This window comes from Pseudomonas sp. MWU16-30323 (assembly GCF_020515595.1).
Classification (GTDB): domain Bacteria; phylum Pseudomonadota; class Gammaproteobacteria; order Pseudomonadales; family Pseudomonadaceae; genus Aquipseudomonas; species Aquipseudomonas yamanorum.
Window position 1 is genome coordinate 1 of record NZ_JAIWYM010000013.1, and the last position, 56211, is coordinate 56211.

Here is a 56211-nt window from a genome sequence, read left to right on the forward strand (position 1 = left end):
CAAGCTCCTCGCCACAGCAAGCGCCCTCACCACATTGCCCCGAAAGTTTACGCGCTGACCCGCGCCTCGCTGGCCAGCCGGGCAATCGCCATGTCCAGTTCATCCAGGGCCGGCATGGCCTTGGCGTCGTCCTGTTTGAGCAGGGTCTCGGCCCGTTGGCAGGCCGCGCGCAGTTGTGGCACGCCGCAATAGCGGGTGGCGCCGTGCAAGCGGTGCACCCGCTCGATCAGGGCGTTGCGGTCGTTGGCGTCCCGGGCGACGCGAATCGCTTCACGGTCGGCCTCAAGGGAAGCCAGTAACATCGCCAGCATGTCCGCCGCCAGATCGGCCTTGCCGGCCGCCAGGCGCAAACCTTCTTCATGGTCCAGCACCGGCAATTGCGCGGCGTGGCCGAAACTTTCGGTGCCGCGTTCCGGGCCTTGGTTGCGCAGGGCCAGCCCGGTCCATTTCAACACCACCTGGGCCAGTTGCCGTTCACTGATGGGCTTGGTCAGGTAGTCATCCATGCCGCTTTGCAGCAGGGCGCGTTTTTCGTTGGCCATCGCATGGGCCGTCAGCGCGACGATGGGCAGCGGCGTGCCATGGCGTTCGCTTTCCCACGTGCGGATCGCCTCGGTGCTCTGGCGACCGTCCATGCCGGGCATCTGCACGTCCATCAGCACCAGGTCGAAGGCTTCCTGCTTTACCGCTTCGATCGCCGAGTAACCGCTTTCCACCGCCTGGACCTTGGCGCCCATATCTTCCAGCAGGGTTTGCACCAGCAGCAGGTTGGCCGGGTTGTCGTCGACACACAGCACCCTCGGCGCGCGGCTGGACAGTGGCTCGCCGGGTTCGCTGCGCAGCGGGCGCGGGCTGATCAGGTCGGCCAGGGCACGGCGCAGTTTGCGGGTGCAGGCGGGTTTGGCCTGCAACTGGCTGTTGGGGTTGGGCACCGACTGGTTGAACAGCAGCTGTTCGGTGGTCGGGCACAGCACCAGTACCTTGCAGCCCAGATGTTCGAGGTCCCACAGGTGTTGGTTCAAACGCTCCGGTGGGATGTCGTTGGCGGTGATGCCCAGTACCGCCAGGTCAATGGCCTGTTCGGTCTGGTGGGCGCTGGTAATGCCATTGGTCAGGCTTTCCAGGCTGTTGAATGGCGTAACTTCCAGGCCGCAGTCTTCCAACTGATGTTGCAGGGCCTGGCGCGCCAGCTCGTGGTTTTCCAGCACGGCCACGCGCCGGCCCAGCAGCGGCGCGGAGGGCAGGTCTTCGATATCGTCACGGGTTTTTGGCAGGTTCAGGCTGATCCAGAATTCCGAGCCTTCTCCCGGCGTGCTGTCGACGCCAATTTCACCGCCCATCTGTTCGATCAGTCGCTTGGAAATCACCAGGCCCAGGCCGGTGCCACCGGGTTGGCGGGACAGCGAGTTGTCCGCCTGGCTGAAGGCCTGGAACAGCGCCCGCACATCCTGGTTCGACAGGCCGATGCCGGTGTCCTGCACACTGATGCGCAGTTGCACGCTGTCTTCCTGTTCGTCTTCAATCATGGCGCGGGCAACGATGGTGCCTTCGCGGGTGAACTTGATCGCGTTGCTCACCAGGTTCGTGAGGATCTGCTTGAGCCGCAGCGGGTCACCCACCAAGGCGAGCGGCGTGTCGCGGTAGACCAGGCTCACCAGCTCCAGCTGTTTGGCGTGGGCGGCCGGGGCGAGAATGGTCAGGGTGTCTTGCAGCAAGTCCCGCAGGTTGAACGGGATGCTGTCGAGCACCAGCTTGCCGGCCTCGATTTTCGAGAAGTCGAGGATTTCGTTGATGATGCCCAGCAGGTTGTCGGCGGACTTTTCGATGGTGCCCAGGTAATCCAGCTGGCGCGGTGACAGTTCGCTTTTCTGCAACAAATGGGTGAAACCAAGGATGCCATTCAACGGCGTGCGGATCTCATGGCTCATGTTGGCCAGAAACTCCGACTTGATGCGGCTGGCTTCCAGGGCTTCCTTGCGGGCCAGGTCCAACTCGATGTTCTGGATCTCGATGGTTTCGAGGTTTTGCCGCACATCTTCGGTGGCCTGGTCGATGCTGTGTTGCAATTCTTCCTGGGCGTTTTGCAGGGTCTCGGCCATGCGGTTGATGCCCGAGGCCAAGTGATCCAGTTCCTGGCTGCCCAGGGGTGGCAAGCGGGTTTCCAGGTTGCCGTCCTTGAGCTGCGCGACGGCCTGTTTGATCAAACCGATCGGTGAGTTGATCGTGCGGCTGATGCGCAAGGCGAGGGCCGCGGTGCAAATCAGGCCGATGGCGATCAGCAGCAGGCTGGCGAACAGGCTGCGGTAGCCCCGCAGCAACATGCCGTTGTGGGACAGTTCCAGCTCGACCCAGCCCAGCAGGCGATCAGATTCGTCCGGGATCAGTTCGCCGGCGAGGTTGCGATGGCGGCCGAATACTGGCAGCAGATAGCGGGTGGCGTCATTGCCGGTGCGCTGCAACAGGTGCGAACTGTTGCCGATGGGCGGCTGGTTGAGCATGGTCGGGCCGGCGTGGGCCAGGGGCGTGCGGTCAGGCCCCAGGAAGGACACGGCGCGTACGTCGGTTTGCTCCAGGGACTGGGTGGCGATGCGTTCCAGCAGGTCGGTGTTTTTGGTGCCCAGTGCCGGCGCGACCAAAGGTGCGAGCTGCTCGGCGATCATCTCGCCCCGTTGCAGCAACTGCGACTGCAATTCCGACAGCTGCATCCAGGTGAAATAGCCGCCCAGCAGCAACGCCATCAGGCTGGTAGGCAATAAGGTCAGCAACAGTACGCGGCCTTTTATTCCCATTTTCGTAAGCACGCCACTCTCCTGTTACCACACTGTTGTCGAATTCCACGCAGGCATCCGGCCCGCGCCACCTGCGCAGTGTAGCCATTTGCGCGGCGTGGAATCTTGCAAAATTAAAGACCTGAGGCAAACCTTGGTCCCCTGGACGCCCGGCGGCGGTTGCTCATAGGGGGGCAATCTTGAATAATCAGTCATTGAGAATGACTTGCAGACGCTAATGAATCCTGTAGCACCCGGCTTACCCAGTATCCTGGCGATTGAAGACGATCCTGTGCTTGGCGCCTATGTCCATGAGCAATTGGGCCGCTGTGGCTTCGAGGTGACCTGGTGCCAGAACGGCCAGCAGGGCCTGCAAATGGCCCGTGATCAACGCTTCGACGTGGTGTTGATGGACATTCTGTTGCCGGGCATGGACGGCTTGTCGGTGCTCACGCATCTGCGCCAGAGCCATTCGATCCCGGTGATCCTGATGTCGGCCCTGGGGGCTGAAGCCGACCGCATCAGCGGCTTTCGCCTGGGGGCGGACGATTACCTGCCCAAGCCGTTCAGCATGGTCGAGTTGCGGGTGCGCATCGAGGCAATCCTGCGCCGGGTCGCCCTGGATCGGCGGCCTTTGCCGGCCCTGGCGGCGGTGCGCGACGATGCCCGTAGCCTGCGTTTCGATGATGAGCAGTGTGATGTGTTTCACCGGGAGCATTGGGCCGGCCTGACCCGCAGCGAGTATCGCCTGCTGGAAACCCTGCACCGCAACGGCGAAGAAGTCCTCAGCAAAGCCTTCCTTTATCAACATGTCTTTCAGCGCGGCTACGCGCCCCATGACCGCAGCCTGGACATGCACATCAGCCAGATTCGTCGCAAGCTCAAGGCCATCGGCTACAGCGAGCGGGAAGTGCGCACGGTGTGGGGCAAGGGCTATGTGTTGAGCGGTCACGATGACGGGCTTTAAGGCCGCCCTCAAGCGGCTGCCGGGCAAGCATTCGTTATTCTGGAAACTGGCGTGCCTGCTGATCGCTTTCTGTTTGCTGATGATCTGGCTCAGTTGGTCCTGGGGCCGGTACATGGAAGAGCAGAATGCCTTTCTGTCCAACGAGGCTCGCGCCACCTTGAGCGGTTATGCAGCCGGTGCGGAGCTGGCCTGGAACAAGGGCGGCAACGCTGGTGTGGACGAATGGCTGCACACCCTGGGCCAGCGCGAGCGCACGTGGGTGGGTGTTATCGGTAACGACCTGCAATCCTTGAGCAGCTACCCGCTGACGGACAAGGAAAGCCAGCGCCTGACCTTCCTGCGTGGCCTGGACTGGCCCGTCAGCCGGCATGCCAAGGGCTTGCCGTGGTTGAAAATCCCGTTCCCGCTCGACCCAGGGGCCGGTTCACTGGTGATCGAATTGCCACGGCGTTTCATGCCTGGGCAAAACCAGCTGTTCTGGCGGATCGTCACCAATGGCGTGATTCCCGGCCTGTTCACCCTGTTGCTCTGCATCGGCCTTTACCGGCTGTTGATCATGCCCCTCAACCACCTGCGGGAGCAGGCCAACGCCTGGCGTGCCGATCAATTGAGCACCCGGCTTTCCCGCGATACCACCAGCCGCCAGGATGAACTGGGGGAGTTGGGTCGCGCGTTTGACCAGATGTCGGAACGCCTGCAAGGCACCGTAGCCCTGCAACAGCAACTGCTGCGGGATTTGTCCCATGAGCTGCGCACACCGCTGAGCCGTTTGCGCGTCGCCTGCGACAGCGAGCAGGACCTGACCCAACTGCGCGAGCGCCTGGGAAGGGAAATCGACGGCATGCAGCGCCTGGTGGAAGACACCCTGCAGTTGGCCTGGCTCGACACGGAACGCGCGCCGCTGCCCAAGGAAGACATCCAGGTGCAGGCGCTGTGGGACATGCTGCGGGAAAACGCCTGTTTTGAAAGTGGCTGGCCGGCTTCACGTTTGCAGTGCGAACTGGGGGTCGACTGCTGGGTGCGCGGGCATCTGAACCTGCTGGCCCAGGCGTTGGAAAACATCCTGCGCAATGCCATCCGGCACTCACCGCAACACGGGAATGTGCAGTTAGGCGGGGAACGGGAGGGGGAGTACTGGCACCTTTGGCTGGAAGACCAGGGCGGCGGGATCGATGAGGTGGAGCTGGAGCGAATCTTCGCGCCATTCACCCGGCTGGACGGTTCACGGCCCGGCGACGGCGGCTTTGGCCTGGGCTTGAGCATTGCGCGCAACGCTGTGCAGCGTCAGGACGGCAGCTTGTGGGCGGAGAATACCGGCCAGGGTTTGCGCGTGCACATGCGCTTGCTGGCCCGCTAACGGTTACAACCTGCGCTGTTTGCGTTTCTTCCACTGACGGGCCACCCACCAGCGCCAGTAGCCCATGGTCAGGCAATACCCCAGCGCTGCCATCACCAGCCCCAGTACCACCGAGCCCAGCAGGAAGGGTTGCCACAACGTCGACAACTGCCCGCTGATCCATTCCCAGGTCAACTCGTCGGGCATGCTGCGGGGGGGCACGTTCATCAGCCAGGCGCCGGTCATGTAGGTGCAGAAGAACACCGGCGGCATGGTGATCGGGTTGGTCAGCCACACCAGGCTCACGGCAATCGGCATGTTGCCGCGCACGCTGATGGCGAGGATCGCCGCCAGCAGCATCTGCAAGGGAATGGGGATGAATGCCGCGAACAGACCAACGGCCATCGCCCGGGCAACCGAGTGGCGATTGAGGTGCCAGAGGTTCGGGTCATGCAGCAACTTGCCGAGAAAGCGTAAGGATTTGTGTTCCCGGATGCTGGTCGGATCGGGCATGTACCGTTTGAATAAGCGCCGTGGCATAAGGGGTCCAGGTCAGTTCGAGGGGCAAGTATGCCCGCATTCCAAGAACGGTAAATTCAGACTTTGTGACAAATAATAATAGGCCGCTTCGGTAGCCCGGCTAAGACTCAATGGGTCGCTTTCAAGGAACGATCCATGAGAACAGGGATGTTCGCACTCGCGCTGGGGCTGCTCGCCCTGCGTTTTTTACCGGCGTTGCCATCCAGCGGCTGGCTGCTGCTGATGCCGGTGTTGGCCCTGACGCTGCTGCCTTTTCGCACCTATCCGCTGGCGTTTTTCCTGCTCGGGCTGGCCTGGGCGTGCCTGAGTGCGCAGTGGGCGCTGGATGACCGGTTGGCACCGCGTCTGGATGGCCAGACCCGCTGGGTGGAGGGGCGTGTCAGCGGGTTGCCGCAGCAGACAAGCGACGGTGTTCGCTTTGAACTGACCGACAGCCGGTCACGCAAGGACCTGCTTGCGAAGCGCATCCGTGTGTCCTGGCGTGGCGGGCCAGCGGTTCAGAGCGGTGAGCGCTGGCGGTTGGCCGTGACCCTCAAGCGTCCCTCCGGTTTGCTGAATGCCGAGGGGTTTGACTATGAAGCCTGGCTGCTGGCCCAGCGGATTGGCGCCACGGGTTCGGTCAAGGATGGCCAGAAGCTGGCGCCTGCGCGGCATGCCTGGCGCGACGGGATTCGCCAGCGGCTGTTGGCAGTGGATGCCCAAGGGCGAGCGGCGGGCCTGGCGGCGCTGGTGCTCGGGGACGGTTCCGGGCTGGCCGCCGAGGATTGGCGGGTTCTGCAAGACACCGGCACCGTGCATTTATTGGTGATTTCCGGGCAGCACATTGGGCTGCTGGCAGGGTTGATCTATGGCCTGGTCGCCGGCCTGGCGCGCTTCGGGTGTTGGCCGAAACCCTTGCCGTGGCTGCCTTGGGCCTGCGGCCTGGGGTTTGCTGCGGCGCTGGGCTATGGCTTGCTGGCCGGTTTCGAAGTGCCGGTGCAGCGGGCCTGCGTGATGGTGGGACTGGTCTTGCTATGGCGTCTGCGGTTTCGTCACTTGGGGAGCTGGTGGCCGCTGTTGCTGGCGTTGAACGCGGTGCTGATCCTCGAGCCCTTGGCCAGCCTGCAACCGGGGTTCTGGCTGTCCTTTGCGGCGGTGGCGGTGCTGATTCTGGCGTTCAGTGGCCGACTGGGCCCCTGGCGTGCCTGGCAGGCCTGGACCCGGGCCCAGTGGTTGATTGCCATCGGCCTGTTTCCGCTGCTGCTGGTGCTCGGCCTGCCCATCAGCCTGAGCGGGCCGCTCGCCAACCTGTTCGCGGTGCCGTGGATCAGCCTGCTGGTGCTGCCTCTGGCCTTGCTGGGTACGGTGTTATTGCCGCTGCCTTATATAGGTGAAGGTTTGTTATGGCTGGCGGGCGGCACACTGGACTGGCTGTTCAAGGCCTTGGCGTTGCTGGCGCAGTACGTGCCGGCCTGGATACCGGCGCAAGTGCCCATGGGCTATTGGCTGGTGAGCCTGCTGGGGGCGGTGCTGTTATTGCTGCCCAAGGGCGTGCCGTTTCGGCTGCTGGGCTGGCCGATGTTGCTGCTGGCGGTGTTTCCGCCTCGGGAGTCGATCCCTCACGGGCGGGCTGAGGTGGTGCAACTGGATGTCGGCCAAGGGTTGGCGATCATCCTGCGTACCCGTAACCACGTTCTGCTCTATGACGCCGGGCCGCGCTCCGGTGAGTTCGACCTTGGCACGCGCGTGGTATTGCCTGCGTTGCGCAAACTGGGTGTCGCGGGGCTGGACATGATGCTGCTCAGTCATGCCGATGCCGATCATGCCGGTGGTGCGTTGGCGGTTGCCCACGGGTTGCCGGTCAAGCGCGTGGTGGGCGGCGAGACCGAACGGCTGCCGGCGGCACTCGGTACTCAAGCCTGCGTCAGTGGCGAGCGGTGGGATTGGGATGGCGTGACCTTCGAGCTGTGGCAATGGCCTGATGCGACGGACGGTAATCAGATGTCCTGTGTGTTGCTGGTGCAGGCCAATGGCGAACGGTTGCTGCTGACAGGTGATATTGACCGTGAAGCCGAGCGGGCATTGCTGGCCACACCCCTGGGGGCTCCTGTCGATTGGTTGCAGGCGCCGCACCATGGCAGCCGCAGCTCGTCGTCATGGCCGTTTCTCCAGCGCCTTGCACCCAAGGCAGTGTTGATTTCCCGTGGCCGCAGCAATGCCTTCGGCCATCCCCATCCCCACGTACTGGAGCGATACCAGGCCGTAGGCAGCCTGATTTACGATAGCGCCGAGCAAGGCGCACTTCGCCTGCAACTGGGTAGCTTCCAGCCGCCGCTGGCCGCGCGCAGCCAGCGGCGTTTCTGGCGCGAGCCCCCGCCGCAAAACAGCGTTACCAAAGACTGGTCCCTGCGACAGGATGCTCTGGGGCCGGTCAGCCCTTCCGCCGGACCCTTATGGTAAAGTGGCGCACTTTTTCGAGGGGACATTCACTGTGTGGGAATTGGTCAAATCCGGCGGCTGGATGATGTTGCCGATCATTTTGAGTTCCATCGCCGCACTCGGCATCATCGCCGAACGCCTGTGGACCCTGCGTGCCAGCCGTGTAACACCTGACCACCTGCTGGGCCAGGTCTGGGGCTGGATCAAGAACAAGCAGCTCGACAAGGCAAAGCTCAAGGAACTGCGCGCCAACTCGCCCCTGGGTGAAATCCTCGCCGCCGGCCTCGCCAACTCCAAGCATGGTCGCGAGATCATGAAGGAATGCATCGAAGAGGCCGCCGCCCGGGTCATCCATGAGCTGGAGCGCTACATCAATGCGCTGGGCACCATCGCCGCCATGGCGCCGTTGCTCGGCCTGCTCGGTACGGTGCTGGGCATGATCGATATCTTCAGCTCCTTCATGGGCTCGGGCATGACCACCAACGCCGCAGTACTGGCTGGTGGTATTTCCAAGGCCTTGATCACCACGGCGGCGGGCCTGATGGTCGGTATTCCTTCGGTGTTCTTCCACCGCTTCCTGCAACGGCGCATCGACGAGCTGGTGGTGGGCATGGAGCAGGAAGCCATCAAGCTGGTGGAAGTGGTGCAGGGCGACCGTGACGTGGACCTGGTTGAGGGCAAAGCGTGAAATTTCGCCGCAAGCAACGGGAAAACGTCGATATCAACCTGGCTTCGTTGATTGACGTGGTGTTTATCCTGCTGCTGTTTTTTGTCGTCACCACCACCTTTACCCGGGAAACCCAACTGCGGGTCGACCTGCCGGAAGCCGTCAGCGGCTCTCCGGCGCAAGACCAGCAGGCCAAGCAACTGGACATCGCCATCAGCGCCGATGGCGTGTTCTCGGTGAATAACCAGTTGCTGGAGAAAAACGACCTGGCCAGCCTGATGGAAGCACTGCAGAAGGAGTCCGGTGGCGACACTAACTTGCCACTGTCCATCAGCGCCGATGGCAACACCAAGCACCAGGCCGTGATCACTGCGATGGACGCTGCCGGCAAGCTCGGCTTCAGCCATTTGCGCATGACCACGGTCGAGGCGGCGAGCCAACCCTGATGGCCATGACTGATCGTTTGCTCAAGGCCTGGTACGAAGGCCATCCGGCGCTTGCGTTGTTGCAGCCGCTGGAGTCCCTCTATCGCCGGGTGGTGCAGCGCAAGCGCGCGCGGTTCCTGGCGGGCGAGGGCGAGATCTACCAGTCGCCAGTGCCGGTCGTGGTCGTCGGTAACATCACCGTCGGTGGTACCGGCAAGACCCCCTTGATTCTTTGGCTGATCGACCATTGCCAGCGCAGCGGTTTGCGCGTCGGTGTGGTCAGCCGCGGTTATGGTGCCAAGCCGCCGGCGTTTCCTTGGCGCGTCGATGCCAGTCACACCGCAGCGGTGGCGGGGGATGAACCTCTGCTGATCGTGCAACGCAGCGGCGTACCCCTGATGATCGATCCGGACCGCAGTCGCGCCGTCAAGGCGTTGCTGGCCAGCGAAACCCTGGACCTGATTCTCTCCGACGACGGCCTGCAACATTACCGCCTGGCCCGTGACCTGGAACTGGTATTGATTGATGCCGCCCGTGGGCTCGGCAACCGTCGCTGTTTGCCGGCGGGCCCGTTGCGCGAGCCGGTCGAGCGTTTGCAAAGCGTCGATGCGCTGCTTTATAACGGTGCCGGTTCAGACCGCGAGGATGGCTTTGCCTTCCGCCTGCTGCCCACCGCGCTGGTCAACCTGCACACCGGCGAGCGCCAACCTGTCGACCACTTCCCGGTAGGTCAGCAGGTGCATGCGGTGGCCGGCATCGGCAACCCGCAACGTTTCTTCAATACCCTCGAGACGCTACACTGGCGCCCAATACCCCATGCTTTTGCCGACCACGCGCCCTACAGCGCCGAGGTCTTGAATTTCACACCGGCACTGCCGTTGGTCATGACTGAAAAGGACGCGGTGAAGTGCCGCGCCTTTGCCAGGCCCGACTGGTGGTACCTTGCGGTGGACGCGGCACCGTCACCGGCGTTTACCGCCTGGTTCGACACGCAGTTGATGCGCTTGCTGCCCGCTCGCCTTTTGCCTTAAAACGCTGCTCTCCAGGACATACTCATGGACACCAAACTGCTCGATATCCTCGCTTGCCCGATCTGCAAAGGTCCGCTCAAGCTCAGCGCCGACAAAACCGAGCTGATCAGCAAGGGCGCCGGCCTGGCGTACCCGATCCGTGACGGCATTCCGGTAATGCTCGAAAGCGAAGCCCGCACCCTGACCACCGACGAGCGCCTGGATAAATGACCACTGCCTTCACCGTCGTCATCCCGTCCCGCTACGCCTCCACCCGTCTGCCCGGCAAACCGCTGCAGCTGATCGGCAACAAGCCGATGATCCAGCTGGTGTGGGAACAGGCTTGCAAAAGCAGCGCCGAACGGGTGGTGGTGGCCACCGATGATCCGCGCATCATCGAGGCCTGCAACGGCTTTGGCGCCGAAGCGGTGCTGACCCGTGAAGACCACAATTCCGGCACCGACCGCCTGGCCGAAGTGGCCACCCAGCTGGGGCTGGCGGCGGACGCCATCGTGGTCAACGTACAAGGCGACGAGCCGTTGATTCCGCCCAGCGTGATCGACCAGGTGGCGGCCAACCTGGCGGCCCATGGCGAAGCCCGCATGGCCACCCTGGCCGAGCCGATTGAAGATATCGAGACCCTGTTCAACCCCAACGTGGTGAAAGTGGTCAGCGACATCAATGGCCTGGCGCTGACCTTCAGCCGCTCCACCTTGCCGTGGGCGCGGGATGCGTTTGCCAAGCAGCCGGACGTGCTGCCGGCGGGCGTGCCTTATCGCCGCCACATCGGTATCTACGCCTACCGCGCCGGGTTCCTCCATGACTTCGTCAGTTGGGGCCCGTGCTGGCTGGAAAACACTGAATCCCTGGAACAACTGCGTGCCTTGTGGCACGGCGTGCGCATTCATGTGGGCGATGCCCTGGAAGCGCCACCGGCGGGTGTCGATACCCCTGAAGACCTCGAGCGCGTCCGTCGCCTGCTGGGGGCCTGATGCAGGTTCTGTTCGTCTGCCTGGGCAATATCTGCCGTTCCCCGACGGCAGAAGGTGTGTTGCGCCACAAGCTACGTGAAGCCGGCCTGGCTGATCGGGTTGAGGTGGCCTCCGCCGGCACCGGTGAATGGCACGTTGGCAATCCACCGGACAAGCGCAGCCAGCGGGCAGCGCTGCAGCGGGGTTACGACTTGTCGGCCCAGCGTGCGCAGCAGGTGTCCCGTGCCGACTTTTCCCGTTACGACCTGATCCTCGCCATGGACCAGAGCAACCTGCGCAACCTCAAGGCCATGCAGCCGGCTCAAGGCAAGGCGGACCTGGACTTGTTCCTGCGCCGTTATGACTCGGTGGTGGATGAAGTGCCAGACCCTTACTACGAAGGCGACCAGGGCTTTGAAACCGTGCTCGACCTGATCGAGCGCGCCTGTGACCTGTTGGTGATTGAATTGAAGGGCCGGTTATGACGTTGCAGGTGCAGGCACAGGTATCGCTCAAACCGTTCAACAGCTTTGGCATCGACGTGCGAGCCCGGCTGTTTGCCGAGGCCCGCAACGACGCTGACGTGCGTGAGGCCTTGGCCTATGCCGCCGGGCAACAATTGCCGTTGCTGGTGATTGGCGGCGGCAGCAATTTGCTGCTGACCCAGGATATCGACGCGCTGGTGCTGCGCATGGCCAGCCAGGGCATTCGGGTATTGCATGATGATGGCGTGCACGTCGTGGTGGAAGCCGAAGCGGGTGAAGCCTGGCATCCGTTTGTGCTGTGGACCTTGGCCCAGGGCTTTTCCGGCCTGGAAAATCTCAGCCTGATCCCTGGCACGGTCGGCGCCGCACCGATGCAGAACATCGGCGCCTACGGTGTGGAGATCAAGGACGTATTCAGCGGCTTGACCGCCCTCGACCGCCAGACCGGTGAGCTGCGGGATTTCAGCCTGGCTGAATGCGACTTTGCCTACCGTGACAGCCTGTTCAAACATGAGGTAGGGCGCTGGCTGATCCTGCGGGTGCGTTTTGCCCTGAGTCGCGCCGTGCACCTGAAGCTTGAATACGGGCCGGTGCAACAGCGCCTGACTGAGCAAGGCATCGTGCAGGCCACTCCCAGCGATGTCAGCCGAGCGATTTGCAGCATTCGTAGCGAGAAGCTGCCCGACCCGGCGGTGCTCGGCAATGCCGGCAGTTTCTTCAAGAACCCGCTGGTGTCCCAGGCGCTGGCCGCCGAGTTGCAGCTGCAATACCCGGACCTGGTGGCTTACCCCCAGGCTGACGGGCAGATGAAACTGGCCGCCGGCTGGCTGATCGACAAGGCGGGCTGGAAAGGCTTTCGTGATGGCGATGCCGGTGTGCATCGCTTGCAGGCGCTGGTGCTGGTGAACTATGGCGCGGCCACCGGCCAGGAGATTGCGGGGCTCGCGCTTCGTATCCAGCAGGACATCGAAAAGCGCTTCAAGGTTGTGCTGGAGATGGAGCCCAACCGCTATTGAACTAAGCGGGTTTTTTGACGCACCAAGCCCTGCATAGCGGGGCTTTTTTATTGCCGCTGAGTTAACTTGGCTGACTACCGATATTTTTTTATCAACTCATAGATGCTGTTTATCAAAACCAGCTACGTGTTTGGCAGGAGGCGAAGGCCTGATGGACAGTGTTGATCTGAATGTGTTGCGCAGCGTGCTGGAATGGCGCCGCGCCGGGCAGCGGGTGGTGCTGTACAGCGTGGTCCAGACCTGGGGCAGTGCGCCGCGTCCGCCGGGGGCCATGCTGGCCTTGCGCGGCGACGGCGTGGTAATTGGCTCGGTGTCTGGCGGCTGTATCGAGGACGACTTGATCGCCCGTTTGCAGGATGGCCGGTTGCCTGAAGACGGGCCGCCGGTGCAGCTTGTGACGTATGGCGTCACCCGGGACGAAGCGGCGCGTTTTGGTCTGCCGTGCGGCGGTACCTTGCGCCTGACCGAAGAGCGGGTGGGTGATCCAGGTTGGGTCGCTGAACTGCTGGCGCGCTGCGAGGCCCACGAGATTGTCGCTCGTGAGTTGGACCTGGCCACAGGTGAAGTGGTGTTGAGCGGTGCGAGCAAGACCGATGTGGTCAGCTTTGACGGCGAGCGCTTGCGGGCGATTTATGGTCCGCGCTGGCGCCTGCTGCTGATTGGCGCCGGCCAGCTGTCACGCTATGTGGCGGAAATGGCTCGGTTGCTGGATTTCGAAGTGTTGATCTGCGACCCGCGCCAAGAGTTTGTGTACGGCTGGGAAGAACAGCACGGGCGCTTTGTGCCGGGCATGCCCGATGAAGCCGTACTGAATATTCAGACCGATGAACGCACCGCTATTGTCGCGCTCACCCATGACCCGCGTCTGGATGACATGGCGCTGCTGACGGCCCTCAATTCCCGGGCGTTCTACATTGGTGCCCTGGGCTCGCGGGTCAACAGCCAGAAGCGCCGGGAAAACCTCGCCGCGTTGGGGTTGAGTGCGGACGCCATTGCGCGGCTGCATGGGCCGATTGGCCTGCATATCGGCAGCCATACGCCAGCGGAAATTGCCCTGTCGTTGATGGCGGAAATCGTCGCCATCAAGAACGGGATTGATCTGTTGCAGAAAAAGCCGCTGCAGGCAGCCGTCAGTTGACGGGCATCACCGCGATCATCCTGGCAGCGGGGCAGGGCAGTCGTTTTCGGGCCGAAGCGGGGGCGGATCAGGACAAGTTGCTGGCGCCCTGCGTGGGCCGGGATGGCATCACGCGGCCAGTGATTGAGCAGGTGCTGGTGAATTTGCCGGCGGCGGTTACCAAGCGCTGGCTGGTGACGTCGCCGGATCGCACCGAAGTCATTCGGCTGGCGCAACTGCAGGGATGCGAAGTGCTGCTTTTACGCTCGCCGGGTATGGGTGACAGCATCGCGGCTGCAGTGGCGGCCAGTGGTCCGTCTGCCGGTTGGCTGGTGGTGCTGGGGGATATGCCGTTCATCCTGCCGGCAAGTATCGAGCAAGTGATGGCAGGCCTGGAGGAAGACGGTATCAGCGTCCCGGTGCATGCAGGTCAGTATGGGCATCCCGTGGGGTTTGGCCGTTCATTCGGCCCTGCCTTGATGGCGCTCACGGGAGATCGTGGAGCAAAGCCGTTGTTTGCCATGGCTTCGGTGCAGGAAGTCGCTGTCGATGATCCCGGTGTGTTGTGGGATGTGGATGTGCCGGCGTTGTTGAACTACCGCTAGCGGACAGCGCAGGCATAAAAAAGCCCCGCCTGATCACTCAGGCGGGGCTTTTTAGTGGCCGATGGAATCAGACGAGGGGTTTAGGCTCGTGCTCTGCTTCCAAGGCTTTTGGGTGATGCTCTACCACTTCTTCAACGGAACGCGGGGTCTCGTCGATGGCGGGGGCAGTGTGCTCAACCACAGCTTCGGTGACCGGGGCAGGGGCTGCTTCGACCACTTCAGCGACGGCTGGAGCGGCTTCGGCAGCGGCCTTGGCAGCAGCGGCAGCCGCTTCAGCTTCCTTGCGGCGGCGACGCACTTCACGCGGGTCGTTCGGCGCACGGCCGTTTTCAGTCAGGGCGCTGGCCGGAGCGGCTTCAACCACCGGTGCTGCCACTTCGGCAACCACTGGCGCTTCAACCACTGGAGCAGGCTCGGCGACAACGGCCACAGGCTCAGCGGCGACAACCACTTCAGCGACTGGCGCCGGAGCTTCTTCGACCACTGGAGCAGGTGCTGGCGCTTCAACCGCTGGGGCTGGCTCGGCAGTCCACTGGAAGGCAGTCTGTTCTTCGCGAACTTCACGCACTTCAGGGGTTGGCTCGGCAACCGGTGCTTCAACGGCGGCTTCAACCACTGGCTGTTGTTCAATAACAGCGGCAGGCTCGGCAACCACTTCAGCTTCAGGCTGAGGCTCGCGAACTTCACGCACTTCACGAACGTGACGAGTCGGCGCGACTTCTACTTCAGGAACAACCGGAGCTTCGACCGGAGTCGTTGCTTCAACCACGGGCGCTTCGACGGCTGGCGTCTCTACAGCAGGGCTTTCCTGGATGGCAGCGGTAGCGGCTTCAGCTTGCGCGTTGGCCTGGGCTTCAGCAGGTGCGCTGATGACCGAGCTGGCAACAGCAGCGGTAACGGCCAGGCCGGCAGCCAGTTCGGCGCCAGTCGGTTCGCCAGTCGCGGTAGCTTCGCCGGTCTCTTCCGAACCTTCGATTTCATTGCCGTTGGCATCACGTTGACGCTCGCGACGGTTGCTGCGACGACGCTGGCCACGGGAGCGGCGGCGTGGACGATCGCCTTCGGCGTTGTCCTGACCGTCTTCCTGTTGCTGATCTTCGTTGGACAGCAGCTCTTCTTCTTCACCGGCTGGAGCCGCTTGTTCGGCACGTGGTTGACGCTCTTCACGAGGAGGGCGTGGCGCACGTTCTTCACGGGGCTGACGAGCTGGACGCTCTTCAGCAGTGGCAGCGGTGGCAGCAGCAGCGGCTACGGCTGGAGCGGCATCCAGCGGCTCGCGCAGTTCACGCACGCGTTCTTCACGCTCGCCACGTGGCTTGCGGTCTTCACGCGGGGCGCGTGGAGCGCGCGGTGCACGTTCTTCCCGTGGTGCACGCTCTTCACGGGCTACGGTTGGCGTTTCTTCACGGGATTCGCGCGGTTGGCGCTCTTCACGTGGGGCGCGTTCTTCGCGTGGCGCACGTTCTTCACGAGGCTTGCGCTCTTCGTCACGGCGACCGTTGCGATTGCGGCTCTGCTGGCGACCGTTGCGACGCTCTTCATTGCGTGCAGGGCGTTCAGCGGCAGGCTTCTCGACCACAACTGGAGCCACTGGCTCTTCCTTGGTGGCGAACAGGCTGACCAGCGACTTCACCAGGCCCTTGAACAGGCTTGGCTCTGGCAGGGCGGCAGGCGCGGCAACCGGCGCGGCAGCTTCAACCGGAACCGGTGCGTTGGCACGGGCTGGCGCGGTCTTGACGGCAGCTTCCTGGCGAACCAGGGTGCGGGTCGCGGCGGCTGGCTGGACTTCTTCCACTTCGGCAGCGGCAGCAGCGATTTCGTAGCTGGACTGGTTGACGTGGGCTTCCGGGCTGTCATCACGCAGGCGCTGCACTTCGAAGTGCGGCGTCTCGAGGTGATCGTTCGGCAGGATGACGATGCGGGCACGGGTGCGCAGTTCGATCTTGGTGATCGAGTTGCGTTTTTCGTTGAGCAGGAACGCAGCCACCGGAATAGGCACCTGGGCGCGCACTTCGGCAGTGCGGTCTTTCAGGGCTTCTTCTTCGATCAGGCGCAGGATCGCCAGGGACAGCGATTCAACGTCACGGATGATGCCGGTGCCGTTGCAACGCGGGCAAACGATGCCGCTGCTTTCGCCCAGGGATGGACGCAGGCGCTGACGGGACATTTCCAGCAGGCCGAAGCGCGAGATGCGGCCGACCTGTACGCGGGCACGGTCAGCTTCCAGGCATTCGCGGACTTTCTCTTCCACGGCGCGCTGGTTCTTGGCAGGGGTCATGTCGATGAAGTCGATCACGATCAGGCCGCCGATATCACGCAGGCGCAGCTGGCGGGCGATTTCTTCAGCCGCTTCCAGGTTGGTCTGCAGGGCGGTTTCTTCGATGTCGCTACCCTTGGTGGCGCGCGCCGAGTTGATGTCGATGGACACCAGGGCTTCGGTCGGGTCGATCACGATGGAGCCACCGGAAGGCAGTTCGACTACGCGCTGGAAAGCGGTTTCGATCTGGCTTTCGATCTGGAAACGGTTGAACAGCGGAACGCTGTCTTCGTAGAGCTTGATCTTGCTGGCGTACTGCGGCATCACCTGGCGGATGAAAGTCAGGGCTTCGTCCTGGGCTTCAACGCTGTCGATCAGCACTTCGCCGATGTCCTGGCGCAGGTAGTCGCGGATGGCGCGGATGATCACGTTGCTTTCCTGGTAGATCAGGAATGGCGCGGAACGATCCAGGGACGCTTCTTTGATAGCGGTCCAGAGTTGCAGCAGGTAGTCGAGGTCCCACTGCATTTCTTCGCTGCTGCGGCCCAGGCCGGCAGTGCGCACGATCAGGCCCATGTCGGCCGGAGCGATCAGGCCGTTCAGCGCTTCACGCAGTTCGTTGCGCTCTTCGCCTTCGATGCGACGGGAGATACCGCCGGCACGCGGGTTGTTCGGCATCAGGACCAGATAGCGGCCAGCCAGGCTGATGAAGGTGGTCAGGGCGGCGCCCTTGTTGCCACGTTCTTCTTTTTCCACCTGAACGATGACTTCCTGGCCTTCGCTCAGGACGTCCTTGATGTTCACGCGGCCTTCTGGGGCCTTCTTGAAGTATTCGCGGGAGATTTCTTTGAGGGGCAGGAAGCCATGGCGCTCGGAGCCGAAATCGACAAAGGCAGCCTCAAGGCTTGGTTCGATACGAGTAATCCGGCCTTTATAGATGTTGGCCTTCTTTTGCTCGCGTGCACCGGACTCGATGTCCAGGTCGTAGAGGCGTTGGCCGTCTACCAGTGCAACACGCAACTCTTCGGGTTGAGTTGCGTTAATCAGCATTCTTTTCATGTTGTACCGTCGGTTTCCGGGCTGCCGGAAACGGCGTTCGGCACACACGACTTCTCACGGTCGGTGTCAGGTGCGTCAAGAGTGGTTGGCCACTCCAGTGTCCAGCAATACCCGCCAAAATGGGCGGTATCGCGACGTACGCTTCCTGCTTGCTGTGGTGACTTAAGCACTCAGTCAGGAGGAGGAATCAACCGGCGTCTGTGGACGAGATGAAGCGTCTAAATATAAGCCTAGTGCTACACAGTCCGACGGTTGTGCATCTCCACCCTACACGTATCCCTGATAATTCGGGTGCTGCCGCGCGCAGAATCCGCAGCGGGTTGGCATTTACCGTGTTCTCCAATGGGGAGAACACGCTCATGGCTAAACAAGACCGGGTGTGGGCGACTGTGCTCTCACTCAGCTCGTAACAGGCGTTGTTTCCGAAGCATTCGCCGTGGTCTGGTTCAAGACTGACTGCACTTTGTGAACTGGCCGTAAATATCGGCGCAAAAGGCGAGTAATCACTCTGCTTTTTGCACTCGCTTCAGGCCTCATGTCACCTGCGCTTGTTACAATCTCGAGCCTTCCAAGGTGGCGAAAGCCCCGTAGGACGGCCTCGCGTCCTGATGAATTGCGATGGTCAGGGCCGGCAGTTTGCCGCTAGTCCTCTGTCCAGGCCGCTTTTGGCGGCGTTCGCGACTATAGCAGCAATGATTAAGTGCTTCAATTCCATAAAAAATTGTTATCATCGCCGCCATGACGACTACCGCCCCCCAGACCCCCAGCGTCCAGCTGCTCGAGGTCTCGCCGGAATATGCCGGCCAACGCATCGACAACTTTCTTCTTGCCAGGCTCAAAGGCGTGCCCAAGACCTTGATTTACCGCATTTTGCGTAAAGGCGAAGTGCGCGTGAACAAGGGCCGGATCAAGCCCGAGTACAAGCTGCAGGCGGGCGACATCGTCCGTGTGCCGCCGGTGCGGGTGCCTGAGCGGGACGAACCGGTCCCTCTGGCTCAAGGCCTGTTGCAGCGCCTAGAAGCGTCGATTGTCTTCGAAGACAAGGCGCTGATCGTGATCAACAAGCCTTGCGGCATCGCCGTCCACGGCGGCAGCGGCCTGAACTACGGGGTGATCGAAGCCTTTCGTCAGTTGCGCCCGGATGCCAAGGAGTTGGAGCTGGTCCACCGTCTGGACCGTGACACCTCCGGCCTGCTGATGATTGCCAAGAAGCGCAGCATGTTGCGTCACCTGCATGCCGCCCTGCGCGGTGATGGCGTGGACAAGCGCTACATGGCCCTGGTGCGTGGCAACTGGGCAACCTCGATCAAGAGCGTCCGTGCGCCGTTGCAGAAGAGCAACCTGCGTTCCGGCGAGCGCATGGTCGAGGTGGACGAGGAGGGCAAGGAGGCGCTGACCCTGTTCAAGGTGCTGCGTCGCTTCGGTGACTTTGCCACCATGGTCGAGGCCAAGCCGGTCACCGGCCGTACCCATCAGATTCGTGTGCACACCCTGCACGCAGGTCACTGCATCGCCGGCGATACCAAATACGGCGATGAGGATTTCTCCAAGGAAATCCGCGACCTGGGTGGCAAGCGTCTGTTCCTGCACGCCTATATGCTGACCGTGCCGCTGCCGGATGGCGGCGAATTGAAGCTGCAGGCGCCTGTCGATGAGATGTGGGCCAAGACCGTGGAGCGCCTGAGTGTCGCACCTTGACTACAAACTGCTGATCTTTGATTGGGATGGCACCCTGTGTAACTCCATTGGTCGGATTGTCGAGTCGATGCACGCCGCGTCGACCCGGGCCGGCTATGCGTTGTGCGACGACCTGGCGGTCAAGGGCATTATTGGCCTGGGCCTGCCGGAAGCGATCCGTACCCTGTATCCGGAAATGGGCGACGACGAGCTGATAGCCTTTCGTCAGCACTACGCCGATCACTACATGGCGCTCGATGCCCAGCCTTCGCCGCTGTTTGAGGGGGTGGCAGAGATCATGGAAGCGTTCCGCGCCGATGGCTATCACCTCGCAGTGGCGACTGGCAAGGCCCGTCGCGGCCTGGACCGGGTGCTCAAGGCTCATGGCTGGGAAGCTTATTTCGACGCCACCCGTGCGGCGGATGAAACCGCCAGCAAACCCCATCCTCTGATGCTCGAGCAGATCCTCGCTCAATGTGGTGTGTCACCGCGGCAGGCGCTGATGGTGGGTGATGCGTCGTTCGACCTGATGATGGCGCGCAATGCCGGCATGGATTCCGTGGCGGTCAGCTACGGCGCCCAGTCTGCCGAGGCGTTGCAAGCGTACGAGCCGAGACTGACGATTGACCGTTTTTCTGAATTGCAGGCCTGGCTCAGCCGGGCCCATTAAGTCTTTGCTGGGGTGGATGGCATGACCGATGAGTGGAAGGCGCCTGAAAAGGCCAATGCCGATAACAATGGCGATGACAGAAGCTGGAAGTTGCTGGAGAAGACCCTGCTGGCCAGTGTCCAGGAGCAGCGTCGCTCCCGGCGTTGGGGGATCTTTTTCAAGCTCCTGACCTTTATTTATCTGCTGGGCATGCTGGCGCTGTTCAGTCCGCTGATGGACATGGAAAAGAGCGCCACCCGAAGCGGTAATTACACGGCGCTGATCGAAGTGCGCGGAGTGATTGCCGACAAGGAGTCTGCCAGTGCCGACAATATCGTCAGCAGCCTGCGGGCCGCCTTCGAGGATTCGAAGGTCAAGGCAGTGATTCTGCGCATCAACAGTCCGGGTGGCAGTCCGGTGCAGTCGGGTTATGTGTATGACGAAATTCGTCGCCTGCGCGCGTTGCACCCGGATATCAAGCTGTATGCGGTGATTTCCGATCTGGGTGCCTCGGGTGCCTATTACATCGCCAGCGCTGCCGACCAGATCTATGCCGACAAGGCCAGCCTGGTGGGTTCCATTGGTGTGACGGCGGCCGGTTACGGCTTTGTCGGCACCATGGAGAAGCTCGGGGTTGAGCGGCGTACGTACACGTCTGGCGAGCACAAGGCGTTCCTGGATCCATTCCAGCCGCAAAAGCCTGATGAGACCCAGTTCTGGCAGGGCGTGCTCGATACCACTCATCGGCAGTTTATTGCCAGCGTCAAGCAAGGGCGCGGTGACCGGCTCAAGGATAAAGAACATCCGGAGTTGTTTTCCGGCCTGGTCTGGTCCGGTGAGCAAGCACTGCCACTGGGCTTGATCGACGGACTGGGCAGTGCCAGCTCGGTGGCGCGGGATGTGATCGGCGAGAAAGAACTGGTGGACTTCACTGTTCAGGAATCGCCGTTTGACCGCTTCTCGAAGAAGCTCGGCGCCAGTGTGGCTGAGCAGTTGGCGATGTGGATGGGCTTCCAGGGGCCTACCCTGCGCTGAGATCTCAAAGTGTGGGAGCTGGCTTGCCTGCGATAGCATCACCTCGGTGCAACTGATGTACCGAGGTGTCTGCATCGACGGCAAGCCAGCTCCCACATTTGTTTGGGGTGTTCTCAGGGAATCTGCACGCCTTCGGCCAGCAGCATGTCCACCAGTCGAATCAGTGGCAGGCCGACCAGGCTGGTAGCGTCCGGCCCTTCAGTGCTTTGAAACAGGCTCACCCCCAACCCTTCGGCCTTGAAGCTGCCAGCGCAGTCGTAGGGCTGCTCGATGCGCAGGTAACGCTCGATGCGTGCGGCGTCCAGGGTGCGCATGTGCACGGTAAAGGGGATGCAGTCGACCTGGCAGTGGCCAGTGGTGCTGTTCAGCACGGCCAGGCCGGTGAGGAAGCTGACGCGCTTGCCACTGGCCGCCAGCAGTTGCTCGCGGGCCTTCTCGAAGGTGTGGGACTTGCCGATGATCTGGCCGTCGAGGGCGGCGACCTGGTCCGAGCCGATAATCAGGTGCCCTGGATGACTGGCAGCGAGGGCGCGGGCCTTTTCTTCGGCGAGGCGCTTTACCAGTGCCACGGCGGACTCGTCCGGGCGGTGGCTTTCGTCGATATCCGGCGAGCTGCAGATGAACGGCAAGTGCAGGCGGTTCAACAATTCCCGGCGATAAACCGAGCTGGAAGCGAGTAATAAAGGCAGCATGGGCGTCTCCTCAAGGCAGTCGCGGATTCTAGCGGGGAGGCCCGGTGACGGACAGGGCTGAATTTCCTTTGACATGGCTGGGTGCATCCCTATAATGCTGCGCCTATGTTGAATGACCCGATTCCACCTCACGTTGACCCGCGCAAATTGGCTGATCGTGGCACTACCCTTCAAGGTGAAGTGCTGCTGGCCGATTTGGAGAGACTCTGCGACCCGCTTTCCGACACTGTCGGTACGGTGCAGGCTAAATTCGTTTTTGAACGAGATGAACGTAAGTCTGTGGTAATCCACAGCTTTATCGACACCGAAGTCAAAATGGTTTGCCAGCGTTGTCTTGAGCTGGTCACCCTGCCGATCCACAGCGAATGCAGTTATGCTGTGGTGAAAGAGGGTGCGAATACCCAGTCGTTGCCGAAAGGTTATGACGTGCTGGAACTGGGCGAAGATCCTTTGGATCTGCAGTCACTGATCGAGGAGGAGCTTTTGCTCGCCTTGCCCATTGTGCCTGCTCATCATCCGGAAGAATGCCAGCAGCCGGCGGGTCTCGATGAGCCCGAACCGAGCGAGGACGAGGTAACGCGGTCCAACCCGTTCAGTGTATTGGCGCAGTTAAAGCGTGACCCAAACGTTTAGGAGTTAATCAATTATGGCTGTTCAGCAGAACAAAAAATCCCGCTCTGCCCGTGACATGCGTCGTTCCCACGACGCCCTGACGGCGAGCACTCTGTCTGTAGAAAAAACCACCGGTGAAGTTCACCTGCGTCACCACGTATCGCCAGAAGGCGTATACCGTGGCCGTAAAGTGATCGACAAGGGCGCTGACGAGTAATCACTTGTCTGCTCAAGTCATCGCGATTGACGCAATGGGCGGGGACTTCGGTCCCCGCAGCATTGTTCAGGCCTGCATTGCTTGCCTGTATGCCACGCCCTCGCTGCACCTGACCCTCGTCGGTCAACCCTCCTTACTTGAAGAACTGATTGCCAGCCATCCGCCGGTGGATCGCGCGCGCCTGACTATTACACCGGCCAGCGAAACCATCACCATGGATGAAAAGCCTGCACAGGCGTTGCGCGGCAAACCTGATTCTTCGATGCGGGTGGCCCTGGAGCTGGTGCGTGACGGCAAGGCCCAGGCCTGTGTCAGTGCCGGCAATACCGGGGCGTTGATGGCGTTGTCCCGGCATGTGCTGAAAACCCTGCCGGGCATTGACCGGCCGGCGATGGTCGCGGCGATCCCGACCCAGCGAGGCTATTGCCAGTTGCTGGACCTGGGGGCGAACGTCGATTGCAGTGCCGAGCATCTGCTGCACTTTGCGTTGATGGGCTCGGTGGCAGCCGAAGCCCTGGGCGTGGCTCGGCCTCGGGTGGCGTTGCTGAATATCGGCACCGAAGACATCAAGGGTAATCAGCAGGTCAAGCTGGCGGCGACGCTGTTGCAACGCGCGCGAGGCTTGAACTACATCGGGTTTGTCGAAGGTGACGGTCTGTACCGGGGCGAAGCGGACGTGGTGGTGTGCGACGGGTTTGTCGGCAATATCCTGCTCAAGTCCAGCGAAGGCCTGGCGACGATGATTGCTGCGCGCATCGAGGCCTTGTTCAAGCGCAACCTTGCTTCACGTGTGGTGGGCGCACTGGCGCTGCCCTTGATGCGGCGCCTGCAGGCAGACCTGGCACCGGCGCGGCACAATGGCGCGAGTTTCCTGGGATTGCAGGGCATCGTGGTGAAAAGTCACGGCTCGGCGGGGGTGCAGGGTTTTCAAAGTGCCATCCAGCGCGCCTTGATCGAGATCCAGGAAAACCTGCCGCAACGCTTGCATGGCCGCCTTGAGGATCTGTTGCCTTAGGCGAATCGGGCCGGAAATGCTTAAATGTGACCGGCCAGTTCAATTGACCATCCAATCTGTCAGTTTCTTGCGCTCCCACCTGTGGGGCGCCAATTTCCGACGACCAGATCATTAGGGGCTTGTTACATGTCTACATCCCTCGCATTCGTCTTTCCAGGGCAGGGTTCGCAGTCCCTCGGCATGTTGGCCGAGCTGGGCGCGGAACATCCGCTGGTCCTGGAAACTTTCAAGGAAGCTTCCGATGCCTTGGGTTACGACCTGTGGGCACTGACCCAGCAAGGGCCGGAAGCGCTGCTCAACCAAACCGACAAGACCCAGCCGGCCATCCTGACCGCCTCCATCGCCCTGTGGCGCCTGTGGTTGGCTGAAGGTGGTGCGCGCCCGGCCTACGTTGCCGGTCATAGCCTGGGCGAATACAGCGCCCTGGTGGCCGCTGGCAGCCTGACCCTCGGTGAAGCGGTCAAGCTGGTGGAGCGTCGTGGCCAGTTGATGCAGGAAGCGGTTCCGGCGGGGCAGGGCGGCATGGCTGCCATTCTCGGCCTGGAAGATGCTGACGTCATTGCCGCCTGCGCCGAAGCGGCCCAGGGCGAAGTGGTCAGCGCCGTGAACTTCAACTCCCCTGGCCAGGTGGTGATCGCCGGTGCCAAGGCTGCGGTAGAGCGCGCCATCGAAGGCTGCAAGGCCCGTGGCGCCAAGCGTGCATTGCCGCTGCCGGTCAGCGTGCCGTCCCACTGCGAACTGATGCGTCCGGCTGCCGAACGTTTTGCCGAGTCGATCGCTGCGATCAACTGGCAGGCGCCGCAGATTCCGCTGGTGCAGAACGTCAGTGCTGCGGTGGCTCCCGACCTGGAAACCCTCAAGCGCGACCTGCTGGAACAGCTGTACAAGCCGGTTCGCTGGGTTGAATCGGTGCAGACCCTGGCCGCCAACGGCGCCACTCAATTGGTCGAGTGCGGCCCGGGCAAAGTCCTGGCTGGCCTGAACAAGCGTTGCGCCGAAGGCGTGTCGACTTCCAACCTCAATACCCCGGATGCCTTCGCTGCTGCTCGCGCAGCCCTGGCCTGACCTTTAATTTCCGAACCTAGGAGAAGCCTGCATGAGTCTGCAAGGTAAAGTTGCACTGGTCACCGGCGCTAGCCGTGGCATTGGCCAGGCGATCGCCCTGGAGCTGGGCCGTATGGGCGCTGTGGTCATCGGTACCGCAACCTCCGCCGCCGGCGCCGAGCGTATTGCCGCGACGTTGAAGGAACACGGCGTTCAGGGCACCGGTCTTGAACTGAACGTGACCAGCGATGAGTCCGTGGCTGCCGTCCTGGCGGAAATCACGGCGCAATTCGGTGCACCAGCTATTCTGGTGAACAATGCCGGTATCACCCGCGATAACCTGATGATGCGCATGAAAGACGACGAGTGGCATGACGTCGTCGATACCAACCTGAACAGTCTGTTTCGCCTGTCCAAGGGTGTTTTGCGTGGCATGACCAAGGCTCGTTGGGGTCGAATTATCAATATTGGCTCTGTTGTGGGTGCCATGGGCAACGCAGGCCAAGTAAACTACGCAGCCGCCAAGGCCGGTCTGGAAGGTTTCAGCCGTGCACTGGCGCGTGAAGTGGGCTCGCGGTCGATTACGGTCAACTCGGTGGCCCCAGGGTTCATCGATACCGATATGACCCGCGAATTGCCTGAAGCGCAGCGTGTAGCGTTGCTGACGCAGATTCCGCTGGGTCGTCTGGGCCAGGCTCAAGAGATCGCGAATGTGGTCACTTTCCTGGCATCCGACGGTGCGGCATACGTGACTGGGGCTACAATCCCGGTTAACGGCGGGATGTACATGAGTTAAATTGTGACGGATCGCTTCAAAAAAATGTCATACGAGCTGTCTAAAATCCGTTATAAAGCTGCAATCTATTTATAGGCAGATGGCCAATAGGGTACGAGGATGAAGCTTTCAGTTGAAAAGCTGAAAAGCCTTTCTATACACTTACCCACTGGCCAGCTGCCTGAATTTGTCCATTAGGAGTGAAAACACGGTATGAGCACCATCGAAGAGCGCGTCAAGAAAATCGTTGCCGAGCAACTGGGCGTTAAAGAAGAAGAAGTGACCAACAGCGCTTCCTTCGTTGAAGACCTGGGTGCCGACTCCCTTGACACCGTTGAGCTGGTGATGGCTCTGGAAGAGGAATTCGAGACCGAAATCCCGGACGAAGAAGCTGAAAAAATCACTACCGTTCAAGCTGCCATCGACTACGTTACTAGCCACCAGGCGTAATAGTTTGTAATCGTCGCTTGCTGTGATGGAAAAACCGCACTGCCCTATGGCGTGCGGTTTTTTCCTTTAAGCCTGATGCAAAGTGTCGTCATTAGAAAAAGGAGAGTGCTGTGTCGCGTAGACGCGTCGTAGTCACCGGTATGGGTATGTTGTCGCCACTGGGTACGGATGTGCCGAGCAGTTGGCAGGGCATTCTGGCTGGCCGCAGTGGTATTGGTCTGATCGAACACACGGACCTTTCTGCCTATTCCACCCGTTTTGGCGGCTCGGTAAAGGACTTCAATGTCGAGGAATATCTCTCGGTCAAAGAGTCCCGCAAACTCGACCTGTTCATTCAATACGGCCTGGCAGCCGGTTTTCAGGCGGTGCGTAATGCCGGCCTGGAAGTCACCGACGCCAACCGTGAGCGCATCGGCGTGGCCATGGGTTCGGGTATTGGCGGTCTGACCAATATCGAAGAAACCAGCCGCACGTTGCACGAGTCTGGCCCCCGTCGAATTTCACCGTTCTTCGTGCCTGGCTCGATCATCAATATGATTTCCGGTTTCCTGTCCATCCACTTGGGGGCTCAGGGGCCTAACTACGCCATCTCCACGGCGTGCACCACCGGCACCCACTGCATCGGCATGGCGGCGCGCAATATCGCCTATGACGAAGCTGACGTGATGATCGCCGGCGGCGCCGAAATGGCCGCCTGCGGCCTGGGCATGGGGGGCTTCGGCGCGTCCCGTGCACTGTCGACTCGCAATGACGAGCCGACCCGCGCCAGCCGTCCGTGGGACAAGGGCCGTGATGGCTTTGTACTGGCCGACGGCGCCGGTGCGCTGGTGCTCGAAGAGCTGGAGCACGCCAAGGCCCGTGGCGCCACCATCTACGCCGAACTGATTGGCTTCGGCATGAGCGGTGATGCGTATCACATGACCTCGCCGCCGTCTGACGGTGCAGGTGCTGCCCGCTGTATCACCAATGCGTTGCGTGATGCCAAGGTCAACGCTGACCAGGTGCAGTACATCAACGCCCACGGCACTTCCACTCCGACGGGCGACCTGGCGGAAGCCGAAGCCATCAAGTCGGTGTTCGGCGAGCACGCCTACAAGCTGGCGGTCAGCTCCACCAAGTCCATGACCGGCCACCTGTTGGGTGCGGCGGGCGCGGTCGAGGCGATCTTCAGTGTGCTGGCCATCAAGGATCAGGTCGCTCCGCCGACCATCAACCTCGATGAGCCGGATGAAGGCTGCGACCTGAACTTCGTGCCTCATGAGGCGCAGAAGATGCCGATCGACGTGGTGTTGTCCAACTCGTTCGGTTTTGGTGGTACCAACGGTTCCCTGGTGTTCCGCCGGTTCGCCGAGTGATGGAAAGCTGGGTTGACGGTCAGCCGGCGGGCGCAGTGCCCCTGAAAGACCGTGGCCTGGCGTACGGTGATGGCCTGTTCGAGACCATTGCCGTCAAGGCCGGGCAGCCCGTGTTGCTCGACCGCCACCTGCAGCGCCTCGGTGAGGGTTGCAGGCGGTTGGCGATTGTTGCGGATCAGCCGTTGATCCGCAGCGAATTGCTGGCCTATGCCGCCGCCCTCGGCGACGGTGTACTCAAATTGATCCTGACCCGTGGCGACAGCCAGCGCGGTTACGGCATCAGCGCTGGGGCTCCCCCGCGGCGCATTCTGCAAGGCAGTCCACCTGCCACTTATCCCCCGGAACATGCAGCGTCAGGCATTCGCCTGTTTGCGTGTACCACCCGCTTGTCCGAACAACCGTTGCTTGCCGGCCTCAAGCACCTCAATCGCCTGGAACAGGTATTCGCCCGCGCCGAGTGGCAGGATGCCGATCACGCCGAGGGTTTGATGCTGGATATGTCCGGTCGAGTCATCGAAGGCGTGTTCAGCAACCTGTTCCTGGTGCGTGATGGCGTGTTGCTGACCGCTGATCTGAAGCGCTGTGGCGTCGCCGGCGTCATGCGGGCCGAGGTATTGGCCCAGGCCCAGGTGCTGGGCATTCCGACCAGCGTGGCCGACATCAGCCTTGAGCAGCTGCAACAGGCTGACGAAGTCTTTGTGTGCAACAGCGTATATGGCATTTGGCCGGTGCGCGGATGTGCTGCGATGAGCTGGTCGGTTGGGCCGCTCACCCGTAAACTGCAGGGCATTGTTCGCGCACTATTGGATATTTGATTTGAGACGTAAATTTGTATTGTTGCTGGAGATCGGCCTGGTCCTGGCGGGTTTGCTGCTGGGCGCTTCGGCCTGGAAGCTGAACTCGGCCCTTGAGCAGCCCCTGAATCTGACCCAGGAGCAATTGCTGGATGTACCGGCCGGCGCGACGCCCACCGGCACCTTCAATCGTCTGGAAAATGACGGCGTGCTCAAGGATGCGTTCTGGTTGCGTCTCTACTGGCGCTTCAACCTCGACGGCCAGCCGCTGCACAGCGGCGAATACCGCATGACCCCGGGCCTCACCGCCGAGGGCCTGATCGGTTTGTGGCAGCGTGGCGAAGTGGTGCAGTACAGCATCACGCTGGTGGAAGGCTGGAACTTCCGCCAGGTACGCGCCGCTCTGGCCAAGCATGAAAAGCTCGAGCAAACCCTGTCGGGCCTGAGTGACAGTGAGGTGATGGAAAAGCTCGGCCACCCTGGTGTCTTCCCTGAAGGCCGCTTTTTCCCTGACACCTACCGCTTCGTGCGTGGCATGAGCGACGTCGAGTTGCTGAAAAAATCCTACAACCGCCTGGACGATGTTCTCGCCCAGGAGTGGAGCAAACGCGCCGCCGATGCGCCGTACACCGAACCCTATCAGGCGCTGATCATGGCCTCGCTGGTCGAGAAAGAAACCGGTGTGCCGGAAGAACGCGGCCAGATTGCCGGGGTGTTCGTGCGACGCATGCAGATCGGCATGCTGCTGCAAACCGACCCAACGGTGATCTACGGCCTCGGCGAGCGCTATACCGGCAAGCTGACCCGTGCGCACCTCAAGGAAGCCACGCCCTACAACACCTATGTGATCGCCGGCCTGCCGCCGACGCCGATTGCCATGGTCGGACGTGAGGCGATTCATGCCGCGCTGAACCCGGTGGCCGGTAGCAGCCTGTATTTTGTCGCCCGTGGCGACGGCAGCCATATCTTCTCGGATAACCTGGAGGCCCATAACGCGGCGGTGCGTGAGTTTCAGATGAAGCGTCGTGCCGATTACCGTTCCAGCCCGGCACCCGCGCCCGCACCGGCGGCAAAACCTGAAGACGCACCGGTGGGTACGCCCGCCGAGCCGTCTCCCGCACCCGATGACACCGCGCCGCAAAGCTCGCAATGACTCTGACTAAGGACTGCCTGTGACTGGCTTGTTTATTACCCTGGAAGGCCCGGAAGGCGCCGGCAAAAGCACCAACCGCGAATACCTGGCCGAGCGCCTGCGCGCCGAAGGTATCGAGGTGCTGCTGACCCGCGAGCCCGGCGGCACGCCGCTGGCCGAGCGTATCCGGGAAGTGCTGCTGACCCCGGGCGACGAACAGATGAACCCCGACACCGAGCTGCTGCTGGTGTTCGCTGCCCGCGCCCAGCACCTGGCCGAAGTCATTCGCCCGGCCCTGGCCCGTGGCGCGGTGGTGATTTGTGACCGGTTTACCGACTCCACCTACGCCTATCAGGGCGGCGGCCGTGGCTTGTCCCTTGAGCGCATTGCGACGCTGGAAACCTTCGTGCAGGGCGATTTGCGGCCCGACCTGACCCTGGTGTTCGACCTCCCGGTGGAAGTCGGCATGGCCCGCGCCACCGCCCGGGGTCGCCTCGATCGTTTCGAACTGGAAACCCGAGTGTTTTTTGAAGCTGTGCGCAGCGCGTTTCTCAAGCGCGCCGAAGCCGACCCCGCCCGTTACTACCTGTTGGACGCCGCACTACCTTTGACTCAGGTTCAGCAGTCCATCGACGCCCTGTTGCCGCAGCTTGTGGAGCGTGTCCGTGGCTGAAGCCTATCCGTGGCAGGACAGCCTCTGGCAGCAACTGGCGGGCCGTGCCCAGCACGCCCACGCCTACTTGCTCCATGGTCCGGCGGGCATCGGCAAGCGCGCCCTGGCCGAGCGGCTGATGGCCAGCTTGTTGTGCCAGCGGCCCAACGGCCTGGAAGCCTGCGGGGAATGTAAATCCTGCATGCTGCTCAAGGCTGGCAGCCATCCGGATAACTACCTGCTGGAGCCTGAAGAAGCCGACAAGGCGATCAAGGTCGACCAGGTGCGTGATCTGGTCAGCTTCGTGGTGCAGACCGCGCAGATGGGCGGGCGCAAGGTGGTGCTGATCGAGCCGGTGGAGTCGATGAACATCAACGCGGCCAACGCCTTGCTCAAGAGCCTGGAAGAACCGTCCGGCGATACCGTGTTGCTGCTGGTGAGCCACCAGTCCAGCCGCCTGCTGCCGACCATCCGCAGCCGCTGCGTGCAACAGGCCTGCCCGTTGCCGAGCGAAGCCATGAGCCTGCAGTGGCTGGCCCAGGCACTGCCGGAGTGTGGCGAGGCCGAGCGTGTCGAGTTGCTGACCCTGGCGGCCGGGTCGCCCTTGGCGGCGGTCAAGCTCCAGGCCCAGGGCGTACGGGAACAGCGCGCGTTGGTGGTGGATGGGGTGAAGAAGCTGCTCAAGCAGGAACTGTCTGCCACACAACTGGCCGAAAGCGCCTGGAAAGACATTCCCTTGTTGCTGCTGTTTGACTGGTTTTGCGACTGGTCGAGCCTGATCCTGCGCTACCAGCTGACCCAGGACGAAAACGGCCTGGGCCTGGCGGACATGCGCAAGGTGGTGCAATACCTCGCGCAGAAAAGTGCCCAGGACAAGGTCCTGAACATTCAGGACTGGATCCTCGCCCAGCGCCAGAAGGTCCTGGGCAAGGCCAACCTCAACCGCGTGCTGTTGCTTGAGGCCTTGCTGGTGCAGTGGGTCGGCTTGCTCGGCCGGCGTTAATTTCAGTGGCCGACGGGTGTATCGTTGGCCTGACACTTTCCGTGACTCAAGTTGTAGACCCCTATGCTCGTAGATTCCCATTGCCACCTTGATCGCCTCGACCTGGCCCAGCACGGCGGCTCCCTCGACGCCGCCCTCGAAGCCGCGCGCCAGCGCGGGGTAGGGCACTTCCTGTGCATCGGCGTCAGCGCGGAAAACGCCGCCGACGTCAAAGCCCTGGCCGATCGTTATGCCGACGTCGACTGCTCGGTGGGCATCCACCCGCTGGACCTGAAGCCTGGCGAAGCCCCGGCCCTCGACTGGCTGCTCGGCGAACTCAATCACCCGCGTGTCGTCGCCATCGGTGAGACCGGCCTGGATTACCATTACGAACCGGAAGCCGCCGAGTTGCAGCAGGCGTCGTTCCGCCTGCACCTGCAAGCCGCCCAGCAGACTGGCAAACCCGTGATCGTCCACACCCGCGGCGCCCGTGCCGACACCCTGACCCTGCTGCGCGAAGCCGCGCTGCCCCAGGCCGGTGTGCTGCATTGCTTCACGGAAGACTGGGACATGGCCAAGGCCGCCCTCGACCTCGGTTTCTACATTTCCTTGTCGGGCATCGTGACCTTCCGCAATGCCGATGCCCTGCGGGATGTCGCGCGTCAGGTCCCGGCAGACCGCCTGCTGGTGGAAACCGATTCGCCGTACCTGGCGCCAATCCCTCATCGCGGCAAACCCAACCTGCCGGAATACGTACGGGATGTGGCGGATTATCTGGCGATGTTGCGGGGCGAGTCCTACGAGCGCTTCGCCGAACAGACCACCGAGAACTTCAAGCGTCTGTTCCCGCTGGCCCACGTCGGCCACTAAATCGCAGGCAAAAAAAACCCGGGTTCTGGGGGGGTGAATCCGGGCTAAGACCATTAGGAGTAAAACAAGGGCACGCAGTCCGTCGGTACCCAGGTCGACGCGTCACTTGGGGGAGATGCCACGCCGACATTTCAAGTATTGATCAGTATCCGATTCAGTCCAGCCGCTTCTGATCGTTTTTTAAACAGATTTGGAATACGCGCGCTTCGGTTGAGTTCTCATGGGTTGCGATGCACAGGTGGCAATCACCTGTTTTATTTCTGACTCAAATCGGCTGATTCGTTGGCGCGCTGTAAGTTAAGTGCAAAGGTTGTTCATATAGGCGTTGCCCAACGACCGTTCAGTCGGGATAATCCCGCGCACCGGGTAAAACGTTCCGACAAGCACGGCTTGGGGCACGCCACCCTCCCAATATCCATCTCTGCAGACCTTTTTCTTATGCACAAAGAACCCCGCAAGGTCCGTGAGTTTCGCCGCCGCGAGCAGGAAATTCTCGACACCGCACTCAAGCTGTTCCTCGACCAGGGTGAAGACAGCGTCACCGTCGAGATGATTGCGGATGCCGTGGGTATCGGCAAAGGCACCATCTACAAGCACTTCAAGTCCAAGGCCGAGATCTACCTGCGCCTGATGCTCGACTACGAGCGCGACCTGAACGAGCTGCTGCACTCGGCCGATGTCGACAAGGACAAGGAAGCGCTGTCCCGCGCCTACTTCGAGTTCCGCATGCGTGACCCGCAGCGCTACCGCCTGTTTGATCGCCTGGAAGAAAAAGTGGTGAAGGGCCATCAGGTGCCGGAAATGGTCGAGGAGCTGCACAAGATCCGCGCCTCGAACTTCGAGCGCCTGACCCTGCTGATCAAGGGCCGCATCAGCGAAGGCAAGCTCGAAGACGTGCCGCCGTATTTCCATTACTGCGCCGCCTGGGCGTTGGTGCACGGCGCCGTGGCGCTGTACCACTCGCCGTTCTGGAGCAATGTGCTGGAAGACCAGGAAGGTTTTTTCCAATTCCTGATGGACATCGGCGTGCGCATGGGCAACAAGCGCAAGCACAGCACCGATTTGCCGAACGCCGAAGCGCCGGCCACTTGAATCATTCGCCAGCGTGATGGCGATATGATTTCCTGCCCAGCGCAGTAACCCAGGAATATACTCAGGCAAGGACCTTGCCAAAACTTGATTTTTCAGTCAGGTTTTGGCGTGCCCGAATTATCCTCTGCCGGAGTGATCCATGATCGTTGATCGTCAAGGCAGGCGATTCCGCAATTTGCGGATCAGCCTGACCTCAGCCTGCAATTACGCCTGTACCTACTGCGTGCCCAACGGCAAGCGGCTGGTGGCTGCGCAGGACGAATTGTCGGCCGAGGCGATGGCGCGCGGCGTTGAGTACCTGATTGAGGCCGCCGGCATCGAGCGCCTGCGCATTACCGGCGGTGAACCGTTGGTCAGCCCCAAGCTGGAAGCCTTCATGGGCGCGGTGGGGCAGATGGGGCTGAGTGATATCAGCCTGACCACTAATGGCCAACTGCTGGCGCGCAAACTGCCGCTGCTGGTGGATGCCGGGATTCGCCGGATCAACGTGTCCCTCGATACCCTGGATGCCGATGCCTTCCGCAGCATCGCTCGCGGTGGCGACCTGGCCACGGTACTTGATGGAATGGATCAGGCCAGCGCCGCTGGAATCAAGATCAAGGTCAACATGGTGCCGTTGCGCGGCCAGAACCTCGACCAGGTGATGCCGCTGCTCGACTACTGCCTGGAGCGTGGCTATGAGCTGCGCTTTATCGAATTGATGCGCATGGGCCACCTGGCCACTGACTCCAACGCGTTCCTCCAGCAGTTCGTAAGCCTCCAGCAACTGCTCAGCCTGATCGGCGAACAGCACGAATACCTGCAAGCCAACGCTCCGGTGGACGCCACTGCCGTGCGCTACGAAGTGCCCGGCAAGGGCTTCTTCGGTGTGATCGCCAATGAAAGCGTGCCGTTCTGCCGGACCTGCTCGCGTTTGCGCCTGTCGTCCACCGGCTGGCTGCATGGCTGCCTGTCGTCGAGCAACCGCCACTACGTCGGCGACCTGCTGGACAAACCCCGCCACCAGGCTCTGCCGGCCTTGCAGCGCTTGCTGGTCAAGGCCTTGGGCGACAAGCAGGAAGTGGCATTCTCCGGCGGCGCTACCATCATGAAGATCATCGGCGGCTAGTCCCGCAAGCTGGCGCAAAATCTGCATCTCGTGCCCATTCGCCGGTTTTCCGTCACCGGCCTTTGGAGAATTAGGATGCGTAGTCTGGTTTTGGTGCTGGCGTCACTCGCGCTGGGTGGCTGCATGACCGTCAGTGATATGGCCGAAGGCACGCGCTATCAGATGAGCGACGCCGGGCTGCTGGACCACAGCGATACCCGCCGCGTCAATTCGGTCCGCATACAGCCGGACTCTTTTGTCTTCATCGCCCAGGGCGCCTTCACCCCGCCGGGCAGTGCTTATCCACGGCCTAACGTGGTGGCCGAGGAAGCCTTCAACGGTTTTGTCGAATACTTCCCGATGGTCCGCCGCGCCCGCAAGCCCGAAGGCCTGGAGCAGGCGATGTCTGAAGCCCGCGCAGCCGGCGCGCATTACCTGTTGTACTGCCGCTTTGCCCAGGCAGACGACCGGATCGGCAACGCCGATGAATGGTCTGACCAAGAGGCGGTGGATCGCCTGGGTATCGACACCGGCACCATTCAGGTCATGTTGATCGAGACCAGCACCCAGTATTTGATTGATACTGTGCGGATTCACAGCCGTGGCGGTTTACTGACGTTCCACGACAACAAGCCTGAAGATCTGATCGGCAAGCCCCTGGCGCACTACGCGCGCAGCCTGTTGGGCATGAGCGATCAGTAAGTCACAAGGAGAGCTGCATGACCGATTCGGCCAAGGCCAATGACCTGTTGGCACAATTGCCCAAGGGCAAGGGGCCCGCACCGGTGCATCTGTGGAACCCGGCGTTTTGCGGCGATATCGACATGCGCATTGCCCGCGATGGCACCTGGTTCTACATGGGCACGCCGATTGGCCGCAAGCCGATGGTCAAGCTGTTCTCCAACATCATCCGCCGCGATGGCGATGACTACTTTCTGATCACCCCGGTGGAAAAGGTCGGGATCAAGGTCGATGACGCCCCCTTCGTCGCCGTTACCCTGGAAGTCGAAGGGCAGGGCGAGAGCCAGGTGCTGCGCTTTACCACCAACGTGGATGAATCGGTCGAGGCCGGTATCGAACATCCGCTGCGGGTGGTGATTGACCCGGACACCCAGGAACCCTCGCCGTACTTGCGGGTGCGCACCAACCTCGAAGCCTTGGTTCACCGCAATGCGTTCTATCAGTTGGTGGAGTTGGCGGTGACCCGCCCGATCAACGGTCAGAACTGGCTTGGGGTCTGGAGCGGCGGGGTATTTTTCCCCATCGGCCTGGAGCCCTGAGGCTGATTTCTTGCTTCCCCTGAAATAATTCGCTTGCCGTAGCCGGGCGCTTTCGGTTATCAATTTGTACATGATTAGACATGTCCGATTTGATAAGAAAAAACGCGTCGTCGACGAGCTGATCCGCCGTATCGAGGGTGGAGTGATGGCTGACGGTGTCCTGTTGCCAGGCGAGCACCAGTTGGCCGAAGAGTTTTCCGTCAGCCGCGGCACCTTGCGTGAGGCCCTCGCCGAGCTCAAGCGCCGTAGTTACATCGCTACCCAAAGCGGTGTTGGCTCGATCGTCACCTTCGACGGCATGGTGCTCGACCAGCGCAGCGGCTGGGCCCAGGCCCTCGCCGACACCGGCGCAGTGGTCACCTCCGAAATCCTGCGCCTGGAAGCGGTCACCCGCCCGGACCTGCTCAGCCGCTACGGCACTGACCAATTTATCGCCCTCGATCGCCGCCGTCGCGCCGCCGACGGCACGTTCGTGTCCCTGGAGCGCTCGCTGATGCCGGCCTCCGGTGGCCTCGAGAGCCTGCCGCAAGTTGGCCTGATCGATAACTCCCTGACCATCACCCTGGCAGCCTACGGCTACGTCGGCGCCACCGGCAGCCAATGGATCGGTGCCGAGCCGTTGAACGAAGAAGACGCCCAACTGCTGGGCCGTCCGGTGGGCACGGTGTTCCTCAAGGCCCTGCGCACCACGTACGACCGGCAAGACCGCTTCATGGAATCCGTCGAAAGCCTGCTCGACCCGCTGCACTTTCGCCTGCACCTTCAATTTGGAACACCGACATGACCGCCACTACCCGCGCCCTCGGCGCCTTCTACGGCCTGGCCCTGGGCGATGCGTTGGGCATGCCCACCCAGTCCCTGAGCCGCGAGCAGGTCAAGGCGCGTTTCGGCGCGATCACCGCCCTGGAAGATGCCGACGCCGATCAGCCAATCGCGCCGAACATGCCCAAGGGCTCGATCACCGATGACACTGAGCAGGCGATTCTCGTCGGCCAATTGCTGGTGGACGGCCAAGGCAAGATCGAACCCACCGAACTGGCCCAGCGCCTGATCGACTGGGAAGCGGTGATGCGCGCCAAGGGTTCCCAGGATTTGCTGGGCCCGTCCACCAAGCGTGCGATCGACATGATCCTGGCGGGCCATACCCCGGAAGAATCCGGGCGCTACGGCACCACCAACGGCGCCGCCATGCGCATCACCCCGGTGGGCATTGCGGCGGACGTCAACGACACAGCGCAGTTTATCCAGGCGGTGATCCAGGCGTGCCAGGTCACCCATAACACCAATCTGGGGATCTCCAGTGCGGCGGCGGTGGCGGCGGTGGTTTCCGCCGGGATCAACGGCGTCGACCTGGGCGAAGCGCTGAACATCGGCACCCAGATCGCCCAACAGGCGGAAAACCACGGCCACTGGATTGCCGGTGGGCGCATCGCCACCCGCATCAGTTGGGCGCGCACCTTGAGCGTCGACAGCGGCGACAAGGCGCTGTTTACCGACCTGCTGTACGAATTGATCGGCACCTCCGTGGCGTCCCAGGAATCGGTGGTGGTGTCGTTTGCCCTCGCGCAGCAAGTCGCGGTGGGTGAAGTGAATGCCTTCGAAGCCCTGTGCATGGCCGCCAGCCTCGGCGGCGACACCGACACCATCGCCGCGATTCTCGGCGCAATGCTCGGTGCGTGCCTGGGGATGCAGTGCTGGCCTGAGGCGATGATTGAACAGGTCAAGCAGGTGAACGGACTGGACCTGGAGCCCTTGGTCCAAGGCCTGCTCGATCTGCGCTGAGCACCGCAGATCAAAAAATGTGGGAGCTGGCTTGCCTGCGATAGCGGTCGATCAGTTGATGAATCATCGACTGACACCACGCTATCGCAGGCAAGCCAGCTCCCACATTGATCCAGTCGAGTCAGGAAGACCGGAACACAGATTCAACTTGCCAACCTGCCACAACCACAAAAAAACAGGCATCAGGAGCACCCCACCATGAGTACGTCCTCTTCCGGCCAAAGCGCCGGGCAATTGGAAACACGCGGCATCGAGCCGGTCCCGGAAGGCGAGTGCAACGGCCATCCGCTGCAACTGTTCTGGGTCTGGTTTGCGGCCAACATCAGCATCCTCGGTTTGCCCTTGGGCGCGACCCTCGTAGCGTTTCGCGGCCTGGCGATCTGGCAGGCAATCATCGTGGCGATCCTCGGCGCCGCCGGCTCGTTTGCGGTGGTGGGCATCATCTCCATCGCCGGCCGTCGTGGCCGTGCACCGAGCTTGACCCTGTCCCGGGCGATCTTTGGCGTACGCGGCAATATCGGCCCAACCCTGGTGTCGCTGATGTCGCGCCTGGGCTGGGAAACCGTCAACACCACCACGGCGGCGTTTGTGCTGCTGTCGTTGTGCTCGATCCTGTTCAACTCGCCGGTTGCCGCCAAAAGCGCCCCGGTACTGACCCTGCTGTTCATCGGCATCTTCGTGCTGTTGACCCTCGCCGTATCGGGCCTGGGCCACGCCACCTTGCTGGTGATCCAGAAGTGGGCCACCTACGTGTTCGGCGCACTGAATATCCTGGTGGGCGGTTTCCTCTGCGCCACCATCGACTGGAGCGCGGTGTTCAACGCCACGCCAGCGCCGTTGAGCGCGATGATCATCGGCATCGGCACCATGGCGGCCGGTACCGGTATCGGCTGGGCCAACGCCGGTGCCGACATGTCGCGCTACCAGCATCGCAGCGTCAAGGCCGTGCGCCTGGTAGCGTCTGCCGCCTTCGGTGCGGGGATTCCGCTGGTGCTGTTGATCACCCTCGGCGGCCTGCTGTCGGTGGGCAACAACGACCTGGCGTCGGCCACTGATCCGATCATCGCGATCCGCGACATGCTGCCGACCTGGATGGCAGTGCCGTACCTGATCACCGCGTTTGGCGGGCTGCTGCTATCGAATAACCTGTCGGTGTATTCGGCGGGCCTCACTACCTTGACCCTCGGCTTGAAGGTCAAGCGCGTGCACGCAGTGATTGTCGACATCGTCGCGATCTTCGCCGGTTCGATCTACTTCATGCTGATTGCCGACAGTTTCTACGGCCCGTTCATCACCTTCATCTCGCTGCTGGCGGTACCGATCACCGCCTGGGTCGGGATCTTTGTGGTCGACCTGATTCATCGTCACTACTACAGCCCCAAAGACCTGCTGGACGTGACGCCAAGCAGCGCCTACTGGTATCGCGGCGGGGTTGAGTGGCGTGCATTTGGCGCCTGGGCGATTGCGATTGTGCTGGGCTTCAGCTTCACCACCATCGGCACCACGGCCGAGAACATCTGGTTCGCCGGGCCGTTGTCCGATTCGTGGCTGGGCCACAACGGCCTGGGCTGGATCGTCACCTTCCTGGTGGCCGGCGGGATTTATGCGGTACTGGGGGGCGCGGCTGATCGTCGCCCGGCTTTGGTAGAGAGCGCTAATGTCTAGATTGCTGCACAGCGGCCAGGTCATCGTCGACCTGGTCATGTCCCTCGACACATTGCCTGCCACCGGCGGCGATGTATTGGCCAACTCCGCCAGCTTCGAAGCCGGCGGCGGCTTCAACGTGATGGCTGCGGCCCGGCGCAACGGGTTGCCGGTGGTGTATCTGGGCCGTCACGGCAACGGCCGCTTCGGCGACCTGGCACGTGCGGCCATGCAGGCCGAAGGCATTGAAATGGCCCTGGCCGCCAGCGACGACAAGGACACCGGCCTGTGCGTGTCCCTGACCGAAGCCACTACCGAGCGCACTTTCATCTCCCATATCGGCGCCGAAGGTGATTTGCTCGCGCAAGACCTGGCCAATGCGGTACCACGCGACGACGACTATGTGTACGTCAGCGGCTACAGCCTGCTGCTGGAAGGCAAGGCGCAAGCGTTGCTCGATTGGCTGTTGGCGTTGCCGCGCCAGATCACGGTGGTGTTCGATCCGGGCCCGTTGGTGAAGGCGCCGGACTCGGCCTTGATGGTCGCCTTGTTGCCGCGCATTGATATCTGGACCAGCAACGGTCCTGAAGCGCTGGCCTTCACCGGTGCCAGCGACCTTGCTGGCGCATTGCTCAAGCTCAACGACCACCTGTCCGCCAACTCCTTGCTGGTGGTGCGCGATGGGCCGAATGGCTGTTGGGTCAGCCGTAACGGGCAGGCCGAGCATGTGCCGGGATTCAAGGTCCAGGCGGTGGACAGCAATGGTGCGGGAGATGCCCACGCCGGAGTGTTTATCGCCGGCCTGGCCAACGGTTTGGCGCCTGTTGTCGCGGCACGTCGCGCGAATGCGGCGGCGGCCTTGGCGGTCACGCGCTGGGGGCCGGCCACCTCACCGGGCACGGCTGAAGTGGATGCGTTGTTGAGCGCGGGCTGATTCGGCAGAATAGTCGCCATTCAGCACGGAGCAGCGTCATGACTCAGAACATCTACGACACCGAGGTTTTCTTCGAGGGCTACAGCAAGATGGGCCGCTCGGTAGAAGGCCTCGCCGGCGCGCCGGAGTGGCCGGCTCTGCAAGCCATGCTACCGCCGATGCCAGGGTTGAAAGTGGTGGACCTGGGTTGCGGCTACGGCTGGTTCAGTCGCTGGGCCCAGGAGCAGGGCGCCGAACAGGTGCTGGGGCTGGATGTCTCGCAAAAGATGCTGGCGCGGGCAGAGGAGATGACGTCCTCTTCGGCGATTACTTACGCCATCGCCGACCTGGAAAAACTCGAGCTGCCTGATGCCGCTTTCGACCTGGCCTACAGCTCATTGGCGTTTCATTACATCGTCGATCTGAAAGGCCTGTTCGCGCGTATCCATCAGGCGTTGGTGCCGGGCGGGCGGTTGGTGTTTTCCATCGAGCACCCGATCTTCATGGCGCCTCGGCAACCGGGCTGGCTGATGGATGAGCAAGGGCGCAAGCGCTGGCCGGTGGACAGCTATCAGTTGGAAGGGCCACGGGTGACCAACTGGTTGGCGGATGGCGTGATCAAGCAGCATCGCACGGTAGGCACGTTGCTGACGCTGTTGATCCAGGCGGGGTTCACCCTGACTCATGTCGACGAGTGGGGCCCCAGCGAAGCGGACCTGAAGGCCCGTCCCGCACTGGCAGAAGAGCTTGAGCGCCCAATGATGCTACTGGTGGCCGCCCACCGCTGATTCCGTGGCTGAAAACCCGATCAAAAATATGGGAGCGGGCTTGCTCGCGAAGGCGGTGGGTCAGCCAATGAATCTGGCACTGATACACCGCTTTCGCGAGCAAGCCCGCTCCCACATTTTGATCCGCGTTAACCGGCTCGTTTCAGCGCCTCAAGTTACTGGCCCGCTTCGCTTTCCAGCTTGCGAGCCGCTTCCACGCCGGATGCGGTGAGCTTGATCGGCAGGTTCAGCGCGTGTTCCCCGGCATCGTTGCAGGTCACATGGCCTTCCTTGATCCACCCGCGGTCCTGCAAGGTGGCCAAGGCGCTGGCCACCACTTTTTCACCTCGGTAGTTGTCCAGCACTTCCTTGCCCAACCCACTGGGATGAGCGTGGAGCAGACGGGTGAGGACTTCTTTTTCAAGGTTGTGATCGACGTTCATGCATACCTCTTCACTGGGAAATGGTTGGGTGTTCGTCTGTGTGGCGGATTAAGGCGCTGGCTGTTTTGGCGCACCTGGGATGTTGGAGTCATCGCCTTTATTGATCGAAGGCGAAGTGGCGCCAGGGCCCATTTTGCCGTTAGGCACCGCACCGCTGTTGCGATTGGTGTCGTCGCCCTGGGTGCGTGGGTCTCTGCTGTTGTCGATGATGGCGCCGCCGTTGGTGTCCATGCCGGTGCCCATCGAGTCCTTCGACTCCTGGGTGGCCGGGTTGGCCGGGCTGCCGACAGGGTCGGTGCTGGAACCTGTGGTGGCGGCAAAGCTGCTCAGCGAAACCGCAGACAGCAAACCGGTGAGGGCGAGGGCGGCAAATTTGGAAGTCGTCATGATGGTGTCTCCATATGATTGATGTCCTTACCTGGTATTGGTCCGCCCCTGTTTGCGATTCGTGCCTCGATACCGACGAACGGTCTTATGTCGCTTGTAAGAATTTGTGTGACTTTTTACCCAGCACGGCGTGTGGGATTGTTCTGTGGCTCGCGGTGCTTGCGTTAGCCCGCAGCGGAGTATGGTGTGCCGATTTCTTCGATGAACAGGTCCATGAATCCCTTCAGCCGCTCATGGCGAGCCAGGGCCATGCGTTGCCCCGTCGGCGTCTGAAATCCGCCCGCCAGATGCAGCAGCTTGGTCTGGAAATGGTCGAGGCAAAAGCGCTTGTCGTCGTACTCGCGGCGCTGTGCCGTTGGGTCCGCCGGGTCATACAGCCCGCTGCCCATGCGCCCGGCGATGTAAAACGTGCGGGCCACGCCGATCATGCCCAGGGAGTCCAAGCGGTCGGCATCCTGCATAATCTTTGCTTCAAGCGTCAGCGGCGTCAGGCCTGCCGAAAAACTGTGGGTCTCGATGGCATGCGTCACCGCTGCAATCGTCTCGGGCTGCCACGCCAGCGCCTGCAAAATCTCCCCGGCCTTGTCCGCCGCCAATGTCGAAGCCTTGGACCGCAACGGTGAATTCTTCTCCACCGCGACGCAGTCATGCAGCAGCACCGCCGCCAGCAGCACCTCAAGATCGCCGCCTTCCTCTGCCTGGATCGACCGCACGTTGTGCCACACCCGTTGCAAATGGGACAGGTCGTGGGCGCCGTCTTCGGAAGGCTCAAGGGCGTGAGGCAATAACGTCGCGGCGAGGTCGGTCAAGGGCGTGAAGGGCATGGGGGTTCTCAAAGGTCGATAGCCTACAGGTTAGCCGCGATTGAAATTGCACTGCAATCGGTCATTAAAGCACCTTAGTATGTGTGCTCTCTTTCCCTGACAAGGCCTGCCTATGACCATCGAGATTCGCCCCGCCGTGCCCAGCGATGCTGCGCAGATCCTGACTTTCATCACCGAGCTGGCCGACTACGAAAAAGCCCGGCACGAAGTGATCGCCAGCGTGGTGGACATCGAGCGCAGCCTGTTCAGCGAAGGCGCCACCGCCCACGGCCTGATCTGCCTGCGGGACGGTTTGCCAATCGGCTTTGCGGTGTTCTTTTTCAGCTACTCCACCTGGCTCGGCAGCAACTGCCTGTACCTCGAAGACCTGTACATCAACCCCGAACAACGCGGCGGCGGGGCGGGCAAGAAGTTGTTGCGCCACCTGGCGAAAATCGCCTGCGACAACGGCTGTGGGCGTTTCGAGTGGAGCGTGCTGGACTGGAATGAGCCGGCCATTGCGTTCTACAAATCCATCGGCGCCCAACCCCAGGAAGAGTGGGTGCGCTACCGTATGGAAGGTGACGCACTGAGGGATTTCGCGCAGGGTTAACCGCGCATAAGCAACCGGCCATCACGGCCGGTTTTTTTATACATTTGCTCACTATGTGGGATGATAATTTATATATTGAGATGTTTTGGTGTCTGGGTTTATAGTCTTGCGCATCAGCACTCACTACCAAAAACAAAACAGGTGAAGCGATGCAGGCACAACCGTTGTCGTTACCGCCGGTGCCCGAGCCGACTTACGGCGAGCGACTGAAGAACAAAGTCGTGGTCATCACCGGCGCTGCCCAGGGCATTGGCGAGGCCATCGTGGCTTGCTTCCAGGCCCAGCAGGCGCGCCTGGTAATCGGTGATATCCAGGGCGAGAAGGTCGAGCAAGTTGCCGCCCATTGGCGCGAACGCGGCGCCGAGATCTACGCGCAAGCCGTCGACATCACGTCCAAGGATCAGTGGCGCGCTTTGGTGGACGTAGCCATCGAACGCTTTGGCCGCGTGGATGTGCTGGTCAACTGCGCCGGCGTCAACGTGTTCCGTGACCCACTGGAAATGACCGACGAAGACTGGCGCCGCTGCTTCGCCATCGACCTCGACGGCGCCTGGTACGGTTGCCGCACCGTGTTGCCGCACATGATCGAGCAGGGCATCGGCAACATCATCAACATTGCCTCCACCCATTCCAGCCACATCATTCCCGGTTGCTTCCCGTACCCGGTGGCCAAGCACGGCCTGCTGGGGCTGACCCGCGCACTGGGCATCGAATATGCGCCCAAGGGCATCCGCGTAAATGCCATCGCGCCGGGCTATATCGAAACCCAACTCAACGTCGATTACTGGAACGGCTTTGCCGACCCCCACGCCGAGCGTCAGCGCGCCTTTGACCTGCACCCGCCCAAGCGCATCGGCCAGCCGATTGAAGTGGCGATGACGGCACTGTTTCTGGCGACCGATGAGGCGCCCTTTATCAATGCCACCTGCCTGATGATCGATGGCGGGCGGTCGGTGATGTACCACGAATAACAGGTTTCCAAATAACAAGAAGAGGTGGTTCATGCTCAAGAAGACACTAGGCACCCTTGCCCTCACGATGGCACTCAGCGGCCTGGCCTCTGCTGAGGAAGTAAAGATCGGCTTCCTGGTCAAGCAAGCCGAAGAACCTTGGTTCCAGACTGAATGGGCCTTTGCCGAAAAAGCCGGCAAGGACCATGGTTTCACCGTGATCAAGATCGCCGTGCCCGATGGCGAGAAAACCCTATCCGCCATCGATACCCTCGCCGCCAACGGCGCCAAGGGCTTCGTGATCTGCCCGCCGGATGTGTCCCTGGGCCCTGCGATCATGGCCAAGGCCAAGCTCAATAACCTGAAAGTGCTGGCAGTGGACGACCGCTTCGTCGACGCCAAGGGCAAGCCCATGGAAGACGTGCCTTACGTCGGCCTGGACGCCTACAAGATCGGCCAGAAACAAGGCGAAGCCATGGCCACCGAAGCCAAGCATCGCAACTGGGACTGGAAGGACACCTATGCGGTCATCAATACGTTTGACGAGCTGGAAACCGGCAAGAAACGCACCGACGGTTCGGTAGAGGGCCTCAAGGCTGCCGGCCTGCCGGTTGACCACATTCTGTTCACCGCGCAGAAAACCCTCGACGTGCCGGGCGCCATGGACTCTACCAACTCGGCCCTGGTGAAACTGCCCAGCGGCGCGAAAAACCTGCTGATTGGCGGCATGAACGACAGCACCGTACTGGGCGGCGTACGCGCCACCGAAAGCGCCGGCTTCAAGGCGCCGAATGTGATCGGCGTGGGTATCAACGGCACCGACGCCATTGAAGAACTGAAAAAATCCGACACCGGTTTCTACGGCTCGATGCTGCTCAGCCCCGATGCGTCCGGCTATAAAACCGCTACCGCGATGTTCGAGTGGGTGACCAAAGGCACGGAGCCGGCCAAGTTCACCGCCCTGGATAACGTGACCCTGATCACCCGCGCCAACTTCAAGGAAGAGTTGAGCAAGATCGGTCTGTGGAAATGAACAGCGCCGCCGCAGAGAGCCTGCGCTTCAACGGCATCGGCAAGGAGTTTCCCGGGGTGAAGGCCCTGGCGCAGATCAGCTTTGAAGCGCGGCCCCATTCGGTGCATGCGCTGATGGGCGAAAACGGCGCGGGCAAGTCGACCTTGCTGAAAATCCTCGGCGGTTTTTATCCGCCCAACAGCGGCAGCTTGCAGTTGGGCGAACGCAGCGTGAGTTTCAAATCGGCGGCCGACAGCATCGCCAGTGGCATCGCGGTGATTCACCAGGAGCTGCAACTGGTGCCGGAAATGACCGTCGCCGAGAACCTGCTGCTGGGGCATATGCCGTCGCGCTTTGGCGTGGTCAATCGCGGCGCGATGGTGCGCAAGGCGCGGGAATTGCTCAAAGGGCTGGCGGATGAAATTGATCCGAACATGCGCCTGGGCAGCCTGTCCCTCGGCCAGCGGCAACTGGTGGAAATCGCCAAGGCCATGTCGCGCAATGCCCATGTGATTGCCTTCGACGAACCCACCAGCAGCCTCTCGGCCCGTGAGATCGAGCGGCTGATGGTGATCATCGCCCGGCTGCGGGATGAAGGCCGGGTGATCCTCTACGTGTCGCACCGCATGGAAGAAGTGTTCCGGATTTGCGATGCGGTGACGGTGTTCAAGGACGGGCGCTTCGTGCGCACCTTCGAGGACATGGCGCAGTTGAACGTCGACCAGTTGGTCAACTGCATGGTCGGGCGGGATATCCAGGACATCTACGACTACCGGCCACGGGAGCAGTCCGGCGAAGCGCTGCGAGTCGAAGGATTGCTCGGGCCTGGGTTACAGGAGCCGGTGAGTCTGCAGGTAAGCAAGGGCGAGATTCTTGGGCTGTTTGGCCTGGTCGGGGCAGGGCGCACCGAGCTGTTGCGCCTGCTCGCCGGGCTGTCCCGCAGTACTCAGGGTGCCTTGGTGTTGCATGGCCAGGCGCAGACGTTCAAGACGCCGCGGGATGCGATTGCGGCGGGCGTGTTGCTCTGCCCCGAGGACCGCAAGAAGGAAGGCATCGTGCCCCGCGCCAGCGTTGCGGAGAACATCAATATCAGTGCGCGGCGCGACCATGCGCGCTTCGGTTGGCTGATCCAGGGCGGCTGGGAACGCACCAATGCCCAGCGGCAAATCAGCGCGTTGAACGTGCGCACGCCGTCGGCCGACCAACCGATTCTGTTCCTGTCGGGGGGCAATCAGCAGAAGGCGATTCTCGGTCGCTGGCTGTCGATGCCGATGAAAGTATTGCTGCTGGACGAGCCGACGCGCGGCATTGATATCGGTGCCAAGTCGGAGATCTACCAGATCATCCACAACCTGGCGGCCAGTGGCATTGCCGTGATTGTGGTGTCCAGCGACCTGATGGAAGTGATGGGCATCTCCGACCGCATCCTGGTGATGAGCGAAGGCGCCCTGACAGGCGAATTGACCCGCGATCAAGCGGACGAAGCACGGCTGCTGCAACTGGCTCTTCCGCGTACGCGGGACTGAAGAATACGAGGGGTGGGTATGTCACAGGTAAAAACCGCAAGAAGCTTCTGGCCGGGGTTCAACCAGCGCAAGTTTCTTGATGATTGGGTCATGCTGCTGGCGGCCCTGAGCATCTTTGTGCTCAGCGCCATTTTCATCGACAACTTCCTTTCGCCGCTGAACATGCGCGGCCTGGGGCTGGCGATTTCCACCGTGGGCATTGCGGCCTGCACCATGCTGTTTTGCCTGGCGTCGGGGCACTTCGACTTGTCGGTGGGCTCGGTGATCGCCTGTTCGGGCGTGGTGGCGGGGATCGTGATTCGCGACACCGACAGCGTGTTCTTCGGCGTGTCGGCGGCGTTGGCCATGGGCCTGGTGGTGGGGCTGATCAACGGCATCGTGATTGCCAAGCTGCGGATCAACGCATTGATCACGACGCTAGCGACGATGCAGATCGTGCGCGGGCTGGCGTATATCTTTTCCAACGGCAAGGCGGTGGGCGTGATGGACGAAAACTTCTTCGTCTTCGGTAACGGCCAGCTGTTTGGCGTGCCGGTGCCGATCATCATCACCGTACTGTGCTTTGTGTTTTTTGGCTGGCTGCTGAACTACACCACCTACGGGCGCAACACCATGGCCATCGGTGGCAACCAGGAAGCAGCGCTGTTGGCCGGGGTAAACGTCGACCGCACCAAGATCATCATCTTTGCCGTGCACGGCGTGATTGGGGCGTTGGCCGGGGTGATCCTGGCGTCGCGGATGACCTCGGGGCAACCGATGATTGGCCAGGGGTTCGAGTTGACGGTGATCTCGGCGTGCGTGCTGGGTGGGGTGTCGCTGAGCGGCGGGATCGGGATGATCCGGCATGTGATTGCCGGGGTGCTGATTCTGGCGATCATCGAGAACGCGATGAACCTGAAGAACATCGACACCTTCTACCAATACGTGATTCGCGGCTCGATCCTGTTGCTGGCGGTGATTATCGACAGGATGAAGCAGCGCTGACTTCGGGAGTGATAAAGCTTTCTGTGGCGAGGGAGCTCCCTCGCCACAACAGTCGTGACCGCCCATAATGCTCGCCGTTTTCGTACTTCCCAATAGGCCCGATATGCAGGAAAACGCCCACATTCCCGTCAAAGACGCCGCCCCCACCGGCACCCAGACCCTGCTTCGCGGATTGGGCGTGGTGCAGGCAGTGGCCGCCGGCGCGCGGGATCTCAAGGAGATTGCCAAGCGCATCGGCACCACCCGCAGCACCACTCACCGCCTGGCCAGTTGCCTGGTGGAAGAGCGCTACCTGCGCGTGGTGCCCCAAGTCGGCTATCTGCTGGGGCCCAAGTTGATCGAGTTGGGGTTTCAGGCGCGCGAGGAGTTGCCGCTGGTGAGCCTGGCGGTGCCGTACCTGGATGAGCTGTCGGCGCTGACCGGCGACACCATCCACCTGGCGATCCGCGAATACGACGACGTGCTGTACCTGCACAAGAACCCTGGTCGCAACGGCCCGGAAATGCGCTCGCGCGTCGGCCATCGCATGCCGCTGGCGCGCACCGGGATCGGCAAGGCGTTGCTGCTGGATGACAGCGTGGACGAGTGGCAGCGCCTGTATCAGGTCAGCCTGCCCACGGGCGGGAAGAACCTGCAGTGGCCGCAGCACCCCGAGCAATCCTGGGCGCAGTTTGAACAGCGCATGCAGGAATACGTGGCGGGCGGTTATGCGTTCGATCTGGAAGACAACGAACCGTCGATCCGTTGTGTCGCGGCACCGGTGCGCGATGCCAGCCGGCGAATCGTCGCCGGCATCAGCATCGCCAGTACCGTGCCCTACATGCCGCTGGAGAAAATGGCCGAGCTGATTCCTGTGATCAAACAGGTCGCAGCACGGCTGTCAGCGGAGTTGGGCGCGAAGGCCTGATCAGGCCGTGATCGTTCCCACGCTCCGCGTGGGAATGCCGCTTCGGACGCTCCGCGTCCAGCAGCACTTGAGCCCTGCGCAACGGTGACGCAGAGCGTCACAGCATGCGTTCCCACGCAGAGCGTGGGAACGATCATGGTCAGGCCTTCAAAGTCGCCATGTCGATCACGAAGCGGTACTTCACATCACCGGCAATCATGCGGGTGTAGGCTTCGTTGATCTGGCGGATGTCGAGCATTTCGATGTCGCAGGTGATGCCGTGCTCGGCGCAGAAATCCAGGACTTCCTGGGTTTCGGCAATGCCACCGATCAATGAACCGGCCAGTACCTTGCGGCCCAGCACCAGCTTGGCAGCGTTGACGGGCGGGTCGACCGGCTCGATCAGGCCCACCAGGATGTGCACGCCGTCAAAGCGCAGCACGTCGAGGTAGGGGTTCAAGTCGTGCTGCACCGGGATGGTGTCCAGCAGGAAGTCGAAGTGCCCGGCAGCGGCTTTCATCTGTTCAGCATCGGTGGACACGATCACGTGATCGGCGCCCTGGCGACGGCCTTCTTCCGCCTTGCTCGCGGAGCGGGTGAACAATGTCACTTCCGCGCCCATGGCCTTGGCGAACTTGATGCCCATATGGCCCAATCCGCCCATGCCCAGAACCCCAACCTTGTCGCCAGCCTTCACACCGTAGTGCTTGAGTGGTGAGTAGGTGGTGATGCCGGCGCAGAGGATCGGCGCGGCGCTGGCCAGGTCGAGCTTGGCCGGGATCTTCACCACGAAGTGCTCACTGACCACGATGCTGTCGGAGTAGCCGCCCATGGTGTTGCTGCCATCGACCCGGTCCGGGGTGGCGTAGGTCATGGTCGGGCCTTCGAGGCAGTATTGCTCGAGGTCGGCGTGGCAGGCGTCGCAGTGACGGCAGGAGTCGACCATGCAGCCAACACCCACCAGATCGCCGACTTTGTGCGCGGTGACGCTGGCGCCGACGGCAGTGACTTTGCCGACGATCTCGTGGCCCGGCATCAGCGGGTACACGGCAATGCCCCATTCGTTGCGTGCCTGGTGAATGTCGGAGTGGCAGACGCCGCAGTAGAGAATTTCGATCGCCACGTCATCGGCGCGCGGGCTGCGGCGTTCGAAGGACATGGGGGCGAGGGGAGTGGTGGCCGATTGAGCGGCATAACCGATGGCGGTGTACATGGAGAAACCTCGCAGGTGCAGTAACAGGTGAGGTGGCGCATTCTCCGCGCCGTGCCGGGGTGCGGCCATGGCGATTGCTCCGAGTCTCATGCCTATTCCTCCGGGAGTGCCCCTGGATTGGATCACTGTGGCGCCAGACCTGCGATGATGGTGTCATCCCCTTTTCCGCGAAGTTTTTGCCATGTTGTTGACCCGCCATGTCGATGCCAATGCTGCGTTGGTTGCCCTGATCGAACCACTGACGCCCCGTGATGGTTTCTCCCCCACCAACCTGCCGGGCGTGCAGGTGTTGCGCGCCAGTTGCGATGTGGCGCGGGGCCCGCAGATTTACGAACCGAGCCTGATGATCGTCGCCCAGGGCAGCAAGGTCGCGTACCTGGGCCCGCGAACTCTGGAGTACGGCGCCGGGCATTACCTGATCCAGGCGATGCCGGTGCCGTTCGAATGCGAGACCTTTGCCATGCCCAATGCGCCGCTGTTGGGGGTGACGGTGGGCATTGACCGGGTGGTGCTGGGTGAGTTGGTGATGGCGATGGGTATCCAGTCCGGGCCACCGCCGGCGGCGCAGACGTTGGAGTCCATGAGTTCGGTGGTGCTGGATGACGCCATGCGTGGCTGCGTAGAACGGCTGTTGCAGTGCCTGCACGATCCGCTGGAGAGCCGGATCATGGGCCCGGCGCGGGTGCGGGAATTGTTGTTCACTGCATTGCGCGGGCCACAGGCGGATGTACTGCGGGCACTGGTGGAGCAGCAGGGGCAGTTTTCCCGGGTGGCGACCTCGTTGAATCACCTGCATGCCCATTACGCCGAGCCGCTGAATATCGAGACGCTGGCGGGTTATGCGCACATGAGTGCGTCGACGTTCCACGAACACTTCAAGCGCTGCACGCTGTTGTCGCCGGTGCAGTACCTCAAGCGGCTGCGGCTGCTCAAGGCGCAGCAGTTGCTGTTGGTGGAGGGCATGAGCGTGGCGCAGGCGGCCCACAGTGTGGGGTACCAGAGTACGTCGCAGTTCAGCCGGGAATATAAGCGCTATTTCGAGCGCAGCCCCGGGGATGAGCGGGCGGCATAACTCTCCCAGGCACAACACGGTCAAAAATGTGGGAGCAGGCAAGCCACACATTTGACCGAGTCGATGGGGCTTTTTTCCGGGCCATAAAAAAGGCCCCCATTCGGGGGCCTCGTTTTTCAAGCCAATGCCTTACATGTTCGGGTAAGTCGGCCCGCCCGCACCTTCCGGTGTCACCCAGGTGATGTTCTGCGAAGGGTCCTTGATGTCACAGGTCTTGCAGTGCACGCAGTTCTGGGCGTTGATCTGGAAGCGTTTCTCGCCGTCTTCCTTGGTGATCACTTCATACACGCCGGCCGGGCAGTAGCGCTGCGCCGGTTCATCGTAGAGCGGCAGGTTGGTGCCGATCGGGATGCTCGGGTCTTTCAGCTTCAGGTGGCACGGCTGTTCTTCTTCGTGGTTGGTACCGGAGATGAACACCGAGCTCAGCTTGTCGAAGCTCAGCTTGCCGTCGGGTTTCGGGTAGTCGATTTTCTTGCTGTCCTTGGCCAGCTTGAGGCAGGCGTAGTCAGGCTTGGTGTCGTGCAGGGTGAACGGCATTTTGCCGCCGAGGATGTTTTGGTCGAACCAGTTGAAGCCGGCACCCAGGATCGGGCCGAACTTGTGCATCGCCGGGCCGAAGTTGCGGCTGGCGAACAGTTCTTCGTAGAGCCAGCTGTTCTTGAAGCTGTCGACGTAGTTGGTCAACTCGTCGCCGCCTTCGGATTCGGCGAACAGGCGCTCGGCCACCGCGTCAGCGGCGAGCATGCCGGACTTCATGGCGGTGTGGCTGCCCTTGATCTTGGCCACGTTCATGGTGCCCAGGTCGCAGCCGATCAAGGCGCCACCCTTGAATACCATTTTAGGCAGCGAGTTGATGCCACCTTTGGCCAGCGCGCGGGCACCGTAGCTGATGCGTTTGCCGCCTTCCAGGTACTGGGCCAGCACCGGGTGATGCTTGAGGCGCTGGAACTCGTCGAACGGCGACAGGAAAGTGTTGCTGTAGGACAGGTCGACGATCAAACCCACTACAACCTGGTTGTTTTCCAGGTGATAGAGGAACGAGCCGCCGGTGTTCTCGTTGCTCATGATGTCCAGCGGCCAACCGGCGGTGTGCACCACCAGGCCTGGCTGATGTTTGGCCGGGTCGATTTCCCAGATTTCTTTCAGGCCGATGCCGTAGTGCTGGGCGTCGGCGTCGCTGTCCAGGTTGAAGCGCTGGATCAGTTGCTTGCCGATGTGGCCACGGCAACCTTCGGCGAACAGCGTGTACTTGCCACGCAGTTCCATGCCCGGGGTGTAGACGCCTTCTTTTGGCTGGCCTTCACGGTCGACGCCGAGGTCACCGGTGATGATCCCGCGCACCACGCCGTTTTCGTCGAACAGTGCTTCCTGGGCGGCGAAGCCCGGGTAGACTTCCACACCCAGGTTCTCGGCCTGCTGGGCGAGCCAGCGGCACAGGTTGCCCAGGGAGATAATGTAGTTGCCTTCGTTGTGCATGGTCTTGGGCACAAAGAAGTCAGGGACCTTGGTGGACGCTTCGCTGGAGCGCAGTACATAGATGTCATCCCGCACAACAGGGGTGTTGAGCGGCGCACCGAGTTCTTTCCAGTCCGGGAACAATTCGTTCAGGGCACGGGGTTCAAACACGGCACCGGACAGGATGTGAGCGCCGACTTCGGAGCCTTTTTCGACCACGCAGACGCTGATTTCCTTACCGGCTTCGGCGGCCTTCTGCTTCAATCGGCAGGCGGCAGACAGGCCTGCCGGGCCAGCGCCGACGATGACCACGTCGAATTCCATGTATTCGCGTTCCACAGGCTATCTCCTACTCAAGGCTCAACGGCTTTTTTTTCTAATGGGTGGAGGTTCGGTAATCCGTCCCGCAATGCCTGCATCAATCTCATGCAAGGGGCAGGGGACGACCCACCTTTCTCTCTAGGTGGCGCATTATATCTACACCACTCTCAGCGTCCAATACAAACGTTTGTTTGAATTGCCCGCAAGCTAGGTAAATCAAAGCAACGCGGCTTATAACTGACCATTTTGCCGTATTGACCGGAATAGGCGTTCCGGTCAATATACGGTCGGTTTTGCGCATCCCGTAGGCAGACTGTGGGTTTCAAGGCCACCTCGAAAGACAGGCTGAAGGCAAATAAGGGTGACGCGCGAGCCACGATGGCGCGCAGTTTACACGCCACGATAATGAATGACCTCTCAGTCACCGCTGACGAACGGTCATCACTCCCGTGAGCAAGGTCCCCCGCCGACGATCGCCGGTGTTTTTGGAGGTGCCCTTGTGTGCCGATGAGCATCAACCGCCAGGTTCGCCTAGGCGACTTTCTTTTCACCGGAGAGTAACGAGGAATCCATGAAGGTTCTTGTAGCTGTCAAACGCGTTGTCGATTACAACGTGAAAGTTCGCGTCAAGGCGGACAATTCCGGCGTCGACCTCGCTAACGTCAAGATGTCGATGAACCCTTTCTGCGAAATCGCCGTGGAAGAAGCCGTACGCCTGAAAGAGAAAGGCGTTGCGACTGAAATCGTCGTCGTTTCCATCGGTCCGACCACTGCTCAAGAGCAGCTGCGTACCGCCCTGGCGCTGGGTGCCGATCGCGCCATCCTCGTCGAATCCGCTGAAGAGCTGACTTCCCTGGCCGTTGCCAAGTTGTTGAAAGCTGTTGTCGACAAGGAACAGCCATCGCTGGTGATCCTCGGCAAACAAGCCATCGATAGCGACAACAACCAGACTGGCCAGATGCTGGCTGCACTGACCGGTTACGGCCAGGGCACCTTCGCCTCGAAAGTCGAAGTGAGTGGCGACAAGGTTGCCGTGACCCGCGAAATCGACGGCGGCGCGCAGACAGTTTCCCTGAAACTGCCGGCCATCGTCACCACCGACCTGCGTTTGAACGAGCCGCGCTACGCGTCCCTGCCAAACATCATGAAAGCCAAGAAGAAGCCTCTCGAAGTGCTGACTCCGGATGCTTTGGGCGTTTCCACCGCCTCCACCAACAAGACCGTCAAAGTCGAAGCGCCGGCTGCACGCAGCGCGGGCATCAAGGTCAAGTCGGTGGCTGAACTGGTCGAGAAACTGAAAAACGAAGCGAAGGTAATCTAACCATGACTATCTTGGTAATCGCAGAACACGACAACAAGGTCGTGGCTCCGGCCACCCTGAACACTGTCGCCGCCGCCGCCAAAATCGGTGGTGATATCCACGTGCTGGTCGCTGGCCAAAACGTTGGTGCCGTGGCTGAGGCCGCTGCCAAAATCGCTGGCGTGAGCAAGGTACTGGTTGCCGACAACGCAGCCTACGCTCATCAGTTGCCGGAAAACGTTGCGCCGCTGGTAGCAGAGCTGGGTGCTGGTTACAGCCACATCCTGGCTGCCGCCACTTCCAACGGCAAAAACATCCTGCCGCGCGTTGCTGCGCAGCTGGACGTTGACCAGATCTCCGAGATCGTTTCGGTCGAAAGCGCCGACACCTTCAAGCGTCCGATCTATGCCGGTAACGCCATCGCTACCGTGCAGTCCACTGCCTCGGTAAAAGTCATCACCGTGCGTGCCACCGGTTTCGACCCGGTTGCTGCTGAAGGTGGTTCGGCTGCGGTTGAAGCTGTCGCTGCTGTTCACGACGCTGGCACTTCCAGCTTCGTGGGTGAAGAGCTGGCCAAGTCCGATCGTCCGGAACTGACCGCTGCCAAGATCGTCGTTTCCGGCGGCCGCGGCATGCAGAACGGTGACAACTTCAAGCACCTGTACGCCCTGGCTGACAAGCTGGGCGCTGCGGTCGGCGCTTCCCGCGCTGCCGTCGACGCAGGTTTTGTACCGAACGACATGCAGGTCGGCCAGACCGGCAAGATCGTTGCGCCACAGCTGTACATCGCCGTCGGTATCTCCGGCGCGATCCAGCATTTGGCCGGTATGAAAGACTCCAAGGTGATCGTTGCGATCAACAAGGACGAAGAAGCGCCGATCTTCCAGGTGGCTGATTACGGCCTGGTGGCAGACTTGTTCGAAGCCGTACCCGAGTTGGAGAAGCTGGTCTAATCCAGTCGCTTCACTTATAAAGAGCCCGGTCTTTTGACCGGGCTTTTTTTTGCCCGGTAATTTTTGAATGGGAGAACCCTGCCATGGAATTGCGTCCCTGGACTGTACTGCTCGCCCTGTCGCTGTTGCCGACGGTGTCGCTGGCGGCTGGCAAATGTGATCGCCTGGTGATCACCGGCAGCCCGGACGCACCGCCTTATCTGTGGCGTGACCCCCAGGACCCCACGCACTTGATCGGCGCCACCGCCGATATGTTGCAGCAAGTGGCCAAGGACCTCGGGGTGAAAATCGACCTGCTGTACGGCGGCAAGCGCTCCGTGGCCCTGGACGAAGTGCGCAGCGGGCGCATGGACATCCTTGCCGATGCGCCGTTGACCCTCGACGCCCTGGATGCCCTCGATTACATCCACCCCGCATTGGTGCAAACCGATTACCTGGTCTGGACCCGCAAGGATTCGGCCCTGGCCTACCACCAGCCCAGCGACCTGCATGGCCACAAGGGCGCGGTGTCGGAAAGGGCGCGCCTGAGCCGTGACTTTGAAACCTTCGCCGGTGAGCAACTGACCCTGCAACGCCTGCCCACCCTGACCCCGGCGTTTCAGAAGCTGCTACTGGGGGAAGTGGACTACGTGCTTGCAGGACGTTATTCCGGCATGGCCATGGCCCAGACCCTGGGCATGAGCAACGACCTGGTGGCGCGGGAAATCCCCATCGACCAGCCGGGCCTGTACCTGGCGATTTCCCACAACTCCGCCTGCAACGATCCGTGGTTGCGCGGACAGCTCGCCAAAAAGATGACAGAATTGCCCGCGTCCGGTCTGGCGGAAACCGCGTTGCAGCGCAATCTCGAGCGCTGGAAAGCGCAGTTGCAGCAACCCGTCGGCACCCCAACAAAGTAGGGATTTTCAGTGACTATTCGACCTCTTTTCGCGGCCCTCGCCGTTGTCGCTCTGGCGGGATGTGCAGCCGATCCTGCGCCGAATGAACAAATGCGCCTGACCCAGCAAGCCCTGGAACAAGCCAACGCCGTGGGCGCCGTCGCCGATGACTCGCCCGAGCTGAAGCTGGCTGAAGACAAGTTCACCCAGGCCCGTGCCGACATGGCCAATGAATCCTACAAGGACGCCCGCATGCAGGCTGAAGAAGCCGAGCTGGACGCCCGCCTGGCGGAAGCGCGAGTGCTGACCCGCAAAAGCCAGGAGCAACTGAACGTGCTCAACACTCGTATCACCCGCCTGCGCAAGCAGTTGCAGTTGGGAGACGCCCAATGAGCCGGTTGATGCGTGGGTTGAGTTGTGTGGTGTTGCTGGGCAGTGCGCTCGGTGGGTGTGCGACGCACCCCGACAGTAACCTCGCCTTGCAACAGGCCAGCACTGACTTCCAGAAGGTCAAGGAAGACTCGAATGTGCTGCGTATCGCGCCCAAGGACGTGATCCGTGCGGGTGAGTCCCTGGCCCGCGCCGACCGGTTCTCCAGCTTCTGGGGCAGCGGCGCCGATGTGGCGCATTACGCCTACCTGAGCCAGCGCTACAGCGCGATTGCACGGGAACACACCGAGCAGGCACTCAATCAGGAGCGCGGGGTCAAGCTGGAGCTGGAACGCCAGCGTCTGCAACTGGCCCTGCGTGAAGCCAAGCTGGCCAGCGTGCAGCAACAGGGCAAATGGATTGAGGCGCAGATTTCCAGCCTGACCACCGTCCAGCCTGATCGCGGGTTGGTGATGACGCTGGGTGACGTGCTGTTCGACACTGGCGAGGCAGAGCTGCAAAACTCGGCCAACCGCACGGTGCTCAAAGTCGTACAGTTCCTGCAGTTGAACCCCAAGCGCGTGGTGCGTATCGAGGGTTACACCGACAATACCGGTGGCCAGCAGGAAAACCTCAAACTGTCCCGGGACCGCGCCCAAGCAGTGGCGGATGTGCTGAGCGACCTGGGCATCGATGAAAAACGCATCCAGGTCGAAGGCTACGGCGATCAGTACCCGGTTGACGTCAACGCTTCGGAGCGTGGCCGGGCGCAGAACCGTCGGGTCGAGATTGTGTTCTCCGACGAGAAAGGCCAACTGGGCGCTGCTCGCTAAACCAGGTACTCAAGCTAAAAGGCGATTCCTGTGGGAGCTGTCGAGCCCCAGCGAGG

At 61.7% G+C, this 56211-nt stretch carries 57 protein-coding genes; 48 read left to right on the forward strand and 9 right to left on the reverse strand.

The features are described 5' to 3' along the window. Positions 1-47: 47 nt before the first annotated feature. On the reverse strand, positions 48-2801 hold the full coding sequence (locus LIY45_RS16585; RefSeq protein WP_226476941.1) for a response regulator: 2754 nt from the start codon (positions 2799-2801) through the stop codon (positions 48-50). 205 nt (positions 2802-3006) lie between these two features. Between LIY45_RS16585 and LIY45_RS16590 the strand changes: the two genes are divergently transcribed. Beyond that, entirely contained in the window at positions 3007-3735 is a 729-nt protein-coding gene (locus LIY45_RS16590; RefSeq protein WP_226476942.1) for a response regulator transcription factor, read from the forward strand. After that, positions 3722-5092, forward strand: a complete 1371-nt coding sequence (locus LIY45_RS16595; RefSeq protein ID WP_226476943.1) for a sensor histidine kinase — start codon at positions 3722-3724, stop codon at positions 5090-5092. The genes LIY45_RS16590 and LIY45_RS16595 overlap by 14 nt, the downstream gene beginning before the upstream one ends. 3 nt (positions 5093-5095) lie before the next feature. On the opposite strand, the gene LIY45_RS16600 is transcribed toward LIY45_RS16595, so the two are convergent. Continuing rightward, a complete protein-coding gene (locus LIY45_RS16600) occupies positions 5096-5611 on the reverse strand; it encodes a DUF2062 domain-containing protein (RefSeq protein ID WP_017475829.1) in 516 nt (171 codons plus the stop codon). A gap of 147 nt (positions 5612-5758) precedes the next feature. Between LIY45_RS16600 and LIY45_RS16605 the strand changes: the two genes are divergently transcribed. The 10 genes from LIY45_RS16605 to LIY45_RS16650 all read left to right on the forward strand — a co-directional run bounded on the left by LIY45_RS16605 (position 5759) and on the right by LIY45_RS16650 (position 14325). Then, positions 5759-8050 (forward strand): DNA internalization-related competence protein ComEC/Rec2, encoded by a 2292-nt coding sequence (locus LIY45_RS16605; RefSeq protein WP_226477025.1) that lies wholly within the window; start codon positions 5759-5761, stop codon positions 8048-8050. 31 nt (positions 8051-8081) lie between these two features. Next, a complete protein-coding gene (locus tag LIY45_RS16610) occupies positions 8082-8717 on the forward strand; it encodes a MotA/TolQ/ExbB proton channel family protein (RefSeq protein WP_063033914.1) in 636 nt (211 codons plus the stop codon). Continuing rightward, complete coding sequence (locus tag LIY45_RS16615) at positions 8714-9142, forward strand: biopolymer transporter ExbD (protein ID WP_017475826.1); 429 nt, start codon at positions 8714-8716, stop codon at positions 9140-9142. The genes LIY45_RS16610 and LIY45_RS16615 overlap by 4 nt, the downstream gene beginning before the upstream one ends. Further along, positions 9142-10152, forward strand: a complete 1011-nt coding sequence (lpxK, locus tag LIY45_RS16620; RefSeq protein WP_226476944.1) for a tetraacyldisaccharide 4'-kinase — start codon at positions 9142-9144, stop codon at positions 10150-10152. Before LIY45_RS16615 ends, lpxK begins: the two co-directional genes overlap by 1 nt. 24 nt (positions 10153-10176) lie before the next feature. Next, the gene (locus tag LIY45_RS16625) at positions 10177-10362 is read left to right on the forward strand and encodes a Trm112 family protein (protein ID WP_003174668.1); all 186 of its coding nucleotides are present in this window, start codon (positions 10177-10179) and stop codon (positions 10360-10362) included. Continuing rightward, positions 10359-11123 (forward strand): 3-deoxy-manno-octulosonate cytidylyltransferase, encoded by a 765-nt coding sequence (kdsB, locus tag LIY45_RS16630; protein ID WP_226476945.1) that lies wholly within the window; start codon positions 10359-10361, stop codon positions 11121-11123. Before LIY45_RS16625 ends, kdsB begins: the two co-directional genes overlap by 4 nt. Continuing rightward, positions 11123-11587 carry a low molecular weight protein-tyrosine-phosphatase gene (locus LIY45_RS16635; protein ID WP_017475823.1) on the forward strand — a complete coding sequence of 155 codons (465 nt, stop codon included), beginning with the start codon at positions 11123-11125 and terminating at the stop codon, positions 11585-11587. Before kdsB ends, LIY45_RS16635 begins: the two co-directional genes overlap by 1 nt. After that, a complete protein-coding gene (murB, locus tag LIY45_RS16640) occupies positions 11584-12603 on the forward strand; it encodes a UDP-N-acetylmuramate dehydrogenase (RefSeq protein ID WP_226476946.1) in 1020 nt (339 codons plus the stop codon). The genes LIY45_RS16635 and murB overlap by 4 nt, the downstream gene beginning before the upstream one ends. A gap of 151 nt (positions 12604-12754) precedes the next feature. Continuing rightward, complete coding sequence (locus tag LIY45_RS16645) at positions 12755-13741, forward strand: XdhC family protein (protein ID WP_226476947.1); 987 nt, start codon at positions 12755-12757, stop codon at positions 13739-13741. Next, a complete protein-coding gene (locus LIY45_RS16650; protein WP_226476948.1) occupies positions 13738-14325 on the forward strand; it encodes a nucleotidyltransferase family protein in 588 nt (195 codons plus the stop codon). Before LIY45_RS16645 ends, LIY45_RS16650 begins: the two co-directional genes overlap by 4 nt. A 67-nt stretch (positions 14326-14392) precedes the next feature. Here LIY45_RS16650 and rne read toward each other — a convergent pair whose 3' ends face one another. After that, positions 14393-17641, reverse strand: a complete 3249-nt coding sequence (rne, locus tag LIY45_RS16655; RefSeq protein ID WP_226476949.1) for a ribonuclease E — start codon at positions 17639-17641, stop codon at positions 14393-14395. Between the two features lie 738 nt (positions 17642-18379). On the opposite strand from rne, the gene rluC reads away from it, so the two are divergent. From rluC to LIY45_RS16670, 3 genes are read left to right on the forward strand one after another with little or no spacing between them, the layout of a single operon-like run. After that, positions 18380-19339 (forward strand): 23S rRNA pseudouridine(955/2504/2580) synthase RluC, encoded by a 960-nt coding sequence (gene rluC, locus LIY45_RS16660; RefSeq protein WP_004371325.1) that lies wholly within the window; start codon positions 18380-18382, stop codon positions 19337-19339. Then, positions 19326-19988 (forward strand): HAD-IA family hydrolase, encoded by a 663-nt coding sequence (locus LIY45_RS16665; RefSeq protein ID WP_226476950.1) that lies wholly within the window; start codon positions 19326-19328, stop codon positions 19986-19988. Before rluC ends, LIY45_RS16665 begins: the two co-directional genes overlap by 14 nt. Positions 19989-20009: 21 nt before the next feature. Continuing rightward, complete coding sequence (locus LIY45_RS16670) at positions 20010-21002, forward strand: S49 family peptidase (RefSeq protein ID WP_226476951.1); 993 nt, start codon at positions 20010-20012, stop codon at positions 21000-21002. 113 nt (positions 21003-21115) lie between these two features. Here the strand turns inward: LIY45_RS16670 and LIY45_RS16675 are convergent, their stop codons facing one another. Next, positions 21116-21694, reverse strand: coding sequence for a nucleoside triphosphate pyrophosphatase (locus LIY45_RS16675; protein WP_226476952.1), 579 nt, complete (start codon positions 21692-21694; stop codon positions 21116-21118). A 105-nt stretch (positions 21695-21799) separates the two neighbouring features. Between LIY45_RS16675 and LIY45_RS16680 the strand changes: the two genes are divergently transcribed. The 21 genes from LIY45_RS16680 to LIY45_RS16780 all read left to right on the forward strand — a co-directional run bounded on the left by LIY45_RS16680 (position 21800) and on the right by LIY45_RS16780 (position 40178). Then, on the forward strand, positions 21800-22327 hold the full coding sequence (locus LIY45_RS16680; protein ID WP_017475815.1) for a YceD family protein: 528 nt from the start codon (positions 21800-21802) through the stop codon (positions 22325-22327). A gap of 13 nt (positions 22328-22340) precedes the next feature. After that, positions 22341-22523 (forward strand): 50S ribosomal protein L32, encoded by a 183-nt coding sequence (gene rpmF, locus LIY45_RS16685; protein WP_004371305.1) that lies wholly within the window; start codon positions 22341-22343, stop codon positions 22521-22523. Positions 22524-22527: 4 nt separating this feature from the next. Continuing rightward, positions 22528-23538, forward strand: coding sequence for a phosphate acyltransferase PlsX (gene plsX, locus LIY45_RS16690; protein WP_226476953.1), 1011 nt, complete (start codon positions 22528-22530; stop codon positions 23536-23538). 126 nt (positions 23539-23664) lie between these two features. Next, positions 23665-24603, forward strand: a complete 939-nt coding sequence (fabD, locus tag LIY45_RS16695) for an ACP S-malonyltransferase (protein WP_026077775.1) — start codon at positions 23665-23667, stop codon at positions 24601-24603. Positions 24604-24634: 31 nt separating this feature from the next. Continuing rightward, on the forward strand, positions 24635-25378 hold the full coding sequence (fabG, locus tag LIY45_RS16700; RefSeq protein ID WP_226476954.1) for a 3-oxoacyl-ACP reductase FabG: 744 nt from the start codon (positions 24635-24637) through the stop codon (positions 25376-25378). Positions 25379-25570: 192 nt separating this feature from the next. Further along, a complete protein-coding gene (gene acpP, locus LIY45_RS16705) occupies positions 25571-25807 on the forward strand; it encodes an acyl carrier protein (protein WP_004371293.1) in 237 nt (78 codons plus the stop codon). Between the two features lie 110 nt (positions 25808-25917). After that, positions 25918-27162: a beta-ketoacyl-ACP synthase II gene (gene fabF, locus LIY45_RS16710; protein ID WP_026077774.1), complete on the forward strand. Its 1245-nt coding sequence runs from the start codon at positions 25918-25920 to the stop codon at positions 27160-27162. Beyond that, a complete protein-coding gene (gene pabC, locus LIY45_RS16715; RefSeq protein ID WP_226476955.1) occupies positions 27162-27977 on the forward strand; it encodes an aminodeoxychorismate lyase in 816 nt (271 codons plus the stop codon). The genes fabF and pabC overlap by 1 nt, the downstream gene beginning before the upstream one ends. 1 nt (position 27978) lies before the next feature. Beyond that, complete coding sequence (gene mltG / locus LIY45_RS16720; RefSeq protein ID WP_226476956.1) at positions 27979-29109, forward strand: endolytic transglycosylase MltG; 1131 nt, start codon at positions 27979-27981, stop codon at positions 29107-29109. Between the two features lie 19 nt (positions 29110-29128). Beyond that, complete coding sequence (tmk, locus tag LIY45_RS16725) at positions 29129-29761, forward strand: dTMP kinase (protein WP_226476957.1); 633 nt, start codon at positions 29129-29131, stop codon at positions 29759-29761. Then, a complete protein-coding gene (locus LIY45_RS16730; protein ID WP_017475807.1) occupies positions 29754-30743 on the forward strand; it encodes a DNA polymerase III subunit delta' in 990 nt (329 codons plus the stop codon). The genes tmk and LIY45_RS16730 overlap by 8 nt, the downstream gene beginning before the upstream one ends. 63 nt (positions 30744-30806) lie before the next feature. Continuing rightward, entirely contained in the window at positions 30807-31592 is a 786-nt protein-coding gene (locus LIY45_RS16735) for a TatD family hydrolase (protein ID WP_017475806.1), read from the forward strand. Between the two features lie 438 nt (positions 31593-32030). Beyond that, positions 32031-32684: a TetR/AcrR family transcriptional regulator gene (locus LIY45_RS16740; RefSeq protein ID WP_017475805.1), complete on the forward strand. Its 654-nt coding sequence runs from the start codon at positions 32031-32033 to the stop codon at positions 32682-32684. A gap of 139 nt (positions 32685-32823) precedes the next feature. After that, positions 32824-33792, forward strand: coding sequence for a radical SAM protein (locus tag LIY45_RS16745; protein WP_017475804.1), 969 nt, complete (start codon positions 32824-32826; stop codon positions 33790-33792). Positions 33793-33867: 75 nt separating this feature from the next. Then, positions 33868-34473: a DUF4823 domain-containing protein gene (locus LIY45_RS16750; protein WP_004371272.1), complete on the forward strand. Its 606-nt coding sequence runs from the start codon at positions 33868-33870 to the stop codon at positions 34471-34473. A 17-nt stretch (positions 34474-34490) separates the two neighbouring features. Further along, complete coding sequence (locus tag LIY45_RS16755) at positions 34491-35051, forward strand: DUF1285 domain-containing protein (RefSeq protein ID WP_017475803.1); 561 nt, start codon at positions 34491-34493, stop codon at positions 35049-35051. A 70-nt stretch (positions 35052-35121) separates the two neighbouring features. Next, positions 35122-35835 carry a GntR family transcriptional regulator gene (locus LIY45_RS16760; RefSeq protein ID WP_226476958.1) on the forward strand — a complete coding sequence of 238 codons (714 nt, stop codon included), beginning with the start codon at positions 35122-35124 and terminating at the stop codon, positions 35833-35835. Further along, positions 35832-36833, forward strand: coding sequence for an ADP-ribosylglycohydrolase family protein (locus tag LIY45_RS16765; RefSeq protein ID WP_226476959.1), 1002 nt, complete (start codon positions 35832-35834; stop codon positions 36831-36833). Before LIY45_RS16760 ends, LIY45_RS16765 begins: the two co-directional genes overlap by 4 nt. A gap of 198 nt (positions 36834-37031) precedes the next feature. Beyond that, on the forward strand, positions 37032-38498 hold the full coding sequence (locus LIY45_RS16770) for a cytosine permease (RefSeq protein WP_063027958.1): 1467 nt from the start codon (positions 37032-37034) through the stop codon (positions 38496-38498). Then, the gene (locus LIY45_RS16775) at positions 38491-39411 is read left to right on the forward strand and encodes a PfkB family carbohydrate kinase (RefSeq protein ID WP_026077772.1); all 921 of its coding nucleotides are present in this window, start codon (positions 38491-38493) and stop codon (positions 39409-39411) included. Before LIY45_RS16770 ends, LIY45_RS16775 begins: the two co-directional genes overlap by 8 nt. A 38-nt stretch (positions 39412-39449) precedes the next feature. Then, positions 39450-40178, forward strand: coding sequence for a class I SAM-dependent methyltransferase (locus LIY45_RS16780; RefSeq protein WP_226476960.1), 729 nt, complete (start codon positions 39450-39452; stop codon positions 40176-40178). A gap of 155 nt (positions 40179-40333) precedes the next feature. On the opposite strand, the gene LIY45_RS16785 is transcribed toward LIY45_RS16780, so the two are convergent. The 3 genes from LIY45_RS16785 to LIY45_RS16795 all read right to left on the reverse strand — a co-directional run bounded on the left by LIY45_RS16785 (position 40334) and on the right by LIY45_RS16795 (position 41811). Continuing rightward, complete coding sequence (locus LIY45_RS16785; protein ID WP_017475797.1) at positions 40334-40600, reverse strand: hypothetical protein; 267 nt, start codon at positions 40598-40600, stop codon at positions 40334-40336. Between the two features lie 48 nt (positions 40601-40648). After that, a complete protein-coding gene (locus LIY45_RS16790; RefSeq protein ID WP_017475796.1) occupies positions 40649-40987 on the reverse strand; it encodes a hypothetical protein in 339 nt (112 codons plus the stop codon). A gap of 164 nt (positions 40988-41151) precedes the next feature. Then, positions 41152-41811: an HD domain-containing protein gene (locus LIY45_RS16795; protein ID WP_226476961.1), complete on the reverse strand. Its 660-nt coding sequence runs from the start codon at positions 41809-41811 to the stop codon at positions 41152-41154. A 112-nt stretch (positions 41812-41923) separates the two neighbouring features. On the opposite strand from LIY45_RS16795, the gene LIY45_RS16800 reads away from it, so the two are divergent. The 6 genes from LIY45_RS16800 (at position 41924) to LIY45_RS16825 (ending at position 47782) form a co-directional block, all read left to right on the forward strand. Beyond that, positions 41924-42403, forward strand: coding sequence for a GNAT family N-acetyltransferase (locus tag LIY45_RS16800; protein WP_004371239.1), 480 nt, complete (start codon positions 41924-41926; stop codon positions 42401-42403). A 149-nt stretch (positions 42404-42552) separates the two neighbouring features. After that, positions 42553-43374 carry an SDR family oxidoreductase gene (locus tag LIY45_RS16805; RefSeq protein ID WP_226476962.1) on the forward strand — a complete coding sequence of 274 codons (822 nt, stop codon included), beginning with the start codon at positions 42553-42555 and terminating at the stop codon, positions 43372-43374. A 31-nt stretch (positions 43375-43405) separates the two neighbouring features. Next, entirely contained in the window at positions 43406-44386 is a 981-nt protein-coding gene (locus tag LIY45_RS16810) for a substrate-binding domain-containing protein (protein ID WP_063027976.1), read from the forward strand. Next, on the forward strand, positions 44383-45891 hold the full coding sequence (gene araG / locus LIY45_RS16815) for an L-arabinose ABC transporter ATP-binding protein AraG (protein ID WP_226476963.1): 1509 nt from the start codon (positions 44383-44385) through the stop codon (positions 45889-45891). The genes LIY45_RS16810 and araG overlap by 4 nt, the downstream gene beginning before the upstream one ends. Before the next feature lie 18 nt (positions 45892-45909). Then, positions 45910-46875: an L-arabinose ABC transporter permease AraH gene (gene araH / locus LIY45_RS16820; protein ID WP_026077769.1), complete on the forward strand. Its 966-nt coding sequence runs from the start codon at positions 45910-45912 to the stop codon at positions 46873-46875. Positions 46876-46978: 103 nt separating this feature from the next. Next, entirely contained in the window at positions 46979-47782 is an 804-nt protein-coding gene (locus LIY45_RS16825) for an IclR family transcriptional regulator (RefSeq protein WP_017475790.1), read from the forward strand. Positions 47783-47921: 139 nt separating this feature from the next. On the opposite strand, the gene LIY45_RS16830 is transcribed toward LIY45_RS16825, so the two are convergent. After that, a complete protein-coding gene (locus LIY45_RS16830) occupies positions 47922-48974 on the reverse strand; it encodes an NAD(P)-dependent alcohol dehydrogenase (protein WP_226477026.1) in 1053 nt (350 codons plus the stop codon). Between the two features lie 181 nt (positions 48975-49155). Between LIY45_RS16830 and LIY45_RS16835 the strand changes: the two genes are divergently transcribed. Further along, the gene (locus LIY45_RS16835) at positions 49156-50046 is read left to right on the forward strand and encodes an AraC family transcriptional regulator (protein ID WP_017475788.1); all 891 of its coding nucleotides are present in this window, start codon (positions 49156-49158) and stop codon (positions 50044-50046) included. 129 nt (positions 50047-50175) lie between these two features. On the opposite strand, the gene LIY45_RS16840 is transcribed toward LIY45_RS16835, so the two are convergent. Next, the gene (locus LIY45_RS16840; RefSeq protein WP_177067007.1) at positions 50176-51840 is read right to left on the reverse strand and encodes an electron transfer flavoprotein-ubiquinone oxidoreductase; all 1665 of its coding nucleotides are present in this window, start codon (positions 51838-51840) and stop codon (positions 50176-50178) included. Positions 51841-52393: 553 nt separating this feature from the next. On the opposite strand from LIY45_RS16840, the gene LIY45_RS16845 reads away from it, so the two are divergent. From LIY45_RS16845 to LIY45_RS16865, 5 genes are all read left to right on the forward strand, one after another. Beyond that, positions 52394-53143, forward strand: coding sequence for an electron transfer flavoprotein subunit beta/FixA family protein (locus tag LIY45_RS16845; RefSeq protein ID WP_004371224.1), 750 nt, complete (start codon positions 52394-52396; stop codon positions 53141-53143). 2 nt (positions 53144-53145) lie between these two features. Continuing rightward, positions 53146-54075: an FAD-binding protein gene (locus LIY45_RS16850; protein ID WP_017475786.1), complete on the forward strand. Its 930-nt coding sequence runs from the start codon at positions 53146-53148 to the stop codon at positions 54073-54075. Between the two features lie 83 nt (positions 54076-54158). Continuing rightward, a complete protein-coding gene (locus tag LIY45_RS16855) occupies positions 54159-54974 on the forward strand; it encodes a transporter substrate-binding domain-containing protein (protein WP_226476964.1) in 816 nt (271 codons plus the stop codon). Between the two features lie 9 nt (positions 54975-54983). Next, positions 54984-55346, forward strand: coding sequence for a DUF4398 domain-containing protein (locus tag LIY45_RS16860; RefSeq protein ID WP_026077767.1), 363 nt, complete (start codon positions 54984-54986; stop codon positions 55344-55346). Next, on the forward strand, positions 55343-56155 hold the full coding sequence (locus LIY45_RS16865) for an OmpA family protein (protein ID WP_026077766.1): 813 nt from the start codon (positions 55343-55345) through the stop codon (positions 56153-56155). Before LIY45_RS16860 ends, LIY45_RS16865 begins: the two co-directional genes overlap by 4 nt. Positions 56156-56211 lie beyond the last annotated feature (56 nt).

Excerpts from the sequence above, each read along its gene's own strand:
- lpxK (WP_226476944.1), top strand. The coding sequence starts at position 9,142 with ATGGCCATGACTGATCGTTTGCTCAAGGCCTGGTACGAAGGCCATCCG.
- LIY45_RS16850 (WP_017475786.1), top strand. The coding sequence starts at position 53,146 with ATGACTATCTTGGTAATCGCAGAACACGACAACAAGGTCGTGGCTCCG.
- LIY45_RS16855 (WP_226476964.1), top strand. The coding sequence starts at position 54,159 with ATGGAATTGCGTCCCTGGACTGTACTGCTCGCCCTGTCGCTGTTGCCG.
- LIY45_RS16785 (WP_017475797.1), bottom strand. The coding sequence starts at position 40,600 with ATGAACGTCGATCACAACCTTGAAAAAGAAGTCCTCACCCGTCTGCTC.
- LIY45_RS16810 (WP_063027976.1), top strand. The coding sequence starts at position 43,406 with ATGCTCAAGAAGACACTAGGCACCCTTGCCCTCACGATGGCACTCAGC.
- LIY45_RS16845 (WP_004371224.1), top strand. The coding sequence starts at position 52,394 with ATGAAGGTTCTTGTAGCTGTCAAACGCGTTGTCGATTACAACGTGAAA.
- LIY45_RS16680 (WP_017475815.1), top strand. The coding sequence starts at position 21,800 with ATGTTGAATGACCCGATTCCACCTCACGTTGACCCGCGCAAATTGGCT.
- LIY45_RS16835 (WP_017475788.1), top strand. The coding sequence starts at position 49,156 with ATGTTGTTGACCCGCCATGTCGATGCCAATGCTGCGTTGGTTGCCCTG.
- rne (WP_226476949.1), bottom strand. The coding sequence starts at position 17,641 with ATGAAAAGAATGCTGATTAACGCAACTCAACCCGAAGAGTTGCGTGTT.
- LIY45_RS16740 (WP_017475805.1), top strand. The coding sequence starts at position 32,031 with ATGCACAAAGAACCCCGCAAGGTCCGTGAGTTTCGCCGCCGCGAGCAG.
- LIY45_RS16760 (WP_226476958.1), top strand. The coding sequence starts at position 35,122 with ATGATTAGACATGTCCGATTTGATAAGAAAAAACGCGTCGTCGACGAG.
- LIY45_RS16745 (WP_017475804.1), top strand. The coding sequence starts at position 32,824 with ATGATCGTTGATCGTCAAGGCAGGCGATTCCGCAATTTGCGGATCAGC.
- LIY45_RS16765 (WP_226476959.1), top strand. The coding sequence starts at position 35,832 with ATGACCGCCACTACCCGCGCCCTCGGCGCCTTCTACGGCCTGGCCCTG.
- LIY45_RS16790 (WP_017475796.1), bottom strand. The coding sequence starts at position 40,987 with ATGACGACTTCCAAATTTGCCGCCCTCGCCCTCACCGGTTTGCTGTCT.
- LIY45_RS16675 (WP_226476952.1), bottom strand. The coding sequence starts at position 21,694 with ATGCTGCCTTTATTACTCGCTTCCAGCTCGGTTTATCGCCGGGAATTG.
- murB (WP_226476946.1), top strand. The coding sequence starts at position 11,584 with ATGACGTTGCAGGTGCAGGCACAGGTATCGCTCAAACCGTTCAACAGC.
- rluC (WP_004371325.1), top strand. The coding sequence starts at position 18,380 with ATGACGACTACCGCCCCCCAGACCCCCAGCGTCCAGCTGCTCGAGGTC.
- LIY45_RS16670 (WP_226476951.1), top strand. The coding sequence starts at position 20,010 with ATGACCGATGAGTGGAAGGCGCCTGAAAAGGCCAATGCCGATAACAAT.
- LIY45_RS16645 (WP_226476947.1), top strand. The coding sequence starts at position 12,755 with ATGGACAGTGTTGATCTGAATGTGTTGCGCAGCGTGCTGGAATGGCGC.
- LIY45_RS16755 (WP_017475803.1), top strand. The coding sequence starts at position 34,491 with ATGACCGATTCGGCCAAGGCCAATGACCTGTTGGCACAATTGCCCAAG.
- LIY45_RS16780 (WP_226476960.1), top strand. The coding sequence starts at position 39,450 with ATGACTCAGAACATCTACGACACCGAGGTTTTCTTCGAGGGCTACAGC.
- LIY45_RS16635 (WP_017475823.1), top strand. The coding sequence starts at position 11,123 with ATGCAGGTTCTGTTCGTCTGCCTGGGCAATATCTGCCGTTCCCCGACG.
- LIY45_RS16600 (WP_017475829.1), bottom strand. The coding sequence starts at position 5,611 with ATGCCACGGCGCTTATTCAAACGGTACATGCCCGATCCGACCAGCATC.
- LIY45_RS16625 (WP_003174668.1), top strand. The coding sequence starts at position 10,177 with ATGGACACCAAACTGCTCGATATCCTCGCTTGCCCGATCTGCAAAGGT.
- LIY45_RS16595 (WP_226476943.1), top strand. The coding sequence starts at position 3,722 with ATGACGGGCTTTAAGGCCGCCCTCAAGCGGCTGCCGGGCAAGCATTCG.
- LIY45_RS16770 (WP_063027958.1), top strand. The coding sequence starts at position 37,032 with ATGAGTACGTCCTCTTCCGGCCAAAGCGCCGGGCAATTGGAAACACGC.
- fabD (WP_026077775.1), top strand. The coding sequence starts at position 23,665 with ATGTCTACATCCCTCGCATTCGTCTTTCCAGGGCAGGGTTCGCAGTCC.
- LIY45_RS16800 (WP_004371239.1), top strand. The coding sequence starts at position 41,924 with ATGACCATCGAGATTCGCCCCGCCGTGCCCAGCGATGCTGCGCAGATC.
- araG (WP_226476963.1), top strand. The coding sequence starts at position 44,383 with ATGAACAGCGCCGCCGCAGAGAGCCTGCGCTTCAACGGCATCGGCAAG.
- LIY45_RS16825 (WP_017475790.1), top strand. The coding sequence starts at position 46,979 with ATGCAGGAAAACGCCCACATTCCCGTCAAAGACGCCGCCCCCACCGGC.
- LIY45_RS16590 (WP_226476942.1), top strand. The coding sequence starts at position 3,007 with ATGAATCCTGTAGCACCCGGCTTACCCAGTATCCTGGCGATTGAAGAC.
- rpmF (WP_004371305.1), top strand. The coding sequence starts at position 22,341 with ATGGCTGTTCAGCAGAACAAAAAATCCCGCTCTGCCCGTGACATGCGT.
- LIY45_RS16865 (WP_026077766.1), top strand. The coding sequence starts at position 55,343 with ATGAGCCGGTTGATGCGTGGGTTGAGTTGTGTGGTGTTGCTGGGCAGT.
- LIY45_RS16830 (WP_226477026.1), bottom strand. The coding sequence starts at position 48,974 with ATGTACACCGCCATCGGTTATGCCGCTCAATCGGCCACCACTCCCCTC.
- LIY45_RS16775 (WP_026077772.1), top strand. The coding sequence starts at position 38,491 with ATGTCTAGATTGCTGCACAGCGGCCAGGTCATCGTCGACCTGGTCATG.
- kdsB (WP_226476945.1), top strand. The coding sequence starts at position 10,359 with ATGACCACTGCCTTCACCGTCGTCATCCCGTCCCGCTACGCCTCCACC.
- LIY45_RS16795 (WP_226476961.1), bottom strand. The coding sequence starts at position 41,811 with ATGCCCTTCACGCCCTTGACCGACCTCGCCGCGACGTTATTGCCTCAC.
- LIY45_RS16735 (WP_017475806.1), top strand. The coding sequence starts at position 30,807 with ATGCTCGTAGATTCCCATTGCCACCTTGATCGCCTCGACCTGGCCCAG.
- fabG (WP_226476954.1), top strand. The coding sequence starts at position 24,635 with ATGAGTCTGCAAGGTAAAGTTGCACTGGTCACCGGCGCTAGCCGTGGC.
- LIY45_RS16750 (WP_004371272.1), top strand. The coding sequence starts at position 33,868 with ATGCGTAGTCTGGTTTTGGTGCTGGCGTCACTCGCGCTGGGTGGCTGC.
- acpP (WP_004371293.1), top strand. The coding sequence starts at position 25,571 with ATGAGCACCATCGAAGAGCGCGTCAAGAAAATCGTTGCCGAGCAACTG.
- pabC (WP_226476955.1), top strand. The coding sequence starts at position 27,162 with ATGGAAAGCTGGGTTGACGGTCAGCCGGCGGGCGCAGTGCCCCTGAAA.
- LIY45_RS16805 (WP_226476962.1), top strand. The coding sequence starts at position 42,553 with ATGCAGGCACAACCGTTGTCGTTACCGCCGGTGCCCGAGCCGACTTAC.
- araH (WP_026077769.1), top strand. The coding sequence starts at position 45,910 with ATGTCACAGGTAAAAACCGCAAGAAGCTTCTGGCCGGGGTTCAACCAG.
- LIY45_RS16605 (WP_226477025.1), top strand. The coding sequence starts at position 5,759 with ATGTTCGCACTCGCGCTGGGGCTGCTCGCCCTGCGTTTTTTACCGGCG.